The sequence below is a fragment of the Ensifer sp. NPDC090286 genome (assembly GCF_044769565.1).
Lineage (GTDB): Bacteria > Pseudomonadota > Alphaproteobacteria > Rhizobiales > Rhizobiaceae > Ensifer.
On sequence record NZ_JBIVYF010000001.1, the window covers coordinates 1936409 to 1992771 of the forward strand.

At 62.9% G+C, this 56363-nt stretch carries 54 protein-coding genes (1 of these 54 cut by a window edge); 21 read left to right on the forward strand and 33 right to left on the reverse strand.

The features are described 5' to 3' along the window. Together ACIQUG_RS09800 and ACIQUG_RS09805 are read right to left on the reverse strand one after the other, a co-directional pair. Positions 1-1092, reverse strand: the 5' portion of a protein-coding gene (locus ACIQUG_RS09800) for an ABC transporter substrate-binding protein (protein WP_402320262.1). 219 nt of this gene lie to the left of the window's left edge; the window shows 1092 of its 1311 coding nt (coding positions 1-1092); the start codon lies at positions 1090-1092; its stop codon lies off the left edge, out of view. A gap of 199 nt (positions 1093-1291) precedes the next feature. After that, positions 1292-2245, reverse strand: a complete 954-nt coding sequence (locus ACIQUG_RS09805; RefSeq protein ID WP_043620734.1) for a sugar-binding transcriptional regulator — start codon at positions 2243-2245, stop codon at positions 1292-1294. 313 nt (positions 2246-2558) lie between these two features. On the opposite strand from ACIQUG_RS09805, the gene ACIQUG_RS09810 reads away from it, so the two are divergent. Together ACIQUG_RS09810 and preA are read left to right on the forward strand one after the other, a co-directional pair. Further along, on the forward strand, positions 2559-3920 hold the full coding sequence (locus tag ACIQUG_RS09810) for an NAD(P)-dependent oxidoreductase (protein WP_402320264.1): 1362 nt from the start codon (positions 2559-2561) through the stop codon (positions 3918-3920). A gap of 20 nt (positions 3921-3940) precedes the next feature. Continuing rightward, positions 3941-5254 (forward strand): NAD-dependent dihydropyrimidine dehydrogenase subunit PreA, encoded by a 1314-nt coding sequence (gene preA / locus ACIQUG_RS09815; protein ID WP_104668042.1) that lies wholly within the window; start codon positions 3941-3943, stop codon positions 5252-5254. Positions 5255-5330: 76 nt separating this feature from the next. Here preA and ACIQUG_RS09820 read toward each other — a convergent pair whose 3' ends face one another. Then, positions 5331-6353 (reverse strand): NAD(P)-dependent alcohol dehydrogenase, encoded by a 1023-nt coding sequence (locus ACIQUG_RS09820; RefSeq protein WP_402320268.1) that lies wholly within the window; start codon positions 6351-6353, stop codon positions 5331-5333. 106 nt (positions 6354-6459) lie between these two features. On the opposite strand from ACIQUG_RS09820, the gene ACIQUG_RS09825 reads away from it, so the two are divergent. The 3 genes from ACIQUG_RS09825 to ACIQUG_RS09835 all read left to right on the forward strand — a co-directional run bounded on the left by ACIQUG_RS09825 (position 6460) and on the right by ACIQUG_RS09835 (position 10373). Next, positions 6460-7359, forward strand: a complete 900-nt coding sequence (locus tag ACIQUG_RS09825; protein WP_402320270.1) for a LysR family transcriptional regulator — start codon at positions 6460-6462, stop codon at positions 7357-7359. A 259-nt stretch (positions 7360-7618) separates the two neighbouring features. Beyond that, positions 7619-9295, forward strand: coding sequence for an adenylate/guanylate cyclase domain-containing protein (locus tag ACIQUG_RS09830; protein ID WP_402320273.1), 1677 nt, complete (start codon positions 7619-7621; stop codon positions 9293-9295). Between the two features lie 148 nt (positions 9296-9443). Then, the gene (locus ACIQUG_RS09835) at positions 9444-10373 is read left to right on the forward strand and encodes a DMT family transporter (protein WP_402320276.1); all 930 of its coding nucleotides are present in this window, start codon (positions 9444-9446) and stop codon (positions 10371-10373) included. A 17-nt stretch (positions 10374-10390) separates the two neighbouring features. Here the strand turns inward: ACIQUG_RS09835 and ACIQUG_RS09840 are convergent, their stop codons facing one another. Further along, a complete protein-coding gene (locus ACIQUG_RS09840; protein ID WP_402320278.1) occupies positions 10391-11044 on the reverse strand; it encodes a TetR family transcriptional regulator C-terminal domain-containing protein in 654 nt (217 codons plus the stop codon). 280 nt (positions 11045-11324) lie between these two features. On the opposite strand from ACIQUG_RS09840, the gene ACIQUG_RS09845 reads away from it, so the two are divergent. Both ACIQUG_RS09845 and hydA read left to right on the forward strand, forming a co-directional pair. Continuing rightward, positions 11325-12575 carry a Zn-dependent hydrolase gene (locus ACIQUG_RS09845; protein WP_402320281.1) on the forward strand — a complete coding sequence of 417 codons (1251 nt, stop codon included), beginning with the start codon at positions 11325-11327 and terminating at the stop codon, positions 12573-12575. Positions 12576-12657: 82 nt separating this feature from the next. Then, entirely contained in the window at positions 12658-14112 is a 1455-nt protein-coding gene (gene hydA / locus ACIQUG_RS09850) for a dihydropyrimidinase (protein ID WP_402320283.1), read from the forward strand. A gap of 93 nt (positions 14113-14205) precedes the next feature. Here the strand turns inward: hydA and ACIQUG_RS09855 are convergent, their stop codons facing one another. Continuing rightward, on the reverse strand, positions 14206-14619 hold the full coding sequence (locus tag ACIQUG_RS09855) for a cupin domain-containing protein (RefSeq protein WP_402320286.1): 414 nt from the start codon (positions 14617-14619) through the stop codon (positions 14206-14208). 121 nt (positions 14620-14740) lie between these two features. On the opposite strand from ACIQUG_RS09855, the gene ACIQUG_RS09860 reads away from it, so the two are divergent. From ACIQUG_RS09860 to ACIQUG_RS09900, 9 genes are all read left to right on the forward strand, one after another. Further along, a complete protein-coding gene (locus tag ACIQUG_RS09860) occupies positions 14741-15532 on the forward strand; it encodes an ABC transporter ATP-binding protein (protein ID WP_043620799.1) in 792 nt (263 codons plus the stop codon). Further along, the gene (locus tag ACIQUG_RS09865; RefSeq protein ID WP_402320289.1) at positions 15522-15986 is read left to right on the forward strand and encodes a GNAT family N-acetyltransferase; all 465 of its coding nucleotides are present in this window, start codon (positions 15522-15524) and stop codon (positions 15984-15986) included. Before ACIQUG_RS09860 ends, ACIQUG_RS09865 begins: the two co-directional genes overlap by 11 nt. Beyond that, entirely contained in the window at positions 15983-16318 is a 336-nt protein-coding gene (locus ACIQUG_RS09870) for a hypothetical protein (RefSeq protein WP_402320292.1), read from the forward strand. Before ACIQUG_RS09865 ends, ACIQUG_RS09870 begins: the two co-directional genes overlap by 4 nt. A 2-nt stretch (positions 16319-16320) precedes the next feature. Beyond that, positions 16321-17205 (forward strand): ABC transporter permease, encoded by an 885-nt coding sequence (locus ACIQUG_RS09875; RefSeq protein WP_402320295.1) that lies wholly within the window; start codon positions 16321-16323, stop codon positions 17203-17205. Then, the gene (locus tag ACIQUG_RS09880) at positions 17202-18071 is read left to right on the forward strand and encodes an ABC transporter permease (protein WP_043620764.1); all 870 of its coding nucleotides are present in this window, start codon (positions 17202-17204) and stop codon (positions 18069-18071) included. Before ACIQUG_RS09875 ends, ACIQUG_RS09880 begins: the two co-directional genes overlap by 4 nt. 51 nt (positions 18072-18122) lie before the next feature. Then, positions 18123-19115: an ABC transporter substrate-binding protein gene (locus ACIQUG_RS09885; RefSeq protein WP_043620767.1), complete on the forward strand. Its 993-nt coding sequence runs from the start codon at positions 18123-18125 to the stop codon at positions 19113-19115. A 525-nt stretch (positions 19116-19640) separates the two neighbouring features. Beyond that, positions 19641-20828 (forward strand): efflux RND transporter periplasmic adaptor subunit, encoded by a 1188-nt coding sequence (locus ACIQUG_RS09890; protein ID WP_205238008.1) that lies wholly within the window; start codon positions 19641-19643, stop codon positions 20826-20828. Positions 20829-20842: 14 nt separating this feature from the next. Next, the gene (locus tag ACIQUG_RS09895; RefSeq protein ID WP_192447064.1) at positions 20843-24157 is read left to right on the forward strand and encodes an efflux RND transporter permease subunit; all 3315 of its coding nucleotides are present in this window, start codon (positions 20843-20845) and stop codon (positions 24155-24157) included. 159 nt (positions 24158-24316) lie between these two features. Beyond that, a complete protein-coding gene (locus tag ACIQUG_RS09900; RefSeq protein WP_402320301.1) occupies positions 24317-24997 on the forward strand; it encodes a Crp/Fnr family transcriptional regulator in 681 nt (226 codons plus the stop codon). Between the two features lie 45 nt (positions 24998-25042). Here ACIQUG_RS09900 and ureG read toward each other — a convergent pair whose 3' ends face one another. From ureG to ACIQUG_RS09970, 14 genes are all read right to left on the reverse strand, one after another. Beyond that, positions 25043-25654, reverse strand: coding sequence for an urease accessory protein UreG (gene ureG / locus ACIQUG_RS09905; protein ID WP_402320304.1), 612 nt, complete (start codon positions 25652-25654; stop codon positions 25043-25045). A gap of 78 nt (positions 25655-25732) precedes the next feature. Next, complete coding sequence (locus tag ACIQUG_RS09910) at positions 25733-26404, reverse strand: urease accessory protein UreF (RefSeq protein ID WP_402320664.1); 672 nt, start codon at positions 26402-26404, stop codon at positions 25733-25735. After that, positions 26397-26870: an urease accessory protein UreE gene (gene ureE, locus ACIQUG_RS09915; protein WP_402320307.1), complete on the reverse strand. Its 474-nt coding sequence runs from the start codon at positions 26868-26870 to the stop codon at positions 26397-26399. The genes ACIQUG_RS09910 and ureE overlap by 8 nt, the downstream gene beginning before the upstream one ends. Before the next feature lie 2 nt (positions 26871-26872). Beyond that, positions 26873-27169 (reverse strand): putative quinol monooxygenase, encoded by a 297-nt coding sequence (locus ACIQUG_RS09920; protein WP_402320310.1) that lies wholly within the window; start codon positions 27167-27169, stop codon positions 26873-26875. A gap of 170 nt (positions 27170-27339) precedes the next feature. Further along, entirely contained in the window at positions 27340-27879 is a 540-nt protein-coding gene (locus tag ACIQUG_RS09925) for a peroxiredoxin (protein ID WP_402320313.1), read from the reverse strand. Between the two features lie 276 nt (positions 27880-28155). Next, positions 28156-28827, reverse strand: coding sequence for a TIGR02117 family protein (locus ACIQUG_RS09930; protein ID WP_402320316.1), 672 nt, complete (start codon positions 28825-28827; stop codon positions 28156-28158). An 18-nt stretch (positions 28828-28845) separates the two neighbouring features. Beyond that, on the reverse strand, positions 28846-30558 hold the full coding sequence (ureC, locus tag ACIQUG_RS09935; RefSeq protein ID WP_192447069.1) for an urease subunit alpha: 1713 nt from the start codon (positions 30556-30558) through the stop codon (positions 28846-28848). 3 nt (positions 30559-30561) lie between these two features. After that, positions 30562-31206 carry a Urease operon accessory protein gene (locus ACIQUG_RS09940; protein ID WP_402320667.1) on the reverse strand — a complete coding sequence of 215 codons (645 nt, stop codon included), beginning with the start codon at positions 31204-31206 and terminating at the stop codon, positions 30562-30564. 4 nt (positions 31207-31210) lie between these two features. Next, on the reverse strand, positions 31211-31627 hold the full coding sequence (locus tag ACIQUG_RS09945) for a lysozyme inhibitor LprI family protein (RefSeq protein ID WP_402320670.1): 417 nt from the start codon (positions 31625-31627) through the stop codon (positions 31211-31213). Beyond that, complete coding sequence (locus tag ACIQUG_RS09950; protein ID WP_192447072.1) at positions 31627-31932, reverse strand: urease subunit beta; 306 nt, start codon at positions 31930-31932, stop codon at positions 31627-31629. Before ACIQUG_RS09950 ends, ACIQUG_RS09945 begins: the two co-directional genes overlap by 1 nt. Positions 31933-32030: 98 nt before the next feature. Continuing rightward, positions 32031-32333, reverse strand: a complete 303-nt coding sequence (locus ACIQUG_RS09955; protein ID WP_043627336.1) for an urease subunit gamma — start codon at positions 32331-32333, stop codon at positions 32031-32033. Between the two features lie 123 nt (positions 32334-32456). Further along, positions 32457-33290, reverse strand: coding sequence for an urease accessory protein UreD (locus tag ACIQUG_RS09960; protein WP_402320321.1), 834 nt, complete (start codon positions 33288-33290; stop codon positions 32457-32459). A 174-nt stretch (positions 33291-33464) separates the two neighbouring features. Beyond that, the gene (locus ACIQUG_RS09965; protein WP_402320324.1) at positions 33465-34439 is read right to left on the reverse strand and encodes a 2-hydroxyacid dehydrogenase; all 975 of its coding nucleotides are present in this window, start codon (positions 34437-34439) and stop codon (positions 33465-33467) included. Positions 34440-34581: 142 nt separating this feature from the next. After that, a complete protein-coding gene (locus ACIQUG_RS09970; protein ID WP_402320327.1) occupies positions 34582-35592 on the reverse strand; it encodes an alpha/beta fold hydrolase in 1011 nt (336 codons plus the stop codon). A 194-nt stretch (positions 35593-35786) separates the two neighbouring features. On the opposite strand from ACIQUG_RS09970, the gene ACIQUG_RS09975 reads away from it, so the two are divergent. Further along, positions 35787-36239 (forward strand): MarR family winged helix-turn-helix transcriptional regulator, encoded by a 453-nt coding sequence (locus tag ACIQUG_RS09975; RefSeq protein ID WP_043626778.1) that lies wholly within the window; start codon positions 35787-35789, stop codon positions 36237-36239. 89 nt (positions 36240-36328) lie between these two features. On the opposite strand, the gene ACIQUG_RS09980 is transcribed toward ACIQUG_RS09975, so the two are convergent. From ACIQUG_RS09980 to ACIQUG_RS10030, 11 genes are all read right to left on the reverse strand, one after another. Then, the gene (locus ACIQUG_RS09980) at positions 36329-37447 is read right to left on the reverse strand and encodes a branched-chain amino acid ABC transporter substrate-binding protein (protein WP_043626781.1); all 1119 of its coding nucleotides are present in this window, start codon (positions 37445-37447) and stop codon (positions 36329-36331) included. A 114-nt stretch (positions 37448-37561) separates the two neighbouring features. Next, positions 37562-37906 (reverse strand): DUF6867 family protein, encoded by a 345-nt coding sequence (locus tag ACIQUG_RS09985; protein WP_402320332.1) that lies wholly within the window; start codon positions 37904-37906, stop codon positions 37562-37564. Positions 37907-37930: 24 nt separating this feature from the next. Further along, positions 37931-38656 (reverse strand): ABC transporter ATP-binding protein, encoded by a 726-nt coding sequence (locus ACIQUG_RS09990; protein ID WP_043626786.1) that lies wholly within the window; start codon positions 38654-38656, stop codon positions 37931-37933. After that, complete coding sequence (locus tag ACIQUG_RS09995; protein ID WP_043626789.1) at positions 38656-39540, reverse strand: ABC transporter ATP-binding protein; 885 nt, start codon at positions 39538-39540, stop codon at positions 38656-38658. Before ACIQUG_RS09995 ends, ACIQUG_RS09990 begins: the two co-directional genes overlap by 1 nt. Continuing rightward, on the reverse strand, positions 39540-40940 hold the full coding sequence (livM, locus tag ACIQUG_RS10000; RefSeq protein WP_402320337.1) for a high-affinity branched-chain amino acid ABC transporter permease LivM: 1401 nt from the start codon (positions 40938-40940) through the stop codon (positions 39540-39542). The genes ACIQUG_RS09995 and livM overlap by 1 nt, the downstream gene beginning before the upstream one ends. Before the next feature lie 4 nt (positions 40941-40944). Next, entirely contained in the window at positions 40945-41847 is a 903-nt protein-coding gene (locus tag ACIQUG_RS10005) for a branched-chain amino acid ABC transporter permease (protein ID WP_402320340.1), read from the reverse strand. A 288-nt stretch (positions 41848-42135) separates the two neighbouring features. Beyond that, positions 42136-44562, reverse strand: a complete 2427-nt coding sequence (locus ACIQUG_RS10010; protein WP_402320343.1) for an FAD-dependent oxidoreductase — start codon at positions 44560-44562, stop codon at positions 42136-42138. Positions 44563-44815: 253 nt separating this feature from the next. Further along, positions 44816-45370, reverse strand: a complete 555-nt coding sequence (locus ACIQUG_RS10015; protein ID WP_402320346.1) for a sarcosine oxidase subunit gamma — start codon at positions 45368-45370, stop codon at positions 44816-44818. Between the two features lie 10 nt (positions 45371-45380). After that, complete coding sequence (locus ACIQUG_RS10020) at positions 45381-48338, reverse strand: sarcosine oxidase subunit alpha family protein (RefSeq protein WP_402320349.1); 2958 nt, start codon at positions 48336-48338, stop codon at positions 45381-45383. Then, on the reverse strand, positions 48335-48613 hold the full coding sequence (locus tag ACIQUG_RS10025; protein WP_402320352.1) for a sarcosine oxidase subunit delta: 279 nt from the start codon (positions 48611-48613) through the stop codon (positions 48335-48337). The genes ACIQUG_RS10020 and ACIQUG_RS10025 overlap by 4 nt, the downstream gene beginning before the upstream one ends. A 69-nt stretch (positions 48614-48682) precedes the next feature. Continuing rightward, positions 48683-49933, reverse strand: coding sequence for a sarcosine oxidase subunit beta family protein (locus tag ACIQUG_RS10030; protein WP_402320355.1), 1251 nt, complete (start codon positions 49931-49933; stop codon positions 48683-48685). Positions 49934-50148: 215 nt separating this feature from the next. On the opposite strand from ACIQUG_RS10030, the gene cysQ reads away from it, so the two are divergent. Continuing rightward, the gene (gene cysQ / locus ACIQUG_RS10035) at positions 50149-50925 is read left to right on the forward strand and encodes a 3'(2'),5'-bisphosphate nucleotidase CysQ (RefSeq protein WP_402320358.1); all 777 of its coding nucleotides are present in this window, start codon (positions 50149-50151) and stop codon (positions 50923-50925) included. Between the two features lie 13 nt (positions 50926-50938). Here the strand turns inward: cysQ and ACIQUG_RS10040 are convergent, their stop codons facing one another. Beyond that, complete coding sequence (locus ACIQUG_RS10040) at positions 50939-51325, reverse strand: response regulator (RefSeq protein WP_043611311.1); 387 nt, start codon at positions 51323-51325, stop codon at positions 50939-50941. Between the two features lie 269 nt (positions 51326-51594). Between ACIQUG_RS10040 and ACIQUG_RS10045 the strand changes: the two genes are divergently transcribed. Beyond that, positions 51595-52107: a Dps family protein gene (locus ACIQUG_RS10045; RefSeq protein ID WP_402320361.1), complete on the forward strand. Its 513-nt coding sequence runs from the start codon at positions 51595-51597 to the stop codon at positions 52105-52107. A gap of 63 nt (positions 52108-52170) precedes the next feature. Here ACIQUG_RS10045 and ACIQUG_RS10050 read toward each other — a convergent pair whose 3' ends face one another. Then, a complete protein-coding gene (locus tag ACIQUG_RS10050; RefSeq protein ID WP_402320674.1) occupies positions 52171-52917 on the reverse strand; it encodes a Crp/Fnr family transcriptional regulator in 747 nt (248 codons plus the stop codon). A 199-nt stretch (positions 52918-53116) separates the two neighbouring features. Here ACIQUG_RS10050 and ACIQUG_RS10055 point away from each other — a divergent pair, with 199 nt between their 5' ends. Together ACIQUG_RS10055 and ACIQUG_RS10060 are read left to right on the forward strand one after the other, a co-directional pair. Further along, entirely contained in the window at positions 53117-53974 is an 858-nt protein-coding gene (locus tag ACIQUG_RS10055; RefSeq protein ID WP_402320365.1) for an SDR family NAD(P)-dependent oxidoreductase, read from the forward strand. A gap of 93 nt (positions 53975-54067) precedes the next feature. Continuing rightward, positions 54068-55624 (forward strand): VOC family protein, encoded by a 1557-nt coding sequence (locus ACIQUG_RS10060; protein ID WP_402320368.1) that lies wholly within the window; start codon positions 54068-54070, stop codon positions 55622-55624. Between the two features lie 115 nt (positions 55625-55739). Here the strand turns inward: ACIQUG_RS10060 and ACIQUG_RS10065 are convergent, their stop codons facing one another. Next, the gene (locus ACIQUG_RS10065; RefSeq protein ID WP_402320371.1) at positions 55740-56300 is read right to left on the reverse strand and encodes an NADPH-dependent FMN reductase; all 561 of its coding nucleotides are present in this window, start codon (positions 56298-56300) and stop codon (positions 55740-55742) included. Positions 56301-56363: the final 63 nt, after the last annotated feature.

Below are 56363 nucleotides of genomic sequence, written 5' to 3' on the forward strand. Positions count from 1 at the left end.
GAGCGTCATCTTCGCGAACGGTGCCGCCTTCTGGTACTCGGGGTTGGCGTAGAGCGAGGTGCGCGTGCCCGGAGGAACGTTGGCCCAGCCTTCCTTCTCCGCCACCAGGTTCAGATAGCCCTTGCCGGTTGCCCAGGAAATGAACTTCTCGGCCGAAGCAACCTTTTGCGAACCGGCGGGGATAGCAAGGTTCCAGGCCCAGAGCCAGTTGCCGCGCTTGCCAAGCCCGGTGTCGGGAGCAAGCGCAAAACCGACCTTGTCAGCAACCGTCGATTCCTTCGGGTTGGTAACGAAGGACGCAGCCACCGTCGCGTCGATCCACATGCCGCACTTGCCGGTCTGGAACAGCGACAGGTTCTCGTTGAAGCCGTTCGAGGATGCGCCGGGCGGTCCGGCGTCGTTCATCAGCTTGACGTAGAAGTCGAGCGCGTTCTTCCATTCGGGCTGATCGAATTGCGGCTTCCAGTTTTCGTCGAACCAGCGGGCGCCAAAGGCGTTCGCGGTGGCGGTCAGGAAGGCCATGTTCTCACCCCAGCCGGCCTTGCCGCGCAGGCAGATGCCGTAGACTTCGGCGTTCTTGTCGGTGATCTTGCGCGCCGCGTCGGCGATGAAATCCCAGGTCGGGGCGTCGGGCATCGTCAGCCCGGCCTTCTCGAACAGGTCCTTGCGATACATCACCATCGAGCTTTCGCCGTAGAACGGTGCCGCATAGAGCTTGCCGTCGATGGTGAGGCCCGAGCGGATCGCCGGCAACAGGTCGTCGACATCGTAGTCCGCGCCGAGATTGTCGAGCGGCAACAGCCAGCCCTGCTTCGCCCAGATCGGCACTTCATAGGTGCCGATCGTCATGATGTCGTACTGGCCGCCCTTGGTGGCGATATCGGTCGTCACGCGCTGGCGCAGCACGTTTTCCTCAAGCGTTACCCACTCGAGCTGAATGTCCGGATTCTTGGACGTGAAATCTTCCGTCAGCTTCTGCATCCGGATCATGTCGCCGTTGTTCACGGTCGCGATCGTCAGGGTTTCTGCTTGGGCCAGACCCGACAGTGCGACTGCCGAGCATGTGCCCAGCAGGAAAGTTCTCAAGTTCATCGACTTCCTCCCAGAAGAAATTGAGCATTTGCCTCGCTCATGGGCAATTACTCACTTCTCGTGACAAAATGTCAATGTGCAATCGTTGCTGCGCTGCACACGGGAACATTAGAAGATTGTTTTGACTGCCGATTTTTTCGTTACGCAAATGCGAAAGGCCGGCGCATTGGCCGGCCTTTTCAAACGTTTCGCATTACGCTCAAGCGTTGAGCAGATAGCTCGCAGTCGCCTCATCGGTGATAAGGCCGTTGATGATGCCGCCCTTTACCGCCGCCCTCAGCGCCTCATATTTGCGCCGGCCCTTGGCAAGGCCGATGACCGAGGCCTTGTCGCGCGGCGGCAAGGGAACGGAGGCGACGCGCTCGTTGAAGCTGCCCGAGAGCAACGCGCCGTCATGATCGAACATCCAGCCGCAGATCTCGCCCGCAGCACCCGCCTTAGTCAGGCCGGCCATCTCCTCTTGCGCCAGAAACCCGTCCTGGCAGAGCGGCGCATCGGGCCCGAGTTCGCCGACACCGACGAAGGCGACATTGGCTTCGGCGCCGAGCTTAAGCGCCACCTGCACCAGGCTCTGGCTGTGCAGCACCTCGCGCTCCTCGGCCGAAGCGGCGAGCACCGGCAGCGGCATCGGAAAATGCCGCGCCTTGACCGCATCGGCCATGCTGAAGATGACGTTGTAATAGGCGGCCGAACCGTCGAGGCCGATATTGCCGGTGAGCGACACGATGCGGTGCTGCGGACATTCCATCGGCGGCAACTGGTCGACCGCCGCCTTCAGTGTGCGGCCGGTACCGATCGCCAGCACCTGCGGCTCGGGCGATTTCAACCAGCGCTCGATCTCGGCAGCACCCGCCTCCGCGATGCCGACCGTCGTCGAGGTCGAACCCGGATCGCTCGGCACCACCTCCACATGTTTCAGCCCGTATTTGTCGCGAAGACCGGCGGCGGCCTCGAGACACGCTGCAATCGGATGGTCGAGCCGGACCTTGATCAGCCGCTCGGACATGGCGAGCGAAACCAGCCGCTGCGCCGACTGGCGCGAGATCCCCATGACGGTCGCGATCTCGTCCTGGGTTCGGCCGGCGACATAGTATAGCCAGCCAGCCCGGGCAGCATCGTCAAGCCTGTTGTTCGCCTCGCCCCTGCGCGCCATCGCTGTTCTCCGTTCCCCCCGCGATCACGATACTTTCGGATCCTGTCGATCCGAAAGTATCGTGATCGTTCCTCACAAGCAGAGCGGGGTGCAGGCGGAAAACCGCGCACACTTTTCCTCACCCCGCGCTGATCTGCTGCCACTATTGCCCCTCCCTGTCAAACATCGGCCAAGAACAAGGGCTTGGCAGGTCTGCTCCAAAGCCCGGGAGCACAAGGCTTTTTGCCCGTTTCGGCCCCAAATTTTTACCGTTTGATAAAAAAATAAAGCGTGTTACCGTTCCATCATCCTGAGAAAACATTGGGAGCCAAAAATGGGAACGACACAATCTGGGATCCTCGGCGGCCGCCTGCCGCTCGGGGAGTACGAGAGCAATTTCTCCGACCTGCATCCGCCGCTCGACAAGCACGAGGCCCTCGTCGCTTCCGACCGCTGTTATTTCTGTCATGACGCGCCGTGCATGACGGCCTGTCCCACCTCCATCGATATCCCGCTGTTCATTCGGCAGATATCGACGGGCAACCCGATCGGATCGGCAAAGACGATCTTCGATCAGAACATCCTGGGCGGCATGTGCGCCCGCGTCTGTCCCACCGAAACGCTCTGCGAACAGGCCTGCGTTCGCAACACCGCCGAGGAGCGCCCGGTCGAGATCGGCCGCCTGCAGCGCTATGCGACCGACGTGGCGATGAAGGAGAACAAGCAGTTCTACACCCGCGCGGAAAGCTCCGGCCACAAGGTGGCCGTCGTCGGCGCCGGTCCGGCCGGTCTTGCTGCCGCCCATCGGCTCGCCGTCAAGGGCCACGACGTCGTGATCTACGATGCCCGCCCGAAGTCCGGCGGCCTCAACGAGTACGGCATTGCCGCCTACAAGTCGGTCGATGACTTCGCCCAGAAGGAAGTCGACTACGTGCTGGCGATCGGCGGCATCGAAGTGCGCCATGGGCAGGCACTCGGCCGCGACTTCACCCTTGCCGACCTTTCGGAGCAATATGACGGCGTCTTCCTCGGCCTCGGCCTTGCCGGCGTCAACGCGTTGCGCCTCGAAGGTGAAAATGCCGAAGGCGTTGACGACGCCGTCGACTTCATCGCAGCCCTTCGCCAGTCGAAGACCAAGGCCGACATTGCGGTCGGGCGCCGCGTCGTCGTTCTCGGCGGCGGCATGACCGCCATCGACGCCGCGGTACAGGCAAAGCTGCTCGGCGCCGAAGAGGTAACTATCTGCTATCGCCGCGGCAAGGAGCACATGAACGCCTCCGAGTTCGAGCAGGACCTGGCGGCCTCCAAGGGCGTCACCATCCGTCACTGGCTGCAGCCCAAGCGCATCGCCGAGAAGGACGGCAAGGTCGCTGGCATCGAGCTGGAATACACCACGCTCGAAGACGGAAAGCTGACGGCGACCGGCGAAACCGGTATCATTGCCGCCGACCAGATCTTCAAGGCGATCGGCCAGAGCTTCCTCGGCGCAGGCCTCGGCGCGCTGCAGCTCGAAGGCGGCCGGATCGTTGCCGACGCCGAAGGGCGCACGTCGCTCCCCAACGTCTGGGCCGGCGGCGACTGCGTGCTCGGCGGTGAAGACCTCACGGTCTCGGCCGTCGCCATGGGCCGCGACGCGGCTGAATCGATCAATCGGGCCTTCGCCGCGGCTCAGCCGCGCGCGAGCGCAGTTGCCTAAGGGATCGGGAGGAGAAACCAATGGCTGATCTTCGCAACAATTTCGTCGGCATCAAATCCCCGAACCCGTTCTGGCTGGCATCCGCGCCGCCGACGGACAAGGCCTATAACGTCGAGCGCGCCTTCAAGGCGGGCTGGGGCGGCGTCGTCTGGAAGACGCTCGGTGAGGAAGGCCCGCCGGTCGTCAACGTCAACGGACCGCGCTACGGCGCGATCTGGGGCGCCGACCGCCGGCTGCTGGGCTTGAACAACATTGAGCTCATCACCGACCGCGACCTCTATGTGAACCTGCGCGAAATGAAGCAGGTGAAGATGAACTGGCCGGATCGCGCCCTGATCGCTTCGATCATGGTGCCCTGCGAGGAAGAGGCGTGGAAGGCGATCCTGCCTTTAGTCGAAGAGACCGGCGCCGACGGCATCGAGCTCAACTTCGGCTGTCCGCACGGCATGTCCGAGCGCGGCATGGGTGCTGCGGTCGGCCAGGTGCCGGAATACATCGAGATGGTCGTGCGCTGGTGCAAGCAGTACACACGCATGCCCGTCATCACCAAGCTGACGCCCAACATCACCGACATCCGCAAGCCCGCCCGCGCCGCCAAGGCCGGCGGCACCGACGCCGTGTCGCTGATCAACACGATCAATTCGATCGTCTCGGTCGATCTCGACAACTTCGCGCCGAACCCGACGGTCGGCGGCAAGGGCACCCACGGCGGCTATTGCGGCCCGGCGGTGAAGCCGATCGCACTCAACATGGTCGCCGAGATCGCCCGCGATCCGGAAACCTACGGCCTGCCGATCTCCGGCATCGGCGGCATCACCACCTGGCGCGACGCGGCCGAATTCCTGGCGCTCGGCGCCGGCAACGTCCAGGTCTGCACCGCGGCCATGACCTATGGCTTCAAAATCGTCCAGGAAATGATCTCGGGCCTTTCCGACTGGATGGACGCCAAGGGTCACCGAAACCTCGACGACATCACCGGCCGCGCAGTCCCGAACGTCACCGACTGGCAGTACCTGAACCTCAACTACATCGCCAAGGCGAAGATCGACCAGGATGCCTGCATCAAGTGCGGTCGCTGCCACATCGCCTGCGAGGACACCTCGCACCAGGCGATCACGCAGTTCGTCAACGGCGTACGCCACTTCGAGGTGATGGAAGACGAGTGCGTCGGCTGCAATCTCTGCGTCAACGTCTGTCCCGTCGAAAACTGCATCACCATGGAAGAGCTGCCGGTCGGCACGATCGATCAGCGTACCGGTAAGCCGGTTGATCCGAACTACGCCAACTGGACCACGCACCCGAACAACCCGATGGCCCGCCAAGCCGCGGAATAACGATACCCGAGCGGGTTTGCCCGCACCGCATCGAACGAAGCCGCCGGACCTCCAGCCGGCGGCTTCGTCGTTCAACTCAGACCTCGACGACCACCTTGCCGAACGGGCCGCGATCAAGATGCGCCAAAGCTTGCGGCAACTCCTCGAACCGGTAGCGCGCGTCGATCACCGGCTTGATCCCTGTCCGATCGATGGCGCCGACAAGATCTTCCAGCGCCCGGCGATGGGCGACGCCGATGCCCTGGATCACCGGCGATTTCAGAAGAACCGGGGTCACCGGCGCAGAGATCTCGGCGCCCTCGAACACCCCAATGACAGAAATCCGCCCTTGCACGGCCACTGCTTGCAGCGACTTGCCGAGATTGGCGCCACCGGCGATCTCCAAAATATGGTCGGCGCCGCGATCGCGGGTGATCTCGAGAACGCGCTCCGCCCAATCCTCGCTCACGCGGTTGATGCCATGGTCGGCGCCCAGAGCAAGCGCGTGCTCGAGCTTTTCCTGGCTGGCCGACGTGACGATAACCTCGGCGCCATGTGCCTTTGCGATCTGCAGGCCGAACAGCGATACGCCGCCGGTGCCCTGCACGACGACGCGGTCGCCGGCCTTCGGATGCCCCTTCTCGACCAGGGCGAACCAGGCCGTCACCCCGGCACAGGGCAAGGTGCTCGCCTCAGCGTCGTCAAGGCTTTCAGGTGCCTTCACGAACCAGTCCTCCGGAAAGGCGACATATTGCGAAGCGACACCCGGATTGAGGCCACCGAGCGCGAAGGAGGTGGGATGACGGGCTGTACCCGGCTTCTGGCCGTCGATCCAGGTGGGATCGAAGACAGAGATGACCCGATCGCCCGGCTGGAAGCGGGTGACACCCCGGCCGACTGCCTCGACCACGCCGGCCATGTCGGAGCCCGGCACGAAGGGGAAGGAAAGCGGCATGCCCATGCCGTTTTCCAAGACCAGCTTGTCACGGAAATTGAGCGACAGGGCGGTCGTGCGAACGAGCACCTCGCCCAGACCGGCCTCGGGAACGCGCCGCTCGGTGAGCTTCAGGTTGGCGGCGCCGAACCTGTCGATGGTCCATTCTTTCATCAGTCTTGCCATGGTCTTTCCTTTCATTGGTTCGATCAGATGAAGAAACCATAGCGTTGAAGTTATCTCTCCAGTTGCGATATAATTTCGACATATTGGTTCCCTGAAGGATACAAATATGAGCGACCTCAATGGTGTCTCGGTGTTCGTCGAAGCGGCTGACGCCGGCGGGTTTTCCGCCGCTGCCCAAAGGCTCAATCTGTCGCGCTCCGCGGTTGGCAAGACCGTTGCCAAGCTCGAACAGCGGTTGGGCGTCCGCCTCTTCCACCGCACCACGCGCACCCAGAGCCTCACCGACGAGGGTCAGCTTTTCTACGAAAACTGCCTGCGGGCGCTCGGCGAAATCCGGGCCGGCGAAGCGCTGCTGGAATCCGGCAAGCAGGAGATCCAGGGCCGCCTGCGCCTGTCGATACCGGTGCATTTCGGACGCCAATGCGTCATGCCGCTGCTGTCGGAACTGCTGAGGACGCATCCGCGCCTGGAGTTCGACCTCAACTTCAGCGATCGCAACGTCGATCTCGTCGAGGACGGCTTCGACCTCGCTATCCGCACCGGTCCGCTGCGCAGCGAACCGGACCTGATGACGCGAAAGATCGTCGACCAGCGCATGACCGTCTGCGCCTCCCCGGCCTATCTCGAGGCAAACGGCACGCCGGAAACGATCGACGACCTGATGTCTCATCAGGCGATCCTCTATCGGCGCAGCGGTCAGCCGCACGCCTGGTCCTTCCCGGGGAAGGGGACGCAGGTGCGAACCGTCACGCCGCCATCGCGGCTGCGGCTCGACGACCTGACGTCGATCGCCGATGCGGCAGCCGGCGGCTTCGGCATCGCCTGGCTGCCCTGCTGGCTCGTTCGCAACGCCATCGCCTCTGGCTCGCTGGTGCGGATACTCACGGACACGCCGGCGCTGTCCTACGGAACCTATGTCGTCTGGCCGAAGACCCAGTACATGCCGTCAAAGCTGCGTCTGCTCATCGACACGCTGGTCGCACGCCTGCCGCCGATGATGGAATGAGGCGGCATTGCGTTGGATGGGCGCCAAGACGATCGAAGCGGGTGGCCAACAGAGCTGAATAGCCTTCCCGGCCGATAACGAACAGGACACGAAAACGAAACAGATTGTGTAAAAATGGTAAGTTGTCGGCTCGCACGATCTGGATAATAAGGGAGAACTCATACGGGGTGCGCCGTGGGCTCGATCAGGGCGGTAGCGCTGTCTCCGACGATTTTGACACTGCAGCCGGACGACGCTCCGGCAGAGCCGGACTTGTTGCTTGACGATCATTTCGGCCAACCGACGCAAGCGAATACACCTCGTCTCCGGGGCCATCCTCGGTACGTTCGTCCTGGCGCATTTCTTCAACCATTCGCTCGGCCTGATCTCCATCGACGCAATGGAGACCGCCCGCAAGGGCTTCAATCTGATCTGGCACAGCGTCCCCGGCACGGTGCTCCTCTACGGCGCCCTGCTCCTGCACTTCACCATGGCGCTCGAAAGCATCTATCGTCGGCAGACGCTCAGAATGCCCGCGCGCGAAGCGCTTAAGATCATCTTCGGTCTCAGCCTGCCTTTCCTGCTGATCGGCCACGTCACTGCCGCACGCGTCGAGCCGCTGTTCACAGGCATCGATACCAATTACCCGGACATGCTGCGAATACTCTGGTCGAATTCGTTCAATGCGACTAGGCAATCGGTCGCCCTCTTGCTCGTCTGGGGTCACGGCTGCCTCGGCGCCTGGTTCTGGATGCGCGGCCGCCCTTGGTTCCCGCGCTACGAAATCCTGCTCTACACGGTCGCGATCCTTGTGCCGATCTTCGCGTTGCTCGGCTTCGTCAGCGGCGCCCGCTCGATGGAGGACGGTTACGCCGAACATGGCGGCTACGGCGACCGTTCCTATTCGAAGCCTCAGTTCGACCTGACGCTCCTCGAGGATATTCGGCTCGGCCTCTATTTCGGCTTCGGCGGCCTGATCGCCGGCACCTTCCTGCTGAGGGCCATGCCGAAGGGCGGGCGCATTCGCGTCCGCTACCCCGACGGCCGGGTCGCCACCGTCAATCTCGGCTTTAGCGTGCTGGAAGCAAGCCGCGCCGCCGGGATCCCGCATGTCTCGGTCTGCGGTGGCCGCGGCCGATGCTCGACCTGCCGGGTGCGCATCATCCAGGGCCTTGAAGACCAGCCACCGCCCGAGGATGCCGAGCTTGCGACCCTCACGCGGATCGGCGCCCCCGACAATGTCCGCCTCGCCTGCCAGTTCCGCCCGGTGCACAATGTGACGGTCGTGCCGATCCTCGACAGCGACAGCCTCGGCATCAAGAAGCAGATCGGACGCGAAGGCGGCGAAGGCCGCGAGCGGCGCATCGCCGTGCTCTTTTGCGACCTGCGCGGCTTCACCAGCATTGCGGAACACAAGCTGCCTTTCGACACCGTGTTCCTGCTCAACCGCTACTTCGAGATGGTGGGCGAAGCGGTCGAGGATTCCGGTGGCGTCATCGACAAGTTCATCGGCGACGGCGCATTGGCGATCTTCGGCCTGAAGAGCACGTATACCGAGGCCTGCCGTCAGTCGCTTGCCGCCGCCGTGCGCATATCCAAGGGCCTCGAAACGCTGAACCAGACCTTCCGCGGCGAACTCGACGAGCCGCTGCGCATCGCCATGGGTCTGCACGCAGGCCCGGCGATCATCGGCGAGATCGGCTACGGCCAGGCGACATCGCTGACGGCGGTCGGCGATACCATCAACACGGCGAGCCGGCTGGAGGGCCTTGCCAAGGAACATGACGTGCAACTGGCCGTCTCGGCCGAGCTCGTCAACCGTGCGGGCCTGGTGATCGAAGGGCACGAGCGGCTGGACATTGGCCTGCGCGGCCGGCAGGCGACGCTCGAAACCTGGATCGTCGAGGACGCCGCACGCATCTCCGAGGCCTTGCAACCCGCACCGTCGAACGCGTAAGGCAACGCTGAAAGCGTGAAACAGTTTCACGCCCGACGTTGCATACGTTCAAGCCGTTGGATCTTTTCACGGTTTCAATGAGGCGCTGAAATGATCTAGTAGTAGAGATCTTTCCCGCCCTCGCCGCCGATCCAATCCGGAAGCCCGCATGAAACAGGACGTCTCCCCGAAAACCGCGCACCAGGTTCATGCGAAAGGCGCCGAGAAGCTGAAGGCGCACCTGGCGATGATGACCTTCGCCGTCCTGATCGCCGGCTCCTTTTCCTTCGGCGGCCTTGCCACCCAACATATGGGCGCCGGGCCGCTGACGCTCTGGCGCTATCTGTTGACCGTCGTGGTCCTTGGCCTGCTCACCTTCGGCTATGCCCGCGTGCCGTTTCATTTCCCCAGGCAAGCATGGCGCTTTGTGATCCTCGGCGGGCTGATCGCTGTCTACATGCTGACGATGTTCAAGGCGCTGGAGTTCACCAGCCCGGTTTCGACAGGCGCGGTCTTCACGCTAATGCCGCTCTTGAGCGCCGGATTCGCGTTCGTGTTGCTCGGTCAGCATACCCGCCCGGGCGTGCTCGCCGGGCTCATCATCGCCGCCCTTGGCGCCGTCTGGGTGATCTTTCGCGCCGATGTCGGCGCGATCCTTGCCTTCGATATCGGCCAGGGCGAATTGATCTTCTTCGTCGGCGTTGTGTGCCATGCGGTCTATGTGCCGCTGATCCGCAAGTTCGGCCGCGAGGAAAGCCCTTTCGCCTTCGGCTTCTGGGTAGCGGTCTTCACCGTGCCCTGGCTGCTGGTGCCCGGCGGCGTCGGCCTCGTCACCGCCGATTTTGCCGCACTTCCGGCAATCGTCTGGATGGCCGTGCTCTATCTTGCCGTGGTTACGACCGCGATCACCTTCCTGCTTTTGCAGTACGCTTCGATGCGGCTGCCGGCATCGAAGGTGCTCGGCTACGGCTACCTGACGCCGAGCTTCATCATCCTGCTCGAAGGCCTGCTTGGCCATGGCTGGACAAGCCTGCCGGTGCTTGCCGGTGCGCTCACCACCGCCTGCGGCCTGCTCCTGATGGCGCTGCTGCCCGATTGAAAACCGGAAAGAGCGGCTCAGACCACCGGCTGCTCGCTCACCTGCAGCCCGTCGACGAAGAGCCGCTCGAGGAAGCGTGCCGCATCCTCGAAACGTCCATCCCCGGCATTGCCCTGGCCGAGCACGGCGCGCACCTGCACGTCGAAGTCGGCGTAATGCTGGGTGGTCGACCAGATCGCGAAGATCAGGTGATACGGGTCGCATTTGGCGATCTTGCCGGCCTTGGCCCAGGCGCGGATCACCTCGGCCTTTTCGTCGACCAGCGACTTCAAGGGCCCCTTCAGCTCGTCCTCGATATGCGGCGCACCCTGCAGCACCTCGTTGGCGAAGAGCCGGCTTTCGCGCGGATAGTCGCGGGCCATTTCGAGCTTGCGCCGGATATAGCTGCGGATTTCGGCAACCGGGTTCCCCTCGGCGTTGAACTCCCGCAAGGGGTCGAGCCAGGTGTCGAGCACGCGGTCGATCAGCGCCCGGTGCATCGCCTCCTTGGTGCGGAAATAATAGAGCAGATTGGGCTTCGACATGCCCGCCACTTCGGCGATCTGGTCGACGGTCGAGCCGCGAAAACCGTTGGCGGAAAAGACTTCGAGCGCCGCCTCGAGAATGCGCTCTTCCTTCTCCCCCTGTATCCGGGTCCGCCTCTGGGTCCTGGCCGCTCTCGGTAGTACCATCTGTCCCCCTGGCGATGCCCGCGCCTCGTCGCGCAGGAACCGGCTGCCCAATTTCTGGCCTCGCCATCTTCTTGGGCAACAACTTCGTTTTTTTGCTTTTCCGGCTTGAGTGCCGCAACGGAAGTTGTAATGTTTACCAACCGGTCAAATTATCAGCCAGTTCACCGCCAAAGGCAACGGCTGATCGAAGGGCACCAGAAAAAACCAAGCCTGGATTTGACCACGGGAACATAAGGGCGCGCCGATCAAGGCAAAGCCCTGAAAAGATGAGGAGACCGCCGTGGCTGCACCTGGCGAGAACATGCGCGTCAATGCCGACCGCCTGTGGGATTCACTTATGGAAATGGCCAAGATCGGCCCTGGTGTCGCGGGCGGCAACAACCGCCAGACGCTGACCGACGAAGACGCCGAAGGGCGCCGGCTGTTCCAGTCCTGGTGCGAAAAGGCCGGCCTTACCATGGGCGTCGACACCATGGGCAATATGTTCTTCACCCGCCCCGGCACCGACCCGGATGCCCTGCCCGTCTATATCGGCTCACACCTCGATACCCAGCCAACCGGCGGCAAGTATGACGGCGTGCTCGGCGTGCTCTCGGGCCTTGAGGTCGTTCGCTCGATGAACGATCTCGGCATCAAGACCAAGCATCCCGTCGTCGTCACCAACTGGACCAACGAGGAAGGCGCGCGCTTCGCGCCGGCCATGCTTGCGTCCGGTGTCTTTGCCGGCGTGCTCACCCAGGACTTCGCCTATGGCCGTAAGGACCCGGAAGGCAAGACCTTCGGCGACGAGTTGAAACGCATCGGTTGGCTCGGCGACGAAGAAGTCGGCGCCCGCAAGATGCACGCCTATTTCGAATATCACATCGAGCAGGGCCCGATCCTCGAGGCCGAGGGCAAGGACATCGGCGTCGTCACCCACTGTCAGGGCCTGTGGTGGCTGGAGTTCACGCTGACCGGCCGCGAAGCCCATACGGGTTCGACCCCGATGAACATGCGCGTCAACGCCGGACTTGCCATGGCCCGCATCCTGGAAATGGTCCAGGGCGTCGCCATGGAAAACCAGCCGGGCGCCGTCGGCGGCGTCGGCCAGGTGTTCTTCTCGCCCAATTCCCGCAACGTACTGCCGGGCAAAGTGGTCTTCACCGTCGACATCCGCTCGCCCGACAAGGCCAAGCTCGACCGCATGCGCGCCAAGATCGAGGCCGAGGCCCCCAAGATCACCGAGGCGCTCGGCGTCGGCTGTTCCATCGAGGCGATCGGCCATTTCGAACCGGTCACCTTCGACCCGAAGCTGGTCAGCGCCGTGCGCAATGCCGCCGAGCATCTCGGCTACAGCCACATGAACCTCATCTCAGGCGCCGGGCATGACGCCTGCTGGGCCGCGAAGGTCGCGCCGACGACGATGATCATGTGCCCCTGCGTCGGGGGCCTCAGCCACAACGAGGCAGAGGATATCTCCAGGGAGTGGGCCAGCGCCGGTGCCGACGTCCTCTTCCACGCCGTCGTCGAAACGGCCGAAATCGTCGAATGAGTTTGCGGGCGGGACAAAAGTTCCGCCCTTTTTCGTGGCGGCTGCCTGGCTGCCGGAAGCGCAATCGCGAGGATCAAGAACCATGAGCACTGTCATCAAGGGTGGAACCATCGTCACGGCCGACCTGACCTACAAGGCGGACGTCAAGGTCGAGGGCGGCAGGATCGTCGAGATCGGCCCTGATCTCTCGGGAACCGAGACGCTGGATGCGAGCGGCTGCTATATCATGCCCGGCGGCATCGATCCGCACACCCACCTCGAAATGCCGTTCATGGGCACCTATTCCTCGGATGATTTCGAGAGCGGCACGCGCGCAGCCCTTGCCGGCGGCACGACCATGGTGGTCGATTTTGCGCTCCCCTCGCCCAACCAGTCGCTGCTCGAAGCGCTCACCATGTGGGACAACAAGTCCACCCGTGCAAACTGCGACTACTCCTTCCACATGGCGATCACCTGGTGGAGCGAGCAGGTCTTCAACGAGATGGAGACCATCGTCAAGGACAAGGGCATCAACACCTTCAAGCACTTCATGGCCTATAAGGGCGCGCTGATGGTCGACGACGACGAGATGTTCTCGTCCTTCCAGCGCTGCGCAGCCCTTGGCGCGCTGCCACTGGTGCATGCGGAAAACGGCGACGTCGTCGCCCAGTTGCAGGCAAAGCTGCTTGCCGAAGGCAACAACGGGCCGGAAGCTCATGCCTATTCACGTCCCGCCGAGGTCGAAGGCGAAGCGACCAACCGCGCAATCATGATTGCCGACATGGCGGGATGCCCGGTCTATATCGTCCACACCTCGTGCGAACAGGCGCACGAAGCGATCCGCCGCGCCCGCGCCAAGGGCATGCGCGTCTTCGGCGAGCCGCTGATCCAGCACCTGACGCTCGACGAAACCGAATATTTCAACAAGGACTGGGACCATGCGGCCCGCCGCGTGATGTCGCCGCCCTTCCGCAACAAGCTGCACCAGGACTCGCTTTGGGCAGGCCTTGCCTCGGGCTCGCTGCAGGTGGTGGCGACGGACCATTGCGCCTTCACCTCCGAGCAGAAGCGCTTCGGCGTCGGTGATTTCACCAAGATCCCGAACGGCACCGGCGGCCTCGAAGACCGCATGCCGATGCTCTGGACCCACGGCGTCAACACCGGCCGCATCACCATGAACGAGTTCGTGGCGGCGACCTCGACCAACATTGCCAAGATCCTCAACATCTACCCGAAGAAAGGCGCGATCCTCGTCGGCGCCGATGCCGACCTCGTCGTCTGGGATCCGAAGCGCACCAAGACGATCTCCGCCAAGTCCCAGCAGTCGGCGATCGATTACAACGTCTTCGAGGGCAAGGAGGTGAAGGGCCTGCCGCGCTTTACCCTCACCCGCGGTGTCGTCGCGATCGAGGAAAGCACGATCAAGACCCGCGAGGGCCAGGGCGAATTCGTCCGCCGCGATCCCTTCCCGGCGGTCAGCTCCGCCCTTTCGACCTGGAAGGAAGTCACCGCCCCCCGCGCTGTCCAGCGCACCGGCATTCCGGCCACGGGCGTCTGAGGCCTCATGTTTCGCGGCTTGCACGTCTTCGCGCCGCTCTGTCCCACCGGACATGTCCCGCCACTTTGGCGGGGCGCTTCGGCCTGGGAGCCGTCAGCCGGGCACGAGGTGATCGAGCTCGGGCAGCAGCACGAGGCTTTCGCGCTGGTTCGGGTCCGTGCGCGCGATGACAGCCGAACAGGGTTCGTTCGAGCGGTTCTCCGGCAGGTGCGGCATGCCGGCGGGGATGTAGACCATCTCGCCGGCCCGAGCGACGACGTGCTCCTCAAGCCTCTCGCCAAACCAGGTCCAGGCCTCTCCGGAAAGCACGTAGATCGCCGTCTCGTGGCTCTCGTGCAGATGCGCCTTGGCGCGCGCGCCGGGTGGGATCGTGACGATATGCATGCAGAGCCCGGTCGCCCCGACGGTCTCCGCCGCAATACCCTCGAAATAGTTGAGCCCCTGCTGGCCGGCCACGGCGCCTTCAGGACGAACCACGCGACAGCCCGGATTGGATGATCGAGACATGAGCGTTCTCCAGAATTCCCTGAAAAACCAGCAACAAACGGCTTCGCACCCAAATCCGCGATTGCATGTTGCCGGTCCGGATAGCAGTCTGACACAGACCAGCCAGAATGAGTATTCGCCGATGACGTCCAATACCGCATCCGTGGTTTCGGCCCGGGACCTCTGCCTGACTTTCGACACCGCCGATGGCCCCGTCCATGCGCTGACCGGCGTCAACCTGGATGTCGCCAAGGGTGACTTCGTTTCCTTCATCGGTCCTTCCGGTTGCGGCAAGACGACCTTCCTGCGCGTAATCGCCGATCTCGAAAAGGCGACGTCCGGCAAGATCAGCGTCAACGGCATGACGCCCGAGGAAGCGCGCAAGGAGCGCGCCTATGGCTATGTCTTCCAGGCGGCCGCGCTCTATCCCTGGCGCACGATCGAAAACAACATCGCCCTGCCGCTGGAGATCATGGGCTATTCGAAGGAAGAGAAGAAGGCGCGCATCGAGCGCACGCTCGACCTCGTCAACCTCACGGGCTTCGGCAAAAAATACCCCTGGCAGCTCTCCGGCGGCATGCAGCAGCGCGCCTCGATCGCCCGCGCACTCGCCTTCGACGCCGATCTGCTTTTGATGGACGAACCCTTCGGCGCGCTCGACGAGATCGTGCGCGACCATCTCAACGAACAGCTCTTGAAGCTCTGGGCTCGCACCAACAAGACGATCTGTTTCGTCACCCATTCGATCCCCGAGGCCGTCTATCTCTCCACCAAGATCGTGGTGATGAGCCCTCGCCCCGGCCGCGTCACCGACGTGATCGAATCGCCGTTGCCGCGCGAACGGCCGCTCGGCATTCGCGAAACGCCGGAGTTCCTCGAAATCGCCCATCGCGTTCGCGAAGGCCTGCGCGCGGGACACAGCTATGACGAATAGCATCGGCATCCGCCGGGCCGAACAGACCGACATGGCCGCCTGCGCCGGCATTCTCAATCGCTGGATCGACGCGACGGCCTGGATGCCGCGGGTGCACGAGCATGCCGATGTCGAACGTTATTACGCCGAAACCGTCTTTGCTGAGCGCACCGTGTTCCTGGCCGAGGAGCATGGCGAGATCGCCGGCTTCCTTTCCCTCTCCGACGACCACCACGTCACTGCGCTCTATATCGATGAGCGGCACCGAGGCGCCGGCATTGGCGCCCGGCTGATTGATACCGCCAAGGCGATGTCACCGGACGAGTTGAGCCTTTGGACCTTCGAAAACAACCGTGATGCCCAGCGCTTCTACGAGCACCAGGGCTTTAAGGCTGTCCGGCGGACCAACGGCGACAACGAGGAACAGCTGCCGGATATCCTCTATCGCTGGTGCGGCAGGGAGGTGCGGGCATGAACCTTGCCTTTGGCCTCTGGATGCTGCTCGCAACGACGATCTTCCTCGGCGGCGCCACCGCCTCGCGCGCCTATGTCTCCAACAACCACCTCGGCACGCTCTTCCTGGCACTCGGGCTCTACGTGGTCGGCAACATCATCATGGTGAAGCTCATGCGCGAGGGCGGCCTCGGCCTTGCCATCTCGCTGTCGGCGATCGTGCAGCTCGTGATGGTCAATGTCATCGCCTTCACGGTGTTCGGCGAACGACTGAGCCTCACACAGGCCGCCGGCGTGCTTCTCGGCATCGTCGCCATGGGCCTGATGTTGTTGCCCGCAAGCGGAAAGGCGTGACGATGCAGGAACCAAGTTTCATCAGGGACAAGTTGGTGCCGGTCGGCACCGTCGTCCTGCTGCTGATCGCCATCTGGTATGTCGCGGTCGTCTTCCTCAACGCGCCCTTCGAGCGTGATACGGCAGCCCGCGCCGGCACCGAGATCAGCTTTTCCGACATCGTGCGCAACACCATGGCGCAGGAACGTCCGGTCCTGCCGGCGCCGCACCAGGTGATCGCCGAAATCTGGGACACCACCTTCAACAAGGCGATCACCTCCAAGCGCAGCCTCGTCTACCACGCCTGGATCACGCTCTCGGCAACCCTGCTCGGCTTCGGCATCGGCGCCGCGCTCGGCATCCTGCTGGCGGTCGGCATCGTGCACAACCGCGCGATGGACCGCTCGCTGATGCCCTGGGTGATCGCCAGCCAGACGATCCCGATCCTCGCGATTGCGCCGATGATCATCGTTGTCTTGAACGCTATCGGCATTTCCGGGCTGTTGCCGAAGGCGCTGATCTCGACCTATCTCTCCTTCTTCCCTGTCGTCGTCGGCATGGTGAAGGGCCTGCGCAGCCCCGAGACGATCCAGCTCGACCTGATGCACACCTACAATGCCTCCTCGGCCCAGACCTTCTGGAAGCTGCGCTGGCCGTCGTCGATGCCCTATCTCTTCACTTCGTTGAAGGTCGCCGTCGCCATTTCGCTGGTCGGCGCCATCGTCGGCGAACTGCCGACCGGTGCTGTCGCCGGCCTCGGTGCCCGGCTGCTCGCCGGCTCCTACTATGGCCAGACGGTCCAGATCTGGGCGGCGCTGTTCATGGCGGCGGCTCTTGCCGCCGTTCTCGTCATGATCGTCGGCTTCGCCCATACCGCCGTCCTCAAGCGCATGGGAGCCAAGCCATGAACCTCCCCGTCCTTGCTGCTGCGATCATCTTCTGGCTCGCCGCCTGGGCCTTCAACGAATGGCTGGTGCGCCAGAAATTTGAAAGCGATATCGCCAACAGCGCCGCGCGCTTTGCCGTGCCCCTGCTTTTCGGCATCACCATCCTCGTCCTCTGGGAAGGCATCGTGCGCGGCTTCCAGGTCCCCTCCGTGCTTTTGCCGGCGCCCTCGATGATCTGGCAGAGGCTGATCAACTCGCTGCCGACGCTTGGCGCCGATTTCCGCCAGACCTTCCTGAAAGCGGTGCTGATCGGATATGCGCTCGGCTGCGGCCTCGGCTTTGCCGTCGCGATCCTGATCGACCGGTCGCCCTTCCTGCAGAAGGGCCTTCTGCCGCTCGGCAATTTCGTCTCGGCGCTTCCGGTGATCGGCGTCGCCCCGATCATGGTCATGTGGTTCGGCTTCGACTGGCAGTCGAAGGTTGCCGTCGTCGTCATCATGACCTTCTTCCCGATGCTGGTGAACACGGTTGCCGGCCTTGCCGCCGCCAGCCACATGGAACGCGACCTGATGCGCACCTACGCTGCCTCCTGGTGGCAGACGCTGGTCAAATTGCGCCTGCCGGCCGCCTGGCCGTTCATCTTCACCGCGCTCAAGATCAATTCGACGCTGGCGCTGATCGGCGCCATCGTCGCCGAGTTCTTCGGGACCCCCATCGTCGGCATGGGGTTCCGGATTTCCACGGAAGTGGGACGCATGAATGTCGACATGGTCTGGGCCGAGATCGCCGTTGCGGCGGTCGCCGGTTCCGCCTTCTACGGGGTGGTCGCACTCATCGAGCGCGCCGTCACCTTCTGGCATCCCTCCATCCGCGGAGGGCGCGCCTGAGCCTGCTTGAAGAACTTGAATAAAACGAAGTAAAAACAAGAGGGAACTGACATGAACAAAAGACTTGCATCGCTTCTCGCCGCAGGCGTCTTTTCGCTCGCAGCGTTCCAGGCTGAAGCTGCCGAAAAGGTGACGCTGCAGCTGAAGTGGGTGACCCAGGCGCAGTTTGCCGGCTACTACGTCGCCAAGGACAAGGGGTTCTACGAAGAAGAAGGCCTCGACGTCGACATCAAGCCCGGCGGCCCGGACATCGCACCGGCCCAGGTGATCGCCGGTGGCGGCGCCGACGTCATCGTCGACTGGATGCCGTCGGCCCTTGCGACCCGTGAAAAGGGCGTGGCCCTCGTCAACATCGCCCAGCCGTTCAAGAAGTCGGGCATGATGCTGACCTGCCTGAAGGAAACCGGTGTCACCAGCCCCGACAAGTTCAAGGGCCAGACGCTGGGTGTCTGGTTCTTCGGCAACGAGTATCCGTTCCTCTCCTGGATGTCGCACCTGAAGATCCCGACTGACGGCGGGCCGAATGGCGTCACCGTGCTGAAGCAGGGCTTCAACGTCGACCCGCTGATCCAGAAGCAGGCTGCCTGCATCTCGACCATGACCTACAACGAGTACTGGCAGGTCATCGACGCCGGCATCAAGCCGGACGACCTGGTGACCTTCAAGTATGAAGACCAGGGCGTGGCGACGCTCGAAGACGGCCTTTACGTGCTTGAGGACAAGCTCAAGGATCCGGCTTTCAAGGACAAGATGGTCAAGTTCGTCCGTGCCTCGATGAAGGGCTGGAAGTACGCCGAGCAGAACCCGGACGAGGCCGCCGATATCGTTCTTGAGAACGACTCCACCGGCGCCCAGACGGAGAAGCACCAGAAGCGCATGATGAGCGAAGTGGCGAAGCTCACCGCCGGTTCCAACGGTTCGCTCGACGAGGCAGACTACAAGCGCACCGTCCAGTCGCTGCTTTCGGGCGGTTCCGATCCCGTGATTTCCAAGGAGCCTGAGGGCGCCTGGACCCACGAGATCACCGACGCCGCGCTGAAATAGGACCTGTTTCCACAAAGCAAAAGAGGGTCGCACGGCTCAGTATCGTGCGGCCCTCTTCCGTTTTCTTAGCGGTCGTTCGCATCCGCCAAGCTGCTGCCGGGTACCGGGCGTGGGGGTGGTAACGCGGCAAGCAACGGCGCTACCTTTGCTTGCCACTGTCAAGATCGTGTCAAGATCGCAACCATAACCGCAGAACGAACTGAATATTGAGGCACCATCGCTTCGAGCACTCTTGTAAGCGTGCAAGGCCGAGATTACATAGGCGACGATGTTTGTTGGAGGCAGGCATGATGGAGGACGTCTTTTTTCCAGTGCCATGCCTGCGGTAACCGGTCCCAGTTCCGCCCGCGTCTACGGTCTGATACCGTGCACGCGGAGCGCGAAGTGAGGAGAAGCGCAGTCCTCTGTCCCCGTGCAATCGACGGGGCGCGATGTCGGCGCGATAAAATCGCCTGATTGCCCGTGGATCCTGCCTCGAGCGGTGATCCGCTCGATGTTGTTTCCATTGCCGGGACTGTTAAGCCGATGGCTCAAAAAGTATTGCCTGTTCTCAGCGTGTGCGCTGCGATGACACTTGGTTCGCTTTCCTTCGCCCGGGCGGAGGAAGCAGCACAACCAAAACCAGCGCCGAGCCTGCCCTCCATCGTCGTGACGACGGCGGTCGACCAGTCGATCAGCGACCGGGTGGTTGCGACCGGCACCATCCAGGCTGTCGAGCAGGTCTACGTCGCCCCGATGGTCGACGGCCTCTCCATCCGCACGCTCAATGTCGATGTCGGCGACACGGTCGAAGCCGGCAGCGTTCTCGTGGTCTTGAACGACGACGCGCTTCGCCTGCAAAAAAGCGAACTCGAAGCCTCGCTTGCCAAGGCCGAGGCCGGGCTTGCCCAGTTGAACGCCCAGCTCAGCGAAACCAAGGCCAACAACGACGAGGCCAAGCGCGTCAGCGAACGCGCCGCCGAACTCTCCAAGAACGGCACCGTCTCGACGGCCGAGGCCGATCGCGTCCGCGCACTCGCGATCGCGACGCATGCCCGTGTGCTTTCGGCCGAGCAGGCCGTGGCCGTGGCCAGTGCCGACATCAAGGTCGCCGAAGCGCAGATCGACGACATCGATCTGCGCCTCGCGCGGACCGAGGTCAAGGCGCCGGTCGCCGGTGTCATTTCGGCCAAGAATGCCAAGGTCGGCGCGATCGCCACCGGCAACAGCGAGCCGCTCTTCGCCATGATCCGCGATGGCGCTATCGAGATGAAGGCCGATGTCGCCGAAGCCGATATCATCAAGCTCGCCGTCGGTCAGCCGGCCGTCGTGACGCTCGCCGGCGGCAACACCAAGGTCGAGGGCAAGATCCGCCTGATTGCACCAACGGTCGATCCGGTTAGTCGCCTCGGCACCGTTTTCATCAGCCTGGTGGATACCGAGAAGGCACGCTCCGGCATGTATGCGAGCGCGCTGATCACCGCCGAGCAGAAGCAGGCGGTCGTCTTGCCGCAAACGGCCGTTACCAATGAGAACGGCCGCACGATCGTCCGGAAGGTGGAAGACGGTGTGATCCGCATCCTGCCGGTCAAGACAGGGATTTCCGACGGCAAGTTCATCGAAGTCGTCGACGGCGTGAAGGCCGGAGACGATGTCGTGGCGAGAGCCGGCGCCTATGTCCGTGACGGCGACCGCATCAACCCCGTCAAGTCCGCCGAACCAGCGACCAACTGACAGGAACAGTGACCATGAACTTCTCAGCCTGGTCCATACGCAATCCGATCGCACCGATCCTTGCCTTTTTCGTGCTGATGGTGCTCGGCTATCAGTCGTTCAATAGTCTGCCTATCACCCGCTTCCCCAACATCGACGTGCCGATCGTCTCGATCAGCGTGGCCCAGAGCGGTGCCTCGCCTGCCGAGCTTGAAACGCAGGTCACCAAGGAGATCGAGGACGCGGTCGCCAGCGTCACCGGTGTCGACCACATCCAGTCGACGATCAACGACGGCACATCGACGACCGCCGTGATCTTCCGCATGGAAGTGCCGACAACCCAGGCTGTGCAGGACGTGAAGGATGCGATCGACCGCATCCGCAGCGACCTGCCGACCTCGATCGAAGAGCCGATCGTCTCCAAGGTCGATGTCGAAGGCCAGGCGATCCAGACCTTCTCCGTCTCGGCGCCCGGCATGTCGCTGGAAGAGCTTTCCTGGTTCGTCGATGACGTCATCAAGCGCGAAATCCAGGGCAAGAGCGGCATCGGCCGCGTCGACCGCTACGGCGGCGCCGACCGGGAAGTGCGTGTCGAACTCAACGAAGACAAGCTGAATTCGCTCGGCATCACCGCCGCCGACGTCAATGGCCAGCTGCGCCGCATGAACATGGACCTCGGCTCCGGCCGCGGCCAGGTGGGCGGCAGCGAGCAGGCGATCCGCACGCTCGGCGACGCCCGCAATGTCGACCAACTCGCCAACACGATGATCTCGGTCCCGAGCGGCCGTTTCGTGCGCCTGTCCGATCTCGGCACGGTCACGGACACCTATGAGGAGCCACGCTCCTTCTCGCGCTTCAACGGCACCCCCGGCGTGACCTTCGCAGTTTTCCGCGCCAAGGGCGCCTCGGAAGTCAGCGTCGCCGAGACGGTCGCCAAATCGCTCGAGAAGATCCGCGCGTCGAACCCGGATGTCACCATCGAAATGGTCGACGATTCCGTCTACTTCACCTACGGCAACTACGAAGCGGCGCTGCACACGCTGATGGAAGGTGCGCTGCTCGCCGTCATCGTCGTCATGCTGTTCCTGCGCAACTGGCGCGCCACGCTGATCTGCGCCGTAGCCCTGCCGTTGTCGGCCGTTCCAACCTTCTGGGTCATGGAACTGCTCGGCTTCTCGCTCAATCTTGTCAGCTTCCTCGCACTGACACTTGCAACCGGCATCCTTGTCGACGACGCCATCGTCGAGATCGAGAATATCGAGCGGCATATCCATATGGGCAAGTCGCCCTACCGGGCGGCGATCGAAGCGGCGGATGAAATCGGCCTCGCGGTGATCGCAACCACGTTCACGATCATCGCGGTTTTCATCCCGGTGTCGTTCATGCCGGGGATTGTTGGCCAGTACTTCATCCAGTTTGGCCTAACCGTCGCCGTCTCGGTCTTCTTCTCGCTGCTCGTTGCACGCCTGATTACGCCGGTCATGGCCGCCTATATGATGCGTCCGTCCAAACTTGACGGGCATCATGCCGAAGACGGCACCCTGATGCGCGGCTACACGCGTCTGGTTCATGCGACGACGAAACGCTGGTACATGCGCTACCTGACGGTGCTCATCGCGATCGGGGTGACCGTGGCCTCCGTGGCCGCCTTGTTCATGTTCGTGCCCGGCGGGTTCCTGCCTCCGGACGACACGTCGCGTGTCAGCCTGTCGGTCGAACTGGCGCCCGACGCTATGCTGGAAGACACCGACCGGACGACCGCGCAGATCTACGAAAGGGTCAAGGACCTGGACGGCGTCGAAAGCGTGTTCGTGCTTGGCGGCGCCTCGCCGAAGGGCGACCTGGAACTGCGCCGGGCGACCGTCACGGTACTGCTCGAAAAGCGCGACCACTCGCTCCTCAACAAGGTGGTCAACGACGTCTTCGGCAAACTGCCGGTCGTCGGCCAGTACCTGCCGAAGTTGCCGCCATCGGGCCGCATCATTCCGCAGTCGCAGATCGAGAAGGAAATCTTTGCCCGCGTTCGCGATTTGCCGGATGTCCGGGTGATCAAGCTCAACGACCGCGGCGAGCGGGAACTGTCGTTCAATCTGCTCTCCAACAACGAGGCCGATCTCGACAAAGCCGTCGGCATTCTGGAAGGAAAGCTGCGCAGCGATCCGTTGCTGGCCAATGTCAGCCCGGACGGCGCCCTCCCGCGTCCCGAGTTGCAGATCCGTCCGCGCGACGAGCAGATGTCGCGCCTCGGCATCACCACCGCGCAGATCTCGGAAGTCATCCGTGTCGCCACCATCGGCGATATCGACGCTGCATTGACGAAGATCGCCCTTGACGGTCGGCTGATCCCGATCCGCGTGCAGATCAACCGCGACTTCCGCACGGATATCGCCGCGATCCGCAATCTGAAGATCCAGACCGCTTCGGGGTTGACGGTACCGTTGTCGAGCGTCGCCGACATCAACTATTCCGAAGGACCGAGCTCGATCAAGCGCTACGACCGCAACCGCGTCGTGGCGCTCGGCGCGGATCTTCCAATCGGCGTGGCGCTCAATACCGCCTCGGCGCGCTTCCTGCAGATTGCCGACGAAGCCAAGATGCCGTCCACGGTTCAACTGCTGAAGAGCGGTGACGCAGAGGTCGAAGAGGAAATGCAGCAAAGCTTCGTCAATGCGATGCTGCTCGGCCTGATGCTGGTGCTGGTGGTGCTGATCCTCCTGTTCAAGGACGTGATCCAGCCGTTCACCATCCTGTTCTCGCTGCCGCTTGCAATGGGCGGTGTCGCAGCCGGCTTGATCCTGACCCAGAACTCGCTGTCGATGCCGGTGCTGATCGGCATCCTGATGTTGATGGGCATCGTCACCAAGAACGCCATCCTGCTCGTCGACTTCGGCATCGAGATGATGCATCACGGCATGGACCGGACGCAGGCGATGATCGAAGCGGGCCGCAAGCGCGCCCGCCCGATTATCATGACATCGATCGCCATGTCGGCGGGGATGCTGCCCTCCGCGCTTGGCGTCGGCGAAGGCGGCTCGTTCCGCGCCCCGATGGCGATCGCCGTGATCGGCGGCATCATCGTCTCGACGGTTCTCAGCCTCGTCGTGGTACCATCGTTCTTCCTGATCATGGACGACCTGTCGCGCCTGCTCGCCTGGGCTTTCGGACGCTTCGTCGGCAAGAAGGACGAGGAAAACCTGCCCCTCGACCGCGAAGCCCTCACGGGCCTCGTGCACGAACAAGGCAAGACGATCGAGGGCCTGGAAGACCGGCTGAAGACGCTGGAAACGGACCAGACCAAGGCACGGTCCGGCGGCAAGGTCATCAATCATCCGGCGCTCGCAGCCGAGTAAATCGTCACCGGCGTGGCCCTCCACCCTGGGCTGCCACAATTCCAAAGCAAGCCCGCGCCCTGCAAGCGCGGGCTTTTTGTTGTTTCTATTTGATCGAGGTCAAACCACGATCCGCAAAGCCCTCTACCCTAGCGCTGGATTTTACTCAGGACGGGTACGATGAAGACGTTGCGATTGAACTCGAACGACAGGGCGGTGCTGCTCGGCTCCTGCTTTTTCGAAAAGCTGCCGGCGGCGGCCTCGAGCGCCATTCTCGATGATGTCGTGGTTTCCACCCACGAGGAGCACGACATCCTGTTTGGCCAGGGCGAGGCGCTGGACCAAGTCTTCTTCGTCCTCTCCGGTCTGGTGCGCCTTTACCGGCTGGGCAAGGACGGGCGCGAGGCGGATATCGCCGTCTTCCCGAAAGGCGAGCTTTTCGGTGAAAGCGCGATGTTCCTCGGCAACCGCGCCACCGCCAACGCCCAGGCGATCGAGACGACGATGCTTGCGCGGATCGACAGCCGCAGGCTTCGCAGGCTGGCCGAACAGTCACCCGAGATCGCCGACGCGCTGATGCAGCTTCTGTGCCGACACGCGCAAATGGCCGAGGATTGCCTGGCCGAAGACCGGCTGCTGACGGCGCCGCAGCGGGTCGCAAGCTACATTCTCGGCAATTGCCCCGACGGCATCACCAACTTTTCCTTCCGCCTGCCCTTCCAGAAGAATGTGCTGGCGGGCAAGCTGGGCCTGGCGCCCGAGGCACTCTCGCGCGCTTTCTCGGCCCTTCGCCGCTCCGGCGTCACCGTCAAGGGCCGCGTCATCGAGATCCACGACCGGCAGGCGCTGGAGCGCTTCTGACGCACTGACAAGCTCAGGCGCCAGAAGCAACAAAAGCGCACGGCGTCAAAGCCCGCCGTGCAGCGTCAGGAAATCGACGATCCGGTTGATGCCGTCGCCGCGCTTCATGTCGGTAAAGACGAAGGGCTTTTCCGCCCGCATGCGCGTCGCGTCCCGCTGCATCACGTCGAGATCGGCGCCGACATAAGGGGCGAGATCCTTCTTGTTGATGACCAGAAGGTCCGATTTGGTGATCCCCGGCCCGCCCTTGCGCGGGATTTCCTCGCCCTGGCAGACCGAAATGACATAGATCGTCAGGTCGGCGAGATCGGGCGAAAAGGTCGCCGCGAGATTGTCACCGCCGGATTCGATGAAGACGATATCGAGGTCGGGAATGCGGCGGTTGAGATCGGCAATCGCCTGCAGATTGATCGTGGCGTCCTCGCGGATCGCCGTGTGCGGGCACCCACCGGTCTCCACCCCGACGATGCGATCGGACGGCAACGCCTGCATGCGCACCAGCGCCTCGGCATCTTCCTTGGTGTAGATGTCGTTAGTGACGACGGCGACGGAGTACTTCTCCCGCATCGCCTTGCAGAGCTTGTCGGTCAGCGCCGTCTTGCCCGAGCCCACCGGCCCGCCGATGCCGACGCGAAGGGGACCGTTCTTCGATGCCATCTGGATGTCCTTTCAAGGTGGAAGCAATTCCGGGAAAGCGTGAGGCAGTTTCCGTCCGAAATCGCGCAGTTCTATGGGTTACGAACGGAAGAGCCGCGAATGCAGGCTCTCGTGTCTCAGCGCCGAAATATCCGCTGTTATCGTGGCCGAGCCGAGATCCTCCAGCGTGGCACCGGCCGCCTTGACGGCTGTCGTGGCGATGACCGCTTCAAGAGCTGCGATGACGCCGACACCGTCGCGCTGGCCGGTCACGCCGCAGCGGATCGCTACGGACACGGCGTTCGAGACAGAGGCGTTGAGATAGGCGGCGAGCGCCGGCTCGAGGCCCGTTTCATGGGCCCCGGCAACGGCACCGACGGCGACCGGATAGGCGACACTCTCTGGCAGCGCATCGAGAACCGGATGTGGCCACGACCGCGCGGCTGCGACGAACGCCTGACCCTGCAGCATCGTTTCCATATGGCGCTCGCGGCTCCCCGCCAGGGCTTCGGCAAGCTCTGCCGCCGCAGCCAGACGGGCATGGTCGTTCACGGCGCGATAGCTCTCGGCCAGAAGCAGCGCGTCGTTCCAGCCGGAGCCCTGAGAGACGACGGTCTCAAGCCAGGTACGAAGCGCGCCGGCGTCGGTCACCAGACGGTCGTAAACCGCCTGCTCGAGCCCGCTGGAATAGGAAAAGGCGCCGACCGGAAAGGCCGGCGACATCCATGTCACGAGGCGAAGCAGCCCTTGCGTGTCGATCCGCTCAGCCATGGTGGTGGTGGCTATGGCCATGGTTGTGGCCGCCGGCATGGTAGGCGCCGCGCAGCGGATGGAAAGGCAACGAAACGTCGCTCACCGCCGCGCCCAGGCCTTCGAGCATCTGGCGGATCACCGGATCGCGGGCAATCAGGATTCGGTTTTCTTCGAACTGCGCCGGCAGGTGGCGATTGCCGAGATGCCAGGCAAGCTCGATCAGATGCATCGCGTCGCGTGTGCGAATTTCATAGAGCGCTTCCGGTGCCGCGACGATACGGATATGGCCGCCCCCCTCGAGCACCAGGAGGTCGCCATCGGCAAGCATCACCGCTTCCTTGAGATCCAGCATCACCACATCGTCGTTTTCGAGATGCAGCAATTTGCGGCGCAGATGCCGCGCGTCATGCGTCAATGTCACGCTGTGAAGCGGCGCAATTTCGGCAGGGCCGGGCGAGAGAACCTCTGTCGAACGATAGGGCATCGTCAGAGAACCTCGACCTTTTCCGGCGTCACCAGCTCGATGCGCGCCTCGACCAGCAGGTCGGCCATCGCCGCCTGGAAGGCTTTCAGATGCGGCTCCTCGAAATGCGCGTCGACGGCGGCCTTGTCCTTCCAGGTCTCGACAAACACCAGCACATCGGGTTCGGCCGGCTTGCGGTAGAGATCATAGGTGATGCAGCCGACTTCGCGCCGCGTGGCCTCGATCAGCGGTGCTGCAAGCGACACCACCTCATCCCCCTTGCCCGGGTGTGCGGTCAGGTAGGCGATAATGTAAACCATTGAACCCTCGATATCTTTTCTGTCGGCTACTTTAGCAAGAAAAAGCACTGGCGCCAGCGGCGAGCACGGCTTTTCAGGCGCCTTCGGCGACTGGGACCGCGCAAGAAAAAGCCCGAAGACCGGATCCGATCTTCGGGCTTTTTCCAATCAGGAACGGTAGACCGCTACCATCAAGCGGCGAGCTTCTGGGACTTCAGCGTCTCCAGAATGTTCTGCGGCGAGGAAACACCATAGGGGTCGCTGTCGCAGTTGTCGGAATAGCCTTCTTCCTCGAACCACTGCTCGACAACGCCGTTGTTGACGACGGCAGCGTAGCGCCAGGAGCGCATGCCGAAGCCGAGGTTGTCCTTGGCAACGAGCATGCCCATCTTGCGGGTGAACTCACCCGAACCGTCCGGGATCAGCTTGACGTTTTCGAGGCTCTGGGACTTGCCCCAGGCGTTCATGACGAAAGCATCGTTGACCGAGATGCAGTAGATTTCGTCGACGCCTTCGGCGCGGAAATCGGCCGTCAGCTTTTCGAAATCGGGCAGCTGGAAGGTCGAGCAGGTCGGCGTGAACGCGCCCGGCAGCGAGAACAGCACGACGCGCTTGCCTGCGAAGTAATCGTCGGAGGACATGTCCTCCCAGCGGAACGGGTTCGAGCCGCCAACGGCCTCGTCGCGAACGCGGGTGCGGAACGTTACAGCGGGTACTTTTCTGCCAAGCATCGTCATCTCCTTTGGACCACGATGATCTGGGTCAGCTCGACCAAAATCATGAACGTGATCGTCTCTTGTAAGTTAGAGCGGGATACATGCGGGAAACCGCAAACCGCTCTGGCGCAGCTCTCGGTCGGCAGGTCTTGGGAGGATTGCTGGCAACCGAGAAAGGTCAGCCGTCTTCCTATCGGATCTTGCGCTGCGGCGCAGCACGAAAGGCCCCAATTCACATGCAAGCATGGCAGCCATGCGGTGGCCGCATGGCTCCAATCGGCCCGTCATTGCTCAGTTATGGAGCCGCAGCGACAACCCAAGACTTGGCGGAACCGGGTTCCACAGGCCCGTCCTCAAGCCGGCCTCTCGCAACGCCCGCGCCGTCCATGTGTTGCAGCCGAAGAGCGCGTTGAAGCTGCCGCCAGCCTCGAAAAAGCGGTCGTTGCCATTGTAGGAAAAGCCGTCGACCGGAACGACGGCTCCGGCCTCGCGGGTGAAGCTCTCAGCCACAAAGTCGAGCAGCCGATCGTATCCCGCTTCGTTCAGCTCGAAGCCGGCGACAGCCGCCTGCGGCTCTACGATCCGGCCGGCGATATCCACATGCATGACCGAGCGGTCGAGCGTCAGCGCCTTGAACACCGGCCCGGCCTTCAGCTCCGACCAGGTCGGCGTTTCCAGATAGAAGGAGCGCCCGCCCCAACCGAAGATCAGCCATTCGGCCTGCGGATGCGCAAGCGGTACGCCGGCCGCCTCGACAAACGCGAACCGCGCCCGGGTTTCCTCCGTCAGGGGTATGGCGATGTCCGTGTGGATCGGGCCGGAAAGCAGAAGGATGCGCGTGCCCCCGGTTCCGGTCGCAGAGGCGGAAACCGGAAGGAGCGGCCGCGGCAGCAGGGTACCTGCGACGACGGCAAGCACCGCCGCCAGCAGGCCGAAGAAAGCCCATTTCAGACCACGCTTCATTCCCTGTCCCTGCCTGCTCTAGAACAGGAAGTAGCGCTGTGCCATCGGCACGACCGTCGCCGGCTCGCAGGTCAGAAGTTCGCCGTCGGCGCGCACCTCGTAGGTCTCCGGGTCCACCTCGATATGTGGCAGCAGGTTGTTGTGGATCATCGACGCTTTGCCGATGCCGCCACGGGTATTGCGGACAGCCACGAGCTGCTTGGCAACGCCGAGCTTGGCGGCAAGGCCGGCATCGAGCGAGGCCTGCGACACGAAGGTGACGGAGGAGCTGGTGCGGTTCTTGCCATAGGCGGCAAACATCGGCCGGTAGTGCACCGGCTGCGGCGTCGGAATGGAGGCGTTCGGATCGCCCATCGGCGCCATCGCGATCGAGCCGCCCAGCAGCACGAAGTCGGGCTTCACGCCGAAGAAGGCCGGGTTCCAGAGGACGAGATCGGCCCGCTTGCCGACCTCGATCGAGCCGATCTCATGGCTGAGGCCGTGGGCGATCGCCGGATTGATCGTGTATTTGGCGATGTAGCGCTTCACCCGGAAATTGTCGTTGTCGCCGGTTTCCTGCGGCAGCGGCCCGCGCTGGCGCTTCATCTTGTCGGCGGTCTGCCAGGTGCGGATCGCCACCTCGCCGACGCGGCCCATCGCCTGGCTGTCGGAGGAGATGATCGAGAAGGCGCCGATGTCGTGCAGGATGTCCTCGGCCGCGATCGTTTCCTTGCGGATGCGGCTCTCGGCAAAGGCGATGTCCTCGGGGATCGACGGCGACAGGTGGTGGCAGACCATCAGCATGTCCAGATGCTCGGCGAGCGTATTCTTGGTGTAGGGCCGCGTCGGGTTGGTCGAGGACGGGATGACGTTCGGCTGGCCGCAGATCTTGATGATATCGGGCGCGTGGCCGCCACCCGCCCCTTCCGTGTGAAAGGCGTGGATGGTGCGGCCCTTGATCGCCGCGATCGTATCCTCGACGAAGCCGCTCTCGTTCAGCGTGTCCGTGTGGATCATCACCTGAACGTCGTATTCGTCGGCAACGCCGAGGCAGCAATCGATCGCCGCCGGCGTCGAGCCCCAGTCCTCATGCAGCTTCAGCGAGGTGGCGCCGGCCAGCACCATTTCCACCAGCGCGCCCGGCCGCGACGCGTTGCCCTTGCCGGCAAAGGCGATGTTCATCGGGAAGCCGTCGGCCGCCTCGATCATGCGGGCGAGATGCCAGGGACCGGAGGTGCAGGTGGTCGCAAGCGTGCCGTGCCCCGGCCCGGCGCCGCCGCCGAGCATGGTGGTCAGCCCGCTCACCAGCGCTTCTTCGATCTGCTGCGGGCAGATGTAGTGGATGTGGCTGTCCATGCCGCCGGCGGTGATGATCTTGCCTTCGCCCGCAATGACCTCCGTGCCGGGACCGACGATGACGGTGACGCCCGGTTGCGTGTCCGGGTTGCCGGCCTTGCCGATGCCGGCGATGCGTCCGTCCTTGAGGCCGATATCCGCCTTGACGATGCCCCAGTGGTCGACGATCAGCGCATTGGTGATGACAGTGTCGACGGCACCCTCGGCGCGCGTCATCTGGCTCTGCCCCATGCCGTCGCGAATGACCTTGCCGCCGCCGAACTTCACCTCCTCGCCATAGGTGGTGAAATCCTTCTCCACCTCGACGAAAAGTTCGGTATCGGCGAGCCGCACCTTGTCGCCGACCGTCGGGCCGAACATGTTGGCATAGGCCGCGCGCGACATCTTGTAGGGCATGGTTCAGGCTCCTTGGGACGAAGAAGAAATGGGATGGGGGCGGCGAAGACGGCCGCCGGCCGCAAGCGCGTCGACATGGCGGCGCTCGGCGGCGAAGGGATGCCATTCCCAGCCGACATGACCGAAGCCGGCAAGAACGACATCGTCGTCGGGCGTCGCAAGATGCGCGAGAATATCGGCAATCACGATCATCCCGCTCGACGGAACGACGTAAGGGTCTGGCGAAAAGCCGGCGAGATCCTGCTCCACCTGCTCGTGCACGTCGACCGGAACGACGCGAAAGCCGCGGTTGGTCGAGCGGGCGAAGCTCTCGAAACCGACTGTGTAATCGTCGCAGAAATCGTCGAGGTCCGGATGCGTTTCCGCAAGCCCGGCGCGCATCGCGGCAAACTTGGCGCCGGAGCGAACGCACCAGATCTCCCGCGCCTGGCGCACCGCGGCGTTCGTCTTCCAGCGGCCACCGCCGAGCATGGAAATCCCAGGACGCCCGGTGTTGCAGACGGCGACGATATCGGTTTTTTGGCCACCATATCCAACCGACCGGCAGTCGTTGAAACGCACGACGATATCGGCGCCGTCAATCATCGCGCCAAACCCCTCGGGCACGTCGCCATTACCTACGATCATGATGGTGCGGCCGCGGCTCAAAGGTCTAGTTCCCCTCTGGCGCGGCAATGGCGTTGAGTTCTTTCGTACGGGCTTTCGTCAGTTCGGCCAGGCACCCAGAAACAAGCATCGGCTCCATCGAACCGCCCCGCGCTTCGAAACCGGCAAGTTCGCATTGTCCGTCCCGATAGCCGATCCAGGCGCGTTGCGACTTCTTGAGTGCCTGCTCCGCGCCGACATAGGCTGCATCGATGTCAGCCAGTTCCTGGTCCTGTGCCTGCGTCGCCGCCAACGCCTGTTTGTAGGTCTTGTTCAGCTCCGCATCGGCTGCCTCGTAGTCTTCGTTGGCGCAGATATTCATGTCCGACTGCGTCACCGCATTCTGGCAATCGACCTCTTCCTCCTGCGCGAAAGCGGATGCCAACGGTAGGGCAAAGGCGACGGCGACCACAGCATAACGCATCATAGCTTACCCATCACCTGCTGGCGGAAGCCATAGACCTCGCGCTTGCCGGAAAGCGGTATCAGCGTCACCTGGCGCGTCTGGCCCGGCTCGAACCGCACGGCCGTGCCGGCGGGAATGTCGAGCCGACGGCCGTAGGCGGCCTTGCGGTCGAACTGCAGTCCCGCATTGGTTTCGGCGAAATGATAGTGGCTGCCGACCTGGATCGGGCGGTCGCCGGTATTGGCGACTTCGATCGTCGTCGTATCGAGGCCGACATTGAGCTCGATCTCTCCGGCCGCCGCGATGATTTCTCCTGGGATCATGGTCTTCTCCTCAAGCCGCCCTCGGCCGGCCGCATACTTTTATCCCGCATTCAGGCTTCAGGCGCCCTGCGCCCGCAAGCCAGGCACGCGCCCTGCGCCTAGCGGATCGGCTCGTGCACGGTAACGAGCTTGGTTCCGTCCGGAAACGTCGCCTCGATCTGGATGTCATGGATCATCTCAGCGATGCCCTCCATCACCTGCTCGCGCGTCAGCACCTGCGCACCCGCCTCCATCAGTTCGGCGACCGAGCGCCCGTCGCGCGCGCCCTCGACGACGAAATCGGTGATCAGCGCGATCGCCTCCGGATGGTTGAGTTTCACGCCGCGCTCCAGGCGCCTGCGGGCAACCATGGCCGCCATCGAAATCAGCAGTTTGTCTTTCTCGCGCGGGGTAAGATTCATGCGTCGCCACCGGTTGTTCGTGAAGCAATTCCCTGGGAAATCTGCGAAGCGGTCTTCCGCCAGGAATTACAAAGTTTCAATGCGTTAGATCGTTTCACTGTTTCAAATAAAATGTGAAACGCGCTAGAGTACCCAGACTTTCGGCACAGTCTTCTGCTTGCGCAAGTGCGAAATAACCGGGATGAGGATTTTTCTGAGCGCGAAGCCATCCGGCGCCACGAAACGGGCAACCAGCTTGTCGCGGCCATGGACCTGAAAATGGCTGATGCCGACGCCCGCTGCGCCATCGACGAGCGACCGAAGACGCGGCAGCTGGAGCTCGCAGTCCGGACCGACATAGAGCAGCGTGGCAAAGGCGGCCGCGCCATCGAGCACCGCCTTGCGCTGGGCGAGACTGGCGACTTCTCCTGATAGGGCGAGATTGTCCGCATGCAGCAGTTTGCCGTCGCTACGGATACGCCAGCGATCGCGGAAGAGCCCGGTTTCAACTGCCTCGCCCATTGCCTTGCGGCCGAGCAGCACCGCTTCGACCGCGAGAAACGTCGAGTCCGAGGCAAGTTCCACCTCCAGCGAGCGCGAGAGCGAGGCCCGGTCGAAGAGGATCGTCTCCTGCGGCAGCCAGTCGACGCGCGCGTCGGCGGCAACCTCGATGCGGGTCGCCACTTCGACGGTATCGGCGCCCGCCTTGTAGATCTTCTCGCAGGCCTGCGTCGTCACCGTCACCTCGGTTTCCACCCCTGCCGCGACCTCCCAGATCATCCGGTCGCCGCCGGTAAGCCCGCCGGAAGAGTTGATGAGCACCACCTCCATCGAGTTGTCGAAGGTCTTCGGCAGGCGAATCTTGGCGCAGCCTTCCTGGTAGAGTTCGGCAATGCGGCTGTGGCCGAGCACCGCCTTGGCGACGAGCCGTCCCTTGCCCCAGGCCCGCTGCGGGGCGATGCGTGCTGCCTTGTCCATGTCAGACCGCTAAGCGGCGTCCTTCATTCCAGGCGCAGTGCCCATTGAGCCCACCGCCTTATCTCGGCGCTATCGTCCGCATCGCGGCACGACAAGTCAAGTTATTGTTTTGCAAAGAAAATCGTCAACATGCTGCATTTCCATGCAGGCTCTGCGCAGAAAACGGGCAGCCGCCTACGCCACGCGATCCGGCGGTTCGCGCCCGTCGAAAAACGCCGTGATATTGTCCACCACCTTCATGCCCATGGCGACGCGCGTCTCCTCCGTCGCACTGCCGAGATGTGGAAGCAGAACGACATTTTCGAGCGCGCGCAGACGTTCCGGCACGTTCGGTTCCGCCTCGAAGACATCGAGGCCGGCGCCGCGAATAACACCGTCTTCGAGCGCCGCAATCAGCGCCGGCTCGTCGATCACATCACCGCGCGCCGTGTTGACGAGGTAGGCGCTTTTCTTCATCAGGGCCAAGCGTTCGGCGTTGATCAGGTGCCGGTTTTCGCCGCCGCCGGGGCAATGCAGCGACACGAAGTCCGCCACCTTCAGCACGTCCTCGACCGTGTCGAGCTGGCGGGCGCCATAACGGCTGGCCTCGGCCGGGTCGATACGTGAGCGATTGTAGAAGACGACATCCATGTCGAAGCCGAAGTGGCAGCGTTTGGCCATCGCCTTGCCGATGCGGCCGAAGCCGATGATGCCGAGCGTCTTGCCGGTGACTTTGCCGCCAATCATGTGGGTCGGGCGCCAGCCGGTCCATTCGCCGGCCCGCACCTGCCGTTCGCCCTCGCCTGCCCGCCGCGCGACTGCAAGCAGCAGCGTCATGGCGATGTCGGCGGTGCAGTCGGTCAGCACACCCGGCGTGTTGGTTACGACGATGTCGGCAGCCTTGGCGGCCGCAACGTCGATGTGATTGTAGCCGACGCCATAGTTTCCAAGGATCTTCGCGCGGAGACCGCCGCCGGCAAAGAGGTCGGCCGGAAGCCGGTCGGAAACGGTCGGGAGAACGGCGTCATAGGTCCGCAGTGCTTCGGCGAGTTCTGCGGCCGTCAACGGCATGTCCCCGTCGTTCAAGGTGACGTCGAAGCGTTCGGCAAGCACCTGCTCCACCGCTGCCTGCCAACGACGGGTGACGAGAATGCGGGGTTTCGAGCTCATGCCTGCCTCCAGATCAGAATCGCTGCGAGATAGTGCACGAAACGGCGCGACGCGACAGCTATCTCGACAAGCGAAACACCTATCACAAAAGGCAAAAAAGAGGCGCCGTTGCCGGCGCCTCTCATCGTGATTTCAACCGCCATCAAGCCCTGGCGAAGGCGAGCAGGTCGGCGTTGAGCTGGTCCTTGTGGGTGTCGGTGATGCCGTGCGGTGCGCCGGCATAGACCTTGAGGTCCGCATGCGGCACCAGCGTCTTCGAGGCTCTCGCCGCCGCATCGATCGGCACGATCTGGTCGTCGTCGCCATGGATGATCAGCGTCGGCACATCGAACTTCTTCAGATCCTCGGTAAAGTCGGTCTGCGAGAAGGCGACGATCGAGTCGTAGGTGTTCTTGTGGCCGGCCATCATGCCCTGCAGCCAGAAGCTGTCGATCATGCCTTGCGAGGCGACAGCCCCCGGCCGGTTGAAGCCGAAGAATGGACCGGACGCGATGTCGCGGTAGAGCTTGGAGCGATCCTGGAGGCTCGCCGCCTGCAGGCCGTCGAAGACGTCCTTCGGCAGACCACCGGGGTTCTTGTCGGTCTTGACCATCAGCGGCGGCACCGCCGAGATCAGGCCGGCCTTGGCGACCCGGCTGGTGCCATGGCGGCCGATATAACGGCTGATCTCGCCGCCGCCGGTCGAAAACCCGGCGAGGAAGATGTCCTTGAGATCGAGCGCGTTGATCAGGTCAGCAAGGTCGTCGGCATAGTGATCCATGTCGTTGCCGTCCCAGGGCTGCGACGAACGGCCGTGGCCACGGCGGTCATGGGTGACGACGCGGAAGCCGTTGGCGGCAAGGTGGAAGGCCTGCGCCTCCCAGCTGTCCGACGACAGCGGCCAACCGTGGCTGAGCACGACGACCGGGCCATCCTTCGGCCCCCAGTCCTTGTAATAGATCTCGACGCCATCGCGGGTGATGATGCGGCTGCCCATGGTGTTTGCTCCCTTCGTGCCGGACGCGCCGGCGGTTGATGCGGTGCTGGATGCGGCCGTGGCCGGCGTGTTGATCGCATTGACCGCGGCTGCCGTGGCGGCAGCGCCGAAGGCGGCCGAGAGAACCGTGCGGCGGGAGATGCTGTTGGCTTCGGTCTTGCTGATTGCCTTGCTCATGGAACGCTCCTTCTTCCCTGCGGTCGTGCCGCGCTAAAGTTAGATATCTGGCGATTAAGTCGTGCGCGATTTATATATCTTTATATCGCTACCGATTTAATCGTGTACAACATTTATATCGCACCCGCACCGCTGTCAATGCCTTGCGATTATATCGTGAACGATTTATTTTGAACGCATGACAGGAGAAAGCGATGACTGACACCAACTCCAAGAACGACGAGGCGATGCTGGCACTCGACAGCTTCCTCTGTTTTGCAGTCTATTCGGCAAACCACGCCTTCACGCGCATCTACAAGCCGCTGCTGGAGGAACTTGATCTCACCTACCCGCAATATCTGGTGATGGTGCTGTTGTGGGAGAAAGACGACCAGACGGTCGGCAGCCTCGGTGAACGGCTCTTCCTGGAATCGAGCACTTTGACGCCGATGCTGAAGCGCCTGGAGGCCGCCGGCTACATCGCCCGTGTGCGCGACAAGGCGGACGAGCGGCAGGTGCGGGTGCAATTGACCGACATGGGCAAGGCCTTGCGGCAAAAGGCAGTGGAAGTGCCGCGCGGCCTCACCGAAGCGACGAAGCTCGGCGCCGACGATCTCGAGCGACTGCGCGCCGAGGTCTCCTCACTCAGGGACACGCTGCTGAAATAGCCGACCGCTCGCCGACACCTCACAAAAAGAAAAGCCCGGCGATCGCTCGCCGGGCCCCAACCAGTCGGACACAAGGTCCGAAATCAGAACTACTCGTTCTGGAAGTAGTTGTACTTGCCGTCGTCACCCTTCTTCCAGGTGTACATGACGTAGTCCGGACGCGTGATGTCGCCCTTTTCGTCATAGCCGAGTTCGCCGATTGCGGTCTTGAACGGACCCTTTGCCTTGATGGCTTCGGCAACTGCCTGCGGGTCGTTGCCGCCGGAAGCCTTGGCAGCTTCTGCGATGACCTGGAGAGCGGCGTAGGCGTAGAGCGTGTAGGCTTCCGGTTCGAAGCCGGCAGCGCGGAACTTCTCGACGAGGTCCTTGGCAGCCGGGTTCTTGCGCGGATCGGGAGCGAACGTCATCAGCGTGCCGTCAACGGCGTCGCCGGCGATCGAAGCCAGTTCGTTCGAAACGATACCGTCGCCCGACATCAGGGTAGCCTTGAGGCCCTGGTCCTTCATCTGGCGCATGATCAGGCCGGCTTCGGTGTGCAGACCGCCGTAGTAAACGATCGAAACGCCGGCTTCCTTCATCTTGGCGATGAGCGCCGAGAAGTCCTTGTCGCCGGTGTTGATGCCTTCATAGAGGGCTTCGGTGAGGCCGGCTTCGTTCATCGACTTCTTGGTTTCGTCGGCAAGGCCCTGACCATAGGGGGTCTTGTCGTGAATGACGGCGATCTTTGCGTCCTTGAAGTTGGCGGCGAGGTAGGCACCGGCAACTGCACCCTGCTGGTCGTCACGGCCGCAGGTACGGAACGTGTTCCAGAGACCGCGCTCGGTGAACTGCGGGTTGGTGGAGGCCGGCGTTACCTGCAGGATGCCGTTTTCGGCGTAAACTTCAGAAGCCGGGATGGACACGCCCGAGTTGAAGTGACCGACAACGAACTTCACACCGTCAGCAACGAACTTGTTGGCGACCGAAACGCCCTGCTTGGCGTCCGAAACGTCGTCGCCGAGCACAACCTTGATCTGTTCCCCATTGATACCGCCGGCAGCGTTGATGTCAGCGGCGGCCTGCTCTGCACCTTTCTGGAGCTGTGCACCGAAAGCGGCGTTCGGGCCAGTCAGCGGGCCGGCGACACCAACGAGAATATCAGCCCAGGCGCTGCCGCTGAAGGCAACCATAGCCGTCAGCGCGACCGCCGACAGAAGAGACTTTTTCATCTTGTTACTCCCAATTATTCGAGCGGGTCTCGTTACCAACCTGCGCAATGCCCACCATAGTTGCGCCGGTGTTTCTTTCGCACCGGCCGCGGCGGCCGGCGCGCGCTGTTCCCTTTATTTGGCTTTCCATGAGAAAGGCGAAGCCTTCTCATAGAGCCAATAGTAGTTATTGGTCATTTGCTTGGTCCGGTAGTATCGGAAACCTGCGGTAGCAAACAACAAAAGCACGATCGTGTCCACGATATAGTAGTGCAGGCTGAACATCGTGCCCTCGAAGAGAGCGTGATGCACGAAGCGGATGCCAAGCCCTAGCAACGCAACGTAGAGAAGGAGGCGCGGAAACTCCTCCCAGCCTTCGGCGACGCTCTTGCCGGTACGCCACGCCGTCCAGCCGCCGAGAACGCAGCTGATGAAAAGAAATTGCCAGATCGACACTTCTTCGTAGAGAATTCCCTGCATGTCACTTGCTCCAGATGCAGCCCGTCAATGACGGCCGCCTTCGAGATAGGCCGCGCGCACTTCCGGATTGGCGAGCAGTTCCTTGCCGGAACCGCTCATCGTCACCCGGCCGTTGACCATGACGTAGCCGCGGTCGGAAAGCTTGAGCGCGCCGAAGGCGTTCTGTTCCACGAGGAAGACGGTCAGGCCTTCCTCCTTGTTGAGTTTCTTGATCGCTTCGAAGATGCCCTTGACGATTAGCGGCGCAAGACCGAGCGACGGCTCGTCGAGAAGCAACAACTTCGGACGGGCCATCAGCGCGCGGCCGATCGACAGCATCTGCTGCTCGCCGCCCGAAAGCGTACCGCCGCGCTGCGCCTGACGCTCCTTCAGGCGCGGGAAAAGCGCGAACACCTTTTCCACGTCCTGGTCGAAGTGCTTCAGGTTGTCGAGGCTGGCGCCCATCTGCAGGTTTTCAAACACCGTCATGCGCGGGAAGATGCGCCGCCCCTCGGGCGACTGCGCGATGCGCAGCCGGGCGATCTCGTGCGTCGGCATGCGGGTGATGTCCTGGCCTTCGAAGAAGACCGAACCGGTACGCGCCTGCGGGCTGCCGCAGATGGTCATCATCAACGTCGACTTGCCGGCACCGTTGGCACCGATCAGGCAGACGATTTCACCGCGGTGAACTTCGACATCGACCCCGCTGAGCGCGCGGATGTTGCCGTAGTAGGTCTCGACGGCTTTGACTTGGAGAAGAGGCGCCGTCATCAGTTGGTGCCCCCCTGCCCGCCTTCGATTTCCTCGATTTGTTCGATCACCTCTTCAACCTCTTCATCCTCGACACCCAGATAGGCCGCAATGACCCTCGGATCGTTCTTCACGAAATCCGGTGTGCCGTCGGAAATCTTCTGTCCGTATTCCAGGACCACCACGTGGTCGGAGATCTCCATAACCACGGACATGTCGTGTTCGATCAACAGGATCGACGTGCCGGTATCGGCGCGAATGCTTTTCAGCAATTCGTTGAGCGCCAGGGACTCGCGTGGATTGAGACCGGCGGCCGGCTCGTCCAGGCAAAGCAGTTCCGGCCCCGTGCACATGGCGCGGGCAATCTCGAGACGGCGCTGCGCGCCGTAGGAGAGGTCACCGGCCGGATCGTCCGCACGGTCGATAAGCGACGCCTTTTCCAGCCAGTGCTTGGCAAGGTCGATCGCCTCGCGCGACGCCTGGCGGTAGGCCGGGAAGCCGAGCAGGCCGAGGAAAGTGTAGCCGGATGCCTGCATCAGCTTGTTGTGCTGCGCGACGAGCAGGTTTTCGAGCACCGTCAGACCGGAGAACATCCGGATGTTCTGGAAGGTACGCGCCACCTTGGCGAGCTTGGTGATCTCGAAGTCCGGCAGACGTTCCAGCAGGTATTCCTTGCCGGCCTTCTGCTTCATCGTGATCATGCCCATCGTCGGCTTGTAAAAGCCGGTGATGCAGTTGAACACCGTTGTCTTGCCCGCTCCGTTCGGGCCGATCAGCGCGGTGATGTCACCGCGATAGGCTTCGAAGGAGAAGTCGTTGATGGCCATGAGACCGCCGAAGCGCATCGACAGGTGCTCAACCTTGAGAATGGGGTCTTTTGTCATTGTCGTCGTCTCGCGGGCCATCAACCGTGCCCTTCCTTGGTGAAGCTGCCGGAGACTGCCTTGCGTTCGTGCAGGAAGGCTGTCGGTTCACGTGATCCGACGAAGCCGCGCGGCTTCCAGACCATGACGACGACCATGGCCAGGCCAAAGATCAGCATACGGTAGAGTTCAGGTGTGAAGTCCGGTCCGAAGACAACCTTCAGGAACGACAGTTCACGCAGGATTTCAGTGCCGCCGATCATCACAACGGCCGCGACTGCAATGCCGACGAGCGAGCCCATGCCACCGAGAACCACGATCGCCAGGATGACCGCCGATTCCAGGAAGACGAAGGACTCGGGCGAGACGAAGCCCTGGCGCACCGCAAAGAACGAGCCGGCGAAACCGCCGAACATGGCGCCTGTCGCAAAGGCCGTAAGCTTGGTCGTCACCGTGTTGATTCCAAGCGACTTGCAGGCGATCTCGTCCTCGCGCAGCGCTTCCCAGGCACGGCCAATCGGCATGCGGCGCAGCCGGATCGTTACGTAAGCGGTCAGCAGGCAGAGCGCGAGGATCAGATAGAACAGGAAGATCTTGTAGTAGGCCGATGACATCGGCAAGCCCATCATCGCGGCAAAGCCGTCCTTGGAGGCATCGAACTTGATGCCGAACAGCGTCGCCTTGGCGATGCCGGACACGCCGAACGTACCCTTCGTCACCTCGGTCCAGTTGATCAGCACAAGTCGGATGATTTCGCCGAAGGCAAGCGTGACGATCGCCAGATAGTCACCCCTCAGCCTTAACACCGGGAAGCCGAGGATCATGCCCCAGAAACCGGCAAGAATGCCGGCGACGGGAAGAAGGACCCAGAACGACAGTCCGAAATAGGTCGACAGCAGCGCGTACGAGTAGGCGCCGACCGCGTAGAAGGCAACGTAGCCAAGGTCGAGAAGACCGGCCAGACCGACGACGATGTTGAGGCCCCAGGCCAGCATCACGTAGATCAGGATCTGGATGCCGAAATTGTCGACCCACTTCAGTGAACCCTGGATCCCTGAGCCAGTCGCCATGCAAAGCGCGAGGACGATCGGCGGATAAAGAATTAGGAACGCGATCGCGATCTTCGAGAAGTGGCGGGTGAAGAAGGTTTCCTCCTTCACCGCGCCCTCGGCTTCGGCCTTGGCCGCCTTGCGGCGGGCCATGGCCGGCTGGACATAGGCAACCATCAGGAAGCGGCCGACGGCGGCAACGATCACGAAGATCGCCAGCAGGCCCCAGCGCTGGTTGAGGATCAGCTCGTTGCGGATGTTCTGGTCGGACTTGAGACCGACGAACAGCACGAAAAGACCGAGCGAAATCAGGCCCGCGAAGACAGCCTCGCGCAGGGCCCGCGCCGTCACGTCAGTGCCGGCGCTTGCAGTCGTAGAAGCAATGTTTGCCATGGAATTATACCTTCTCGACTTCCGGTCGTCCGAGAATGCCAGACGGCTTGAAGATCAGGACGATTGCGAGAATGGAGAAGGTCGCGACGTCCTTGTAGTCGATGGTGAAATAGGCCGACCAAAGGGACTCGATAAGCCCGATCAGCAGTCCCCCGAGAACGGCGCCCGGCAGCGATCCGATGCCGCCGAGGACGGCTGCGGTGAACGCCTTGACGCCCGGGACGAAACCGTCGGTGAAGACGACCACGCCATAATACATCAGATACATCGTACCGGCGACGGCAGCGAGTGCTGCACCCATGATGAAGGTCACCGAGATGGTGCGGTCGACGTCGACACCGAGCAGCGCCGCCATCTTGCGGTCCTGTTCGGTCGCGCGTTGGGCACGGCCAAGCGGCGTCTTGTTGACGATGTACCAGAAGACCGTAAGCAGGATCGCCGTGATGACGATGATGATGATTTGCTTCAGCGAGATGGTGATGCCGAAGACCTCGTAGACCGAGGAAACGAGCGGCGGGATCGGCTTGTTGCGCGGACCCTGCGTCACCTGGATGAAGTTCGACAGCGCAATCGACATGCCGATTGCGGTGATCAGCGGCGCAAGCCGGAACGAACCGCGTAGCGGCCGATAGGCCACCTTCTCGATCGTCCAGTTCCAGAGACCTGCGGTCAACATGCCGACGACCATCATCAGCAGGAGAGCAAGTACAACCGGGACGCCCCCGATGAATGTTGTGAGAATAAGAAAGACAATCAAAGCAGCAAAGCCGCCGAGCATGAAAATATCGCCGTGGGCGAAGTTGATCATGCCAATGATGCCGTAGACCATGGTATAACCAATAGCGATCATACCATAAATAGACCCAAGAGTCAGCCCGTTGACGAGCTGCTGGACGAAATACTCCATCAATCTTCCCCTGGACCAGATCCATAACGGTCCGGTCTCTTGTTTTTTGAGCTCATTGTTGAGCGCTGTGTTTGCTCGATTCCATACCTCTTTCAAACGAAAAGGAAAGCTAAAAAACGCGACTTCATCAAAAACTTCCTCGATAAAATCGATTTGACGCTTTTACAGCCAGAAAAATCAAAATTTCCGCAGCTTTCGCCCGCGAAATCATCAACTTTAGTCGTAAAAGCGTCGGGTATTCTATGAAGCCTCAACGCTCGATTTCGGTCCGCACTCCACCCCGATTGCTCAGGCGCGCATGCGCTGACCGTTCGAATCGAACAGCGGATGCGGCTGAAGACGGGCCGGCAGGATCTCACCCAGGAGTTCGATCGACCAGCCATCGCTGCGGTCGGCGATTTCCTTCGGCACGTAGCCCATGGCGACCGAAACGCCGCTTGCATGCGCATAGCCGCCCGATGTCACCCAGCCACGCACGACGCCGTCGAGGTAGATCGGCTCGTCGCCGATGACATCAGCGTCTTTCGCCTCGAGCAGGAAGGTTCTCAGACGTAGTGCGCCACCATCCGCCTTCTCCTTAACGGCCGCCGCCTTGCCGATGAAATCGGCATCCTTGCCGGTCGCGACAAACCGTCCAAGCCCGGCTTCGACCGGGCCATAGAGAGGACGATACTCGCGCGCCCAGCTGCCGAAGGATTTCTCGACGCGCAGCGCATTCAGTGCCCTCAGGCCGAACAGGCGGATGCCGGACGCGGCCCCCTTCTCCATCAGCAGCTCGAAGAGATAGCGCTGGTACTCCGGCTTCATCCAGATCTCGTAGCCGAGATCGCCGGTATAGCTGACCCGGCCGACGATCGCAGGCGCCATGCCGAGGTCCATGCGGCGGATATCCATGAACGGGAACATCGCATCGGAGACATCGAGATGGGTAAGGCTCGCGAGCACATCGCGGGCCTTTGGCCCGGCGATCGACAGGCCTACCAGCTCCAGCTTCAACGCCTTCAGCGAAACCGCACTGTCCGCAGGCAGATGCGCCTCGAACCAGCGCATGTGGTAGTCCTCGGCGATACCGGAGCCGACGAGCAGGAAATCCTCCTCGCCGAGCTTGGCCAGGGTGAAGTCGCCGATCAGCTTGCCGTCGTCCTTCAGCATCGGTGCCAGCGCCATACGCCCCGTCAGCGGTATGCGGCAGGCCAGCAGCCGGTCGAGCCACGCCTCCGCGCCGTCGCCGGTGATCGCATATTTGGCAAAGCCCGAGGTCTCCATCAGGCCGACGCCTTCGCGCACGGCCCGCGCCTCCGCGCCCACGGTCTCGAAATCGGTCGAGCGCCGCCAGGAGAAGGCATCCTTTACCCCTTCGGGTGCAAACCACAGCGGCGTTTCGAGCCCGTAGGACGCGCCGAAGACGGCGCCTGCCGCCTTCAGCCGGTCGTAGATCGGCGTCGTCAGCAGCGGCCGCGCGCCCGGCAGTTCCTCGTTCGGATAGCGGATCGAGAAGCGACGGGAATAGTTCTCGCGCACCTTGGCATTGGTGTAAGCGAGCGTGGCGAAATCGCCATAGCGGGAGACGTCCATGGCAAAGACGTCAAAGCCGGGGTCGCCATGGATCATCCAGTTGGCGAGCGCCAACCCGACGCCGCCGCCCTGGCTGAAACCGGCCATGACGGCGCAGGCCGACCAGTAGTTCCGGAGGCCCCGCACGGGGCCGACGAGAGGGTTGCCGTCCGGCGAGAAGGTGAAGGGGCCATTGATGATCTTCCTGATGCCGGCCTTGTTGAAGGCCGGGAAGTGCCTGAAGCCGACTTCGAGTTCCGGCGAGATGCGGTCGATGTCCTCGGCCAGGAGTTCGTGGCCGAAATCCCAGGGCGTCGAGATCGGCGACCAGGGGCGGCACGCCTTTTCATAGGTACCCATCAGCATGCCGTTGCGTTCCTGGCGGAGATAGATTTCGCCGTCGAAATCGACGCAGTGCATCAGCTCCTTGCCGCGCGTCTGGTTGAACTCGATGACCTCGGGCATGTCCTCGGTGATGAGATACATGTGCTCCATGGCAAGCACCGGCAGTTCCAGGCCCACCATGCGCCCCACCTCGCGCGCCCAGAGGCCGGCAGCGTTGACGATGTGTTCGGCGACAATCTCGCCCTGGTTTGTGATCACCCGCCAGGAACCGTCTTCCCGCTGCACCAGATCCTCGACCTTGGTGTGCAGGTAGATCTCCGCACCGTTCTTCTTCGCCGATTTGGCATAGGCGTGCGTCGTGCCATAGGGATCGAGGTGCCCCTCGACCGGATCGAACACCGCGCCGACGAACTGATCGGGATCGAGCAGCGGCATCAGGTCGTGCGCTTCCTTCGGCGTCAAAAGCTCTGCTTCGAGCCCCATGTAGCGGCCCTTGGCAAGGATCGACTTCATCCAGTCGAAGCGTTCCTTGGTGGCGGCGAGCATCATTCCCGAGGTCATGTGCAGGCCGACATCCTGGCCGGAATATTCCTCGATCTCCTTGTAGAGCTCGACCGTATATTTCTGCAGCTTGGCGACGTTCGGGTCGCCGTTGATCGTGTGCATGCCGCCGGCCGCATGCCAGGTAGAGCCGGAAGTGAGTTCCGATCGCTCGAGCAGCACGGCATCGGTCCAGCCGAATTTCGTCAGGTGATAGAGCACCGAACACCCGACGACACCGCCTCCGATAACGACGACCTTGGCATGGCTTTTCATGCGTACGCTCCGTCTCCCCATGCTCCTGCCGGAGACATGGCCAAATTGTCAGGAAGAAACTCAGGCACGGCGACCGCTTGCTTCAGGCACAGAAGCGCAAGCGGCTGACGATGAAAGCCTAGTCAGAAAGACGGCGCCGATAAAGACATGGCTGCGAAGGACGCTTGTCCATTTCCGCCGTTTGCTGGCGGATGGGCGACCCGTTTGCGGCATTTCATGCCGCATTTGATTTCAGCCTCTTGAAAGGGCCGGTTCAGTCCGAGAAGGCGGCGGTGAGATCGAAGGCCTGCCCCATCTTCATCAGGTCGTCGAACAGCGATTCCGCGTAGCTCCGCGGCACGATCAGCTCGAACGTGTCCTCGTCCGTCCGGGCGAGATTGACCGGGATGTGACCGCAGAGCGCATTGGCGCTGCCGCCAACCGTGAAGGCTGCGGCATGAAGGTCGAGGCCGATGCCTTTGGCGAGGATGCTGCGCACGTTCGGGCCGGCGATCCGGAAGACGACGCGCCCGTCGCTTTGGTCGACGACATAGGCACCGCCGTCGCAAAGCGCTTCGAGCCGACGCACGAGCCCGCTCGGCGCTTCGACCTCGGAGACGACAAGCCACTCCGCCGGGGCCAAGAACCGCATGGACAAGTCGGACTGTGCGGCAATCGCGTGACGCACCGTCTCCTCGCGGCCGGCACGTGCGAGAACCGTTGCCATCGTGCGCCAATGCCCGACCATCAGGTGGTCTGCCGCCGGCGACGTCGGTGCCGAGCGCAGTTTCTGCTCCAGTGCGTGGCGGTTGTTGTAGTCGCGAACCATCACCGCCTCCTCAGGCCTTCAGCTTTGCATTTTGCGGATCGACAAAGACCGGGTCGCAGACCTCGGCGACGATCTCCTGATCGCGCAGCTTGTCGAACACCACGACCTTCTCGCCATAGCGTTCGCGCCCGGATTTCACGAAGGCGAGCGCGATGGCGTGGCCCAGGACCGGCGAGAAACCGGCTGAGCTCACCCAACCCTGGTCGTTCAGCGTCGAGGGCTTGGTCCCCTCCTTCAGAAGATGCGCACCGGCGCGCATGTCCTTGTCGGCGTCGACGGGTTTCAGGCCGACGAGCTGCATGCGATCCGCCGCCGTCAGCCCGTAGCGGGTCGACAGGCGCTTGCCGATGAAGTCGGTCTTCTGCATCGAGAGCATACGGCCGAGCCCGGCATCGTCCGGTGTTACGCGTCCGTCGAATTCGGCATGCGTCAGCAGACCCTTTTCGAGCCGCAGGACATTCAAGGCTTCGACGCCATAGGCACAGATTTCATGCGGCCGGCCGGCCTCCATGATCTGGTCGGCCACCGCCTCGCCATAACCTGCCGGCACCGCCAGTTCGAAAGCCAGCTCCCCGGAGAAGGAAATGCGGAAGAGCCGCGCCGACACGCCGCTTTTCAGGGCAATCTTGCGGGCGGACAGGAACGGAAACGCGCCGTCGGAAATGTCGCCATCGACGATCTGCTGCAGCACCGCGCGCGCCTTTGGACCGGCGATCGCCATCTGCGCCCATTGGTCGGTCGACGAGGTGAAGCGCACTTCGAGTTCCGGCCAGAGCGCCTGGGCGCAATATTCCATATGCGCCATGACGGGACCGGCCATCGCCGTCGTCGTGGTGACGAAGAAATGCTCCTCGTCGAAGCGGCTGACGGTGCCGTCGTCGAAGACGAAACCGTCTTCGCGCAGCATCAGACCGTAACGCGCCTTGCCGATCGGCAGCTTCAGGACCGGGTTGCAATAAAGCCGGTTGAGAAACTCCGCAGCGTCGGGACCGAAGACCTCGATCTTGCCGAGGGTCGAGACGTCGCAGAGGCCCACATTGGCCCGCACATTCAAGACTTCGCGATCGACGCTGTCGCGCCAGGTCTTTTCGCCGGCGCGCGGGAACCAGGCGGACCGGTGCCAGAGCCCCGCCTCGACGAAGGTCGCGCCGTTTTTCATCGCCCAGCCGTGCAGCGGCGACTTGCGCGCCGGCGCGGCATGTTCGTCGCGCGCAGTACCGGCAAGCGCACCGAAGGAGACCGGCGTGTAGAACGGCCTGAAAGTGGTTGTGCCGACCTCGGCCGGGCTGACGCCGCGCATGCCGGCGAGAATGCCGACAGCATTGATGTTGGAAAGCTTGCCCTGGTCGGTCGCCATGCCGCTGGTCGTGTAGCGCTTGGCGTGCTCCACGTGGCCGAACCCTTCGCGCAGCGCCAGGCCGAGATCCTTCGCATGCACGTCGTTCTGGAAATCGACAAAGGCCTTCGACTTGGCGCCCGGCACGTACCAGAGCGCTGCGAAGGAGGCCGCTTCCTCGCCATCGACGACGGGTGCTGCGACCGAACTGGCGCTGAAGCCGAGGTCGGCGGCAATCGCTACGGCCTTCTCCGCACCATCGGACAGGCAGCCGGCGAGCGTATAGATGCCGTTGGCCGCACCCACGGGACGCAGGCTGCCGCCGACGTCAGGCGCGACAAAGGCCTTCAATTCCTCCGACCAGACCGGTCTTGCGCCGCGCTGGCAGGCAAGATGCACGACCGGGCTCCAGCCGCCGGACATGCCCAGCGCATCGCAGGCGATCAGCTCCTCGTAGCCGGAGCGTTCGACGACGATGCCCTTGAGGCGTTGCCGGCCCTTGGTGTCGACGATCGAGGCCGAGCGGATGACCCTGATGCCGTCGGGCGCCTGATCGGCGGCCTCAGCGCGGGCATCGACGATCGCCGCGATCGCGGCACCCTTGGCCGCAAGCGCTCGTGCTGTCCGGTAACCGGCGCTGCCGTTGGTGAAGATCGCGACTTGTTTGCCGGCGGCGACGCCGTAGCGCTCGGCATAGGTGGTCATGGCGCCCGCCATCATCACACCCGGGCGATCGTTGCCGCCGAACACCAGCGGCCGTTCCTCGGCACCGGTTGCCATCAGCGCGCGCTTGGCAACGATGCGCCAGACGCGTTCGCTCACAAGCTTCGACGATGGTTCGGCGACGTGTTTCTGCACGCGCTCGACCGCGCCGAAGACGTTGTCGTCGTACCAGCCGAAGACCGTGGTGCGCGAAAGCAGCGTGACGTTGGGCAGCGATTGCAGTTCGGCGACGATGCGGTCGGCAAAAACGGAGGCCGGGGCGCCATCGATCGTCTCACCGCTCGAAAGCAACGAACCGCCGAGCCGGAAATCTTCGTCGGCGACGATGACCCGGAGGCCGGCGCGGCCGGCGGTCAACGCCGCCATCAGGCCGGCTGGACCGGCACCGACGACGAGCAGGTCGCAGAACGCCCAGGACTTCTCGTAGATCTCGGGGTCGCGCTCCAGCACCGCCCGGCCGAGGCCCGCAGCGCGGCGAATGAAGGGTTCGTAGACCCGTTCCCAGGCCTGCTTCGGCCACATGAAGGTCTTGTAGTAGAAGCCGGCGCCGAGGAACGGCGAAAGCACGCCGTTGACGGCCCCGACATCGAAGCCGAGCGACGGCCAGCGGTTCTGGCTTTTGGCGGTCAGCCCGCTATAGAGTTCGGCAACGGTCGCCTTGGTATTGGCATCGGTGCGGGCGCCGGAACCGAGAGTGACGAGCGCGTTGGGCTCGGAAGGCCCGGCGCTGACGATGCCGCGCGGCCGGTGATACTTGAAGCTGCGACCGATGAGCAGTTGGTCGTTGGCAAGCAGTGCGGAGGCCAGCGTATCGCCGGCAAATCCACGCAGCGGCCGGCCGTCGAAGGTGAAGCTCAGCGTCTTGCTGCGATCGACGATGCCGCCGGAGGAAAGACGATAGCCGGTCATCGCGCCGCTCTCCGCGCAAACTCGGCCGCATCGACGACGGAATAGACCTCGTGGGTCGCCGTGTCGCGCTCGACCACCAGGAAGCGGCGACAGCCGGCGATGTGATGCCAATGCTCCACCGTGCGCCCGCGCGGGTTGGCGCGCACATAGACGTAATCGTGCCAGGCCTCGTCCGAATCCATCGGCTCGGGACGGCCGCGCGAGGCGTCGCCGCGGATCGCGAATTCTTCCTTCGGTCGGACCCCGCAATGCGGGCAGGTAATCAGGCTTGCCATCGTCTTCCGTGTCCTGAAGCCGCGCTCCGGCTTCCTGTTCATTCCATACGGGCCAGCGGCCGTGTGCTGTCAGTGAAGGTTGGGCTGCGGGCCGGCGCCGGCCTCGTCGACGGCATAGCCGCGGGCGAAGCGATCGAGCCTCAAGGCACGCGCCACCGGATGGGTGTCGTTCTTGGCGATCAGGTGGGCAAAGCAGTAGCCGGAAGCCGGCGTTGCCTTGAAGCCGCCGTAGCACCAGCCGCAGTTCAGGTAGAGATTGTCGATCGAGGTGCGGTCGATGATCGGCGAGCCGTCCATGCTCATGTCCATGACACCGCCCCAGGCGCGCAGCACCCGAACGCGCGACAGGCCGGGGATCATCGTCACCCCCTCCTCCATCACGTGCTCGGCGGTCGCCAGATTGCCGCGCTGGGCATAGGACGAATAGCCGTCGATCTCGGCGCCAAAGACGAGCCCGCCCTTGTCCGACTGCGAGATGTAGAAGTGGCCGCCGCCATAGACGATCACGTGATCGATACAGGGCTTCAGCCCCTCGGTCACGAAGGCCTGCAAGATGTGGCTTTCGAGCGGCAGCTTCAGATCGGCCATTTCGCCGACGCGCGAGGTGTTGCCGGCCGCCGCCAGCGCCAGCTTGCCGCAGCCGATGAAGCCCTTGGTGGTTTCGACACCGGTGACAACACCGTTTTCGCGACGAATGCCGGTCACTTCGCAATGCTCGATGATGTCGACGCCATGCTGGTCGGCGCCGCGGGCATAGCCCCAGGCAACCGCATCATGCCGCGCCGTACCGGCGCGCCGCTGCAGCAGGCCACCGAGGATCGGATAGCGGGCGTGATCGTAGTTGAGGAAGGGGATCATCTTCTTCAGCTGCTCGCGCTCGATGAGTTCCGCCGCCACGCCTTCCATCCACATGGCGTTGCCGCGCCTGACATAGGCGTCGCGCTGGGCGTCGCTGTGGTAGAGCATGATGACGCCGCGCTGCGACAGCATCACATTGTAGTTGAGATCCTGCTCCAGCCCTTCCCAGAGCTTCATCGAAAATTCGTAGAACGGCTCGTTGCCGGGCAGCATGTAGTTGGAGCGCACGATCGTGGTGTTGCGGCCGACATTGCCGGAACCGACGTAGCCCTTCTCCAGCACCGCGACGTTCTTCACGCCGAATTCCTTGGCGAGGTAATAGGCGGTCGAAAGACCGTGCCCGCCGCCACCGACGATGATCACGTCATAGTGGGATTTCGGCTGCGGCTGGCGCCAATGCGGTTTCCAGTTCAGGTTTCCGGAAAGGGCGTTCCTGACAAGCGAGAAGGCGGAATAACGCATGAAGGCATCCAGTTCAGTTGCGCCGGCACATTTGCACAGCCGCAAGGCGGAAGCAAAGATGCAAAGCCTCTCGCAGGTGCAAAAAACCTTGAGACGGCCCGCCCTGCAGATCGGCTGCGGCCACGCGTAAAGAGCCGCCTGCCATGTCAAAAGCATGGCTATATTCTTCCTCTCAATATGCTATGGGCCTGATGACGGACCGAAAGACAGGGCGAATGCTGGAGATACTGCAACAATCGGCGATAGCAGCGGGTCGGGCCATTCTCGACATTTACAATGCCGGGCCGGAGGTCACCCACAAGCCCGACTGCTCGCCGGTCACCGATGCCGATACGACGGCCGAACGCATCATCCTGGCGGATCTCGCCGCAGCCTTTCCGGACATTCCCGTGGTCGCCGAGGAAGCGGTATCCGCCGGCTTCGTGCCGGAGACGTCCGGCATGTCGTTCTTTCTTGTCGATCCACTCGACGGCACCAAGGAATTCATCAGCCGCAACGACGACTTCACCGTCAACATCGCCTTGATCGAAAACGGCGCGCCGGTCGCGGGCGTCGTCTACGCCCCGGCGCTTGGCATCCTCTATGCGGCGCGCCACGGCAAGGCGGTAAAGTCGGTTATCGACGGTAGCTTTCGCCTGACCGAGGAAACGATCATCGGCTGCCGCAGCTGCGGCGACCGCATGGTGGGGCTCGCCAGCCGCTGGCACAACAGCGCCGAGACGATCGACTACCTCGAAAAACACGGCATCGCCGACTACCGGACCGTCGGCTCGTCCTTGAAATTCTGCCTGCTTGCCGAAGGTTTGGCCGACGTCTATCCGCGCTTCAGCCGGACGATGGAATGGGACACCGCCGCGGGCGACGCGATCCTTCGAGCGGCCGGCGGCGAAACGCTGACGATGGACGGCACGCCGCTCACCTACGGCAAGCGCAACCAGAAGGACGACAGCGACTTCGCCAATCCCTGGTTCGTGTCGCGCGGCAAACCTTGACCGGACTGGATACCTAAACGTTTCTTGGCTGGATCCCGGCGGCGATCAGCTGGCCGATCGATTTCTCGTTGAACGGTTTGTCGATCCGCGGAACGTGCCTGAGATAGGTCGGGAAATGCTCGGCATCGCCGTAGCCGCTGGTGAAGCCGAACGGCATGCCGCGGGCGAGCATTGCATCGGCAACCACGAAACTCGTGTGATCGCCAAGGTTGACGTCGAGGATCGCGAAATCGAAGGCCTGGAGCGTCAGCAGCTCCAATGCCTGGTTCGCATTTCCGGCGATCGTAACCTGCAGGATCCCGAGCGAAGAGAGGATTTCCTCGACGTCCATGGCGATGATGAAGTTGTCCTCGAGAACGAGGACCGTCCGGACGGACGGCGGAAGCTCGGCCATGTCAATGCACTCCATTTTTCACGTACAGCGACGGCAGTCATCGTCGCTGCAGGCGCATTTCCAGGCGGAATGCCGTCCAGAGTCCCGGAACCTCCACTGAGGCAACGGCAACGACTGAGCTTAGGCCCCAATGGCCCGACCTCGCATTTAAAAAAGACATGTGAGCGTCGAGACGGGATCGGGAACAACCCTTTCGTCGCGGCGTTCAACTCATGCGGCGTGGCCCCCGGCCGCAAACCGCTCGACATTTCCGAAGACAGAACTGGAGCAGGAGAATGAAACAGACTGCCGCCGTGCTGAAACCCAAGGTCCGGGACGAAGAATTCGACATCGGCCTGACGAAAGCCTATCGCCAGCAGATGGCGACGGCGCTTTCCGATATCCTCGCCGATACCTACAAGCTGGTGATCAAGAGCCACATCTACCACTGGAACGTGGTCGGCCCCCTGTTCAAGCCGCTGCATGAACTGACCGAAGAGCACTACAATGCGCTGTTCAAGGCAACCGACATCATTGCCGAGCGCATCCGCGCCCTTGGGCACCTCGCGCCGGCCAAGCTTGCCGAAGCAAAAACCTTTGCCCCCAGCGCCGCCTCGGTCAACCACACGACGGCGGCGGAGATGGTGGCCGACCTGATCACCGATCACGAAGCCGCGGCGCGGCGCATACGCGACGCCGGCACCAAGGCCGACGAAAATAGCGACCTCGTCACGACGGACATGCTGACCGATCGTCTCGATTTCCACGAAAAGGCGCTGTGGATGCTGCGGGCGATCGTCGCCGCCTGACCGGCGCGCACTTTGAAATCGATGCGGCGACAGCGCCGCATCGATCGCCTATGACAGGGCGCGTCAGATGAACGGCCGCTTCGGCTCGCGCAGCCCTTCCCAGCCGGAAATCGCCAGCAACCCATCGATATCGCGGACATTGCAGCCCTTCTCCGCCCAGCGGATCAGGCCGCGTTCGGCAAGCTTCTTCAGCGTCTTGTTGGTGTGAACGATCGAAAGGCCGAGCGTGTCGGCCACATGCTGCTGGCTGATCGGAATGGCGACGCGGCTGTTGTTGAAGAGATCGAGCACCGCCGCCCGCTGGTAAAGGAAGGCGATGAGATAGGCGGCCCGCTCCAGCGCGGACCGGCGGCCGATGCTCAAGAGGTTTTCGTCCAGAATCCGCTCCTCGCGCGCCGCGATCCAGGTGAGATCATAGGCAAGCTCAGGGTAGTTCTCGAACAAGCGATTGAGCTTTCCGCGCTCGAAGACGCAAAGGGTGACGGGCGACAGCGCTTCGATCGAATGCTGCATCTCCCCCATCAGGCTGCCCTGCAGGCCGATCAGGTCGCCCGGCATCACATAATTGAGGATCTGGCGGCGGCCGTCGTCGAGCATCTTGTAGCGAAAGCCCCAGCCGGAAAGCACGGTGAAGAGGTGGGCGCTGTGTGCGCCTTCGACGAGAATCGTCGCGCCGCCGTCGACTGCCAGTTCACCGGTCTTGAACTGCGAAACGAAGGCCAGTTCTTCGCTGATAAAGGCGCGAAAATGATCGAGCTTGCGCAAGGGACAGCTTTCGCAAGGGGTGCGCTTTTCGTTGCGGGCTGTCATTTCGTTCATCGTTCCATCCACCACATGCGTTCGTTCAGGCGTTGGCGCCCAAAACTGCAAGTAGCGCCGGCATTGCAGGTGGCAAGATACAACCCTGAAAACACTTGGTTTTCCGAAGCGTCCCCGCCGACATGCTCATGGACAGGCCGCCCTTGGCGCCCTATCTCTTGGCACTCGACCCCGCCACAGGAGCTTCGCCATGTCCCATCCTGCCTTCGCCCCCGGCAATGTCGCCGTCGTTACCGGTGCTGCGTCTGGCATCGGCCTTGCCGCCGCCCGGCACTTCGCGACGCTCGGCATGCGCGTCGTGCTCACCGACCTCGCAGGCGAGAAACTGGATAAGGCTGCCAGCGACGTCGCAGCCGCCGCCCCGGGCGGGGCGCAGCACGTCACGGCGATTGCAACCGACGTTTCGCGGCTCGACGCGCTCGAAGCACTCGAACGGGAGGTGCATCGGCAACTCGGCGACGTGCATGTGCTCATGAACAATGCCGGCATCCAGCCCGGCAGCGCGATCCTTGGCCCCCTGGCCGCCTGGGAGGCGACGCTCGGTGTCAATCTCTGGAGCGTGATCAACGGTTCGCGCGTCTTTGCATCCCGGATGATCGCCCATGGCAAGGCGGCCGTCATCATCAACACCGGCTCGAAACAGGGCATCACCACGCCGCCCGGCGACCCGGCCTACAACGTCTCCAAGGCGGGCGTGAAGGTCTTTACCGAGGCGCTGGAGCACGAACTGCGCAACACCGCCGGAAGCCAGGTCCATGCGCACCTGCTGATCCCCGGTTTCGTCTATACCGGGCTGACGGCTGGCGGCCGCACGGAAAAACCGGCCGGCGCCTGGACGTCGGAACAGACGGTCGACTTCATGATGGAGAGCCTGGCGCGCGGCGACTTCTACATCCTCTGCCCGGACAACGACGTGCCCCGCGCCACCGACGAGCGGCGCATCCTCTGGGCCGCCGGCGACATCGTCGAGAACCGGCCGCCGCTGTCGCGCTGGCATCCGAAATACGGAGAGGCTTTCAAGGCGTTCCTCGACAAGGATCGCGATTGATCCTCCTGCGTTGACACTGCGTTCTCGGCGACCCTTCTGGTGCTCGCGGGACACATCGTGTTTTGTGGGACGACGATCATGAGGGACTAAAAAATGACGAGCGGCATCCACCACATCACCCTGATTGCCCGGAAGGTCCAGGCAAACGTCGACTTCTATGTCGGCTTCCTCGGCATGCGCCTCGTCAAGCGGACGGGCGGCTATGAGGACGCCAACCAGCTGCACCTCTTCTACGGCGACGCCGAGGGGTCGCCGGGATCGCTTGTGACCTTCCTGATGTGGGAGGACGGCGGTCGCGGTCGTGTGGGCCATGGCCAGCCGAGCGAGATCGCCTTTGCCATCCGGCCGGAAAGCATCGGCTTTTGGCTGACCCGCGCGCTGCAGTTCAACATCGCCACCTCAGGGCCGGCGCAGGAATTCGGCGAGCCGGTGCTGCGGCTCAAGGATCCGGACGGTGTCATCGTCAAGCTCGTCGGCACTGAGGCGGTTTCGGGTGCAGCGCCTTGGAGTACGCGCGATATCCCCGCTGAAGACGCGATCCGCCGCCTGCGCGGCGCCACGATCCTCACCGAAAAGCCGGAGGAATCCGTTCGCTTCCTGACGTCCCATTTCGGCTACACGGAAACCGGCGCAACCGATGCGATCCGGCGGCTCACCTCCGCCTCCGGCGATACCATCGACGTGCGCAATGCCAGCGGCTTCTGGACGTCGGCTCCCGGAACCGGAACGATCGATCACATCGCTTTTCGCGCTCCGGACCACGCGGCCGTGGAGCGGGTGCACGACGACCTGAAGCGCGACGGTGCCGGCGCAATCAACGCGCATGACCGCAAATATTTCTATTCGCTCTACGTCCGCGAACTCGGTGGGTCGCTCTACGAGCTGGCCAGCGACGTTCCCGGCTTCACCGTCGACGAACCCAAGGAAACGCTCGGCACCGAGCTCTTCGTCCCCGCGCATTTCAGCGCCGCTCGCGAAGAAATGCTGCTCGCCATGCCGCAGTTCGCGCTGCCGGGAGAACCACGGCTGACCGAGCGCGACCTGCCCTTCGTGCACCGCTTCTATCACCCTGACGTGCTCGATGACCGCACCTTCATGCTGTTGCACGGCAGCGGCGCCAACGAAACGCAGCTTCTTCATCTCGCGCACCAGGTCGATCGCGAAGCGACACTGGTCGGCATTCGTGGCCGGTCGAACGAGGAGGGAACGCCGCGCTGGTTCCGCCGCTATTCACCGACCACCTTCGACCAGAAGGATGTGCGCTCGGAAGCCGAAGCCTTCGCTGCCTTCGTCGAAGGCGCGCGCGACGGCTACCGCATCGATCTCGAAAAGACTGTCTTCATCGGCTACTCCAACGGCGCTAACCTGCTGGTGGCGCTCATGCTTTTGCATCCGGGGCTTGTCCGCAATGTCGTGCTGATGCGCTCGATGCTCGTGCTTGACGATGTGCCGCCGCCGGATCTTTCGGGTACGAAGGTGTTGCTCTTGACCGGCATGCACGACAGCTATGCCGACTTCGCTCCACGCCTCAAGGAAGAGCTCGCCCGCACCGGTACGGATCTGACCGCGGTCGAACTGGACATGGGTCACGAGATCGGTGCGCCGGATATCGCGGCTATCCAGCAGTGGCTCCAGGACAAGGGGCTCTAAAGGTCCTTCGGGCCGTTTCGGCGAACGCTTTAGGAAAGCGAACAACGCTCGCTCCGTCATGCTCGGGCTTTGCCCGAGCATTCATAGCCAGTCGTGCCCGCGATATCCCAGCCGTCTACCGCGCTTCTGCACCGGCAAACTCCGCGAATGCCTTCACGAAGGCGACGAGCCGGCCGCGAGCATCGGCATCGATCAGCGTCCCCGCCTCATCGAAAAGCGTATCCGCTTTCGGCAACATCAGCCGCTTGCCGGACCAGAGTTCGGCGCCGAGCGTGCGCATGATCGGCAGCCAGGCGTTCTGGCTGAGGATGGTGCCGAAATTGCCGGGCGAGCTGCCGGCAAGCGCGAAGGGCCGGCCGCGAAACACCTTGGCGATATCGGCGGAAGGCCGGCTCATCCAGTCGATGGCGTTCTTGAACACGCCGGGGATGGAGTTGTTGTATTCCGGTGTAAACAGAATGACGCCGTCGGCCGCCATCACCTTCTGCTTCAGCACCGTCACGGCATCAGGAATGCCACTCTCCTTTTCGACATCGCCGTCATAGAGCGGGATCCCGTGCAGCGTCGCGGTGTCGAACGCGACACCGTCAGGCAGATTTTCCGCAGCCGCCCGCATCAGGCCGGTGTTGTACGACGCCTTGCGCAGGCTCCCGGAAATTCCGAGGATTTTCGTCATGGGATCTGGTCCTTCCTACTCCAAGTCCGTGCGGGCGCGCCTCGAAGAGCGAGGCGGCATGCG

Coding starts and splice junctions, on each gene's coding strand:
- ACIQUG_RS09805 (WP_043620734.1), bottom strand. CDS start 2,245: ATGGCGCGCAGGGGCGAGGCGAACAACAGGCTTGACGATGCTGCCCGG.
- ACIQUG_RS09810 (WP_402320264.1), top strand. CDS start 2,559: ATGGGAACGACACAATCTGGGATCCTCGGCGGCCGCCTGCCGCTCGGG.
- preA (WP_104668042.1), top strand. CDS start 3,941: ATGGCTGATCTTCGCAACAATTTCGTCGGCATCAAATCCCCGAACCCG.
- ACIQUG_RS09820 (WP_402320268.1), bottom strand. CDS start 6,353: ATGGCAAGACTGATGAAAGAATGGACCATCGACAGGTTCGGCGCCGCC.
- ACIQUG_RS09825 (WP_402320270.1), top strand. CDS start 6,460: ATGAGCGACCTCAATGGTGTCTCGGTGTTCGTCGAAGCGGCTGACGCC.
- ACIQUG_RS09835 (WP_402320276.1), top strand. CDS start 9,444: ATGAAACAGGACGTCTCCCCGAAAACCGCGCACCAGGTTCATGCGAAA.
- ACIQUG_RS09840 (WP_402320278.1), bottom strand. CDS start 11,044: ATGGTACTACCGAGAGCGGCCAGGACCCAGAGGCGGACCCGGATACAG.
- hydA (WP_402320283.1), top strand. CDS start 12,658: ATGAGCACTGTCATCAAGGGTGGAACCATCGTCACGGCCGACCTGACC.
- ACIQUG_RS09855 (WP_402320286.1), bottom strand. CDS start 14,619: ATGTCTCGATCATCCAATCCGGGCTGTCGCGTGGTTCGTCCTGAAGGC.
- ACIQUG_RS09860 (WP_043620799.1), top strand. CDS start 14,741: ATGACGTCCAATACCGCATCCGTGGTTTCGGCCCGGGACCTCTGCCTG.
- ACIQUG_RS09865 (WP_402320289.1), top strand. CDS start 15,522: ATGACGAATAGCATCGGCATCCGCCGGGCCGAACAGACCGACATGGCC.
- ACIQUG_RS09870 (WP_402320292.1), top strand. CDS start 15,983: ATGAACCTTGCCTTTGGCCTCTGGATGCTGCTCGCAACGACGATCTTC.
- ACIQUG_RS09875 (WP_402320295.1), top strand. CDS start 16,321: ATGCAGGAACCAAGTTTCATCAGGGACAAGTTGGTGCCGGTCGGCACC.
- ACIQUG_RS09880 (WP_043620764.1), top strand. CDS start 17,202: ATGAACCTCCCCGTCCTTGCTGCTGCGATCATCTTCTGGCTCGCCGCC.
- ACIQUG_RS09885 (WP_043620767.1), top strand. CDS start 18,123: ATGAACAAAAGACTTGCATCGCTTCTCGCCGCAGGCGTCTTTTCGCTC.
- ACIQUG_RS09890 (WP_205238008.1), top strand. CDS start 19,641: ATGGCTCAAAAAGTATTGCCTGTTCTCAGCGTGTGCGCTGCGATGACA.
- ACIQUG_RS09895 (WP_192447064.1), top strand. CDS start 20,843: ATGAACTTCTCAGCCTGGTCCATACGCAATCCGATCGCACCGATCCTT.
- ACIQUG_RS09900 (WP_402320301.1), top strand. CDS start 24,317: ATGAAGACGTTGCGATTGAACTCGAACGACAGGGCGGTGCTGCTCGGC.
- ureG (WP_402320304.1), bottom strand. CDS start 25,654: ATGGCATCGAAGAACGGTCCCCTTCGCGTCGGCATCGGCGGGCCGGTG.
- ACIQUG_RS09910 (WP_402320664.1), bottom strand. CDS start 26,404: ATGGCTGAGCGGATCGACACGCAAGGGCTGCTTCGCCTCGTGACATGG.
- ureE (WP_402320307.1), bottom strand. CDS start 26,870: ATGCCCTATCGTTCGACAGAGGTTCTCTCGCCCGGCCCTGCCGAAATT.
- ACIQUG_RS09920 (WP_402320310.1), bottom strand. CDS start 27,169: ATGGTTTACATTATCGCCTACCTGACCGCACACCCGGGCAAGGGGGAT.
- ACIQUG_RS09925 (WP_402320313.1), bottom strand. CDS start 27,879: ATGCTTGGCAGAAAAGTACCCGCTGTAACGTTCCGCACCCGCGTTCGC.
- ACIQUG_RS09930 (WP_402320316.1), bottom strand. CDS start 28,827: ATGAAGCGTGGTCTGAAATGGGCTTTCTTCGGCCTGCTGGCGGCGGTG.
- ureC (WP_192447069.1), bottom strand. CDS start 30,558: ATGCCCTACAAGATGTCGCGCGCGGCCTATGCCAACATGTTCGGCCCG.
- ACIQUG_RS09945 (WP_402320670.1), bottom strand. CDS start 31,627: ATGCGTTATGCTGTGGTCGCCGTCGCCTTTGCCCTACCGTTGGCATCC.
- ACIQUG_RS09950 (WP_192447072.1), bottom strand. CDS start 31,932: ATGATCCCAGGAGAAATCATCGCGGCGGCCGGAGAGATCGAGCTCAAT.
- ACIQUG_RS09955 (WP_043627336.1), bottom strand. CDS start 32,333: ATGAATCTTACCCCGCGCGAGAAAGACAAACTGCTGATTTCGATGGCG.
- ACIQUG_RS09960 (WP_402320321.1), bottom strand. CDS start 33,290: ATGGACAAGGCAGCACGCATCGCCCCGCAGCGGGCCTGGGGCAAGGGA.
- ACIQUG_RS09965 (WP_402320324.1), bottom strand. CDS start 34,439: ATGAGCTCGAAACCCCGCATTCTCGTCACCCGTCGTTGGCAGGCAGCG.
- ACIQUG_RS09970 (WP_402320327.1), bottom strand. CDS start 35,592: ATGAGCAAGGCAATCAGCAAGACCGAAGCCAACAGCATCTCCCGCCGC.
- ACIQUG_RS09975 (WP_043626778.1), top strand. CDS start 35,787: ATGACTGACACCAACTCCAAGAACGACGAGGCGATGCTGGCACTCGAC.
- ACIQUG_RS09980 (WP_043626781.1), bottom strand. CDS start 37,447: ATGAAAAAGTCTCTTCTGTCGGCGGTCGCGCTGACGGCTATGGTTGCC.
- ACIQUG_RS09985 (WP_402320332.1), bottom strand. CDS start 37,906: ATGCAGGGAATTCTCTACGAAGAAGTGTCGATCTGGCAATTTCTTTTC.
- ACIQUG_RS09990 (WP_043626786.1), bottom strand. CDS start 38,656: ATGACGGCGCCTCTTCTCCAAGTCAAAGCCGTCGAGACCTACTACGGC.
- ACIQUG_RS09995 (WP_043626789.1), bottom strand. CDS start 39,540: ATGGCCCGCGAGACGACGACAATGACAAAAGACCCCATTCTCAAGGTT.
- livM (WP_402320337.1), bottom strand. CDS start 40,940: ATGGCAAACATTGCTTCTACGACTGCAAGCGCCGGCACTGACGTGACG.
- ACIQUG_RS10005 (WP_402320340.1), bottom strand. CDS start 41,847: ATGGAGTATTTCGTCCAGCAGCTCGTCAACGGGCTGACTCTTGGGTCT.
- ACIQUG_RS10010 (WP_402320343.1), bottom strand. CDS start 44,562: ATGAAAAGCCATGCCAAGGTCGTCGTTATCGGAGGCGGTGTCGTCGGG.
- ACIQUG_RS10015 (WP_402320346.1), bottom strand. CDS start 45,370: ATGGTTCGCGACTACAACAACCGCCACGCACTGGAGCAGAAACTGCGC.
- ACIQUG_RS10020 (WP_402320349.1), bottom strand. CDS start 48,338: ATGACCGGCTATCGTCTTTCCTCCGGCGGCATCGTCGATCGCAGCAAG.
- ACIQUG_RS10025 (WP_402320352.1), bottom strand. CDS start 48,613: ATGGCAAGCCTGATTACCTGCCCGCATTGCGGGGTCCGACCGAAGGAA.
- ACIQUG_RS10030 (WP_402320355.1), bottom strand. CDS start 49,933: ATGCGTTATTCCGCCTTCTCGCTTGTCAGGAACGCCCTTTCCGGAAAC.
- cysQ (WP_402320358.1), top strand. CDS start 50,149: ATGCTGGAGATACTGCAACAATCGGCGATAGCAGCGGGTCGGGCCATT.
- ACIQUG_RS10045 (WP_402320361.1), top strand. CDS start 51,595: ATGAAACAGACTGCCGCCGTGCTGAAACCCAAGGTCCGGGACGAAGAA.
- ACIQUG_RS10050 (WP_402320674.1), bottom strand. CDS start 52,917: ATGACAGCCCGCAACGAAAAGCGCACCCCTTGCGAAAGCTGTCCCTTG.
- ACIQUG_RS10055 (WP_402320365.1), top strand. CDS start 53,117: ATGTCCCATCCTGCCTTCGCCCCCGGCAATGTCGCCGTCGTTACCGGT.
- ACIQUG_RS10060 (WP_402320368.1), top strand. CDS start 54,068: ATGACGAGCGGCATCCACCACATCACCCTGATTGCCCGGAAGGTCCAG.
- ACIQUG_RS10065 (WP_402320371.1), bottom strand. CDS start 56,300: ATGACGAAAATCCTCGGAATTTCCGGGAGCCTGCGCAAGGCGTCGTAC.